The sequence below is a fragment of the Methanobrevibacter millerae genome, assembly GCF_900103415.1.
Classification (GTDB): Archaea; Methanobacteriota; Methanobacteria; order Methanobacteriales; family Methanobacteriaceae; genus Methanocatella; species Methanocatella millerae.
The window spans coordinates 1-57,671 of sequence record NZ_FMXB01000004.1 but is presented as its reverse complement, the minus strand read 5'-3'; the positions used below and the strand labels follow the sequence as shown (position 1 = coordinate 57,671).

Annotated in this window: 38 protein-coding genes and 1 pseudogene (1 of these 39 running past the window's edge); 11 read left to right on the top strand and 28 right to left on the bottom strand. The window is 33.1% G+C overall.

What is annotated here, in order from left to right; all coding sequences use genetic code 11:
* From F3G70_RS03090 to F3G70_RS03030, 13 genes are all read right to left on the bottom strand, one after another.
* Window positions 1–151, bottom strand: the 5' end (the start) of a protein-coding gene (locus F3G70_RS03090) for an ATP-binding protein (RefSeq protein ID WP_149731260.1). 1,121 nt of this gene lie to the left of the window's left edge; 151 of the gene's 1,272 nt are visible here — the first part of the coding sequence; it begins with the start codon at window positions 149–151; its stop codon lies beyond the left edge, outside the window.
* A gap of 378 nt (window positions 152–529) precedes the next feature.
* Window positions 530–910 carry a hypothetical protein gene (locus tag F3G70_RS03085; RefSeq protein ID WP_149731259.1) on the bottom strand — a complete coding sequence of 127 codons (381 nt, stop codon included), beginning with the start codon at window positions 908–910 and terminating at the stop codon, window positions 530–532.
* A gap of 718 nt (window positions 911–1,628) precedes the next feature.
* Entirely contained in the window at window positions 1,629–4,145 is a 2,517-nt protein-coding gene (locus F3G70_RS03080) for a hypothetical protein (protein ID WP_149731258.1), read from the bottom strand.
* 197 nt (window positions 4,146–4,342) lie between these two features.
* Window positions 4,343–7,126 carry a pectate lyase-like adhesive domain-containing protein gene (locus tag F3G70_RS03075; RefSeq protein ID WP_149731257.1) on the bottom strand — a complete coding sequence of 928 codons (2,784 nt, stop codon included), beginning with the start codon at window positions 7,124–7,126 and terminating at the stop codon, window positions 4,343–4,345.
* Between the two features lie 137 nt (window positions 7,127–7,263).
* The gene (locus tag F3G70_RS03070) at window positions 7,264–11,178 is read right to left on the bottom strand and encodes an Ig-like domain-containing protein (protein ID WP_149731256.1); all 3,915 of its coding nucleotides are present in this window, start codon (window positions 11,176–11,178) and stop codon (window positions 7,264–7,266) included.
* A 316-nt stretch (window positions 11,179–11,494) separates the two neighbouring features.
* A complete protein-coding gene (locus F3G70_RS03065; RefSeq protein ID WP_149731255.1) occupies window positions 11,495–14,566 on the bottom strand; it encodes an Ig-like domain repeat protein in 3,072 nt (1,023 codons plus the stop codon).
* 83 nt (window positions 14,567–14,649) lie between these two features.
* On the bottom strand, window positions 14,650–15,165 hold the full coding sequence (locus F3G70_RS03060) for a hypothetical protein (protein WP_149731254.1): 516 nt from the start codon (window positions 15,163–15,165) through the stop codon (window positions 14,650–14,652).
* A gap of 337 nt (window positions 15,166–15,502) precedes the next feature.
* On the bottom strand, window positions 15,503–16,039 hold the full coding sequence (locus F3G70_RS03055) for a hypothetical protein (RefSeq protein ID WP_149731253.1): 537 nt from the start codon (window positions 16,037–16,039) through the stop codon (window positions 15,503–15,505).
* A 143-nt stretch (window positions 16,040–16,182) separates the two neighbouring features.
* Window positions 16,183–16,569 (bottom strand): hypothetical protein, encoded by a 387-nt coding sequence (locus F3G70_RS03050; RefSeq protein ID WP_188118050.1) that lies wholly within the window; start codon window positions 16,567–16,569, stop codon window positions 16,183–16,185.
* Window positions 16,570–16,743: 174 nt separating this feature from the next.
* The gene (locus F3G70_RS03045) at window positions 16,744–17,301 is read right to left on the bottom strand and encodes a hypothetical protein (protein WP_149731251.1); all 558 of its coding nucleotides are present in this window, start codon (window positions 17,299–17,301) and stop codon (window positions 16,744–16,746) included.
* 66 nt (window positions 17,302–17,367) lie between these two features.
* Complete coding sequence (locus F3G70_RS03040; RefSeq protein WP_149731250.1) at window positions 17,368–18,138, bottom strand: hypothetical protein; 771 nt, start codon at window positions 18,136–18,138, stop codon at window positions 17,368–17,370.
* A gap of 106 nt (window positions 18,139–18,244) precedes the next feature.
* Entirely contained in the window at window positions 18,245–18,898 is a 654-nt protein-coding gene (locus F3G70_RS03035; RefSeq protein ID WP_149731249.1) for a hypothetical protein, read from the bottom strand.
* Window positions 18,899–18,913: 15 nt separating this feature from the next.
* Window positions 18,914–19,372 (bottom strand): zinc ribbon domain-containing protein, encoded by a 459-nt coding sequence (locus F3G70_RS03030; protein WP_188118049.1) that lies wholly within the window; start codon window positions 19,370–19,372, stop codon window positions 18,914–18,916.
* A gap of 79 nt (window positions 19,373–19,451) precedes the next feature.
* Between F3G70_RS03030 and F3G70_RS03025 the strand changes: the two genes are divergently transcribed.
* Window positions 19,452–20,831: a glutamate synthase-related protein gene (locus tag F3G70_RS03025; protein WP_149731247.1), complete on the top strand. Its 1,380-nt coding sequence runs from the start codon at window positions 19,452–19,454 to the stop codon at window positions 20,829–20,831.
* 420 nt (window positions 20,832–21,251) lie between these two features.
* On the top strand, window positions 21,252–21,503 hold the full coding sequence (locus F3G70_RS03020; protein ID WP_149731246.1) for a hypothetical protein: 252 nt from the start codon (window positions 21,252–21,254) through the stop codon (window positions 21,501–21,503).
* A gap of 90 nt (window positions 21,504–21,593) precedes the next feature.
* Here the strand turns inward: F3G70_RS03020 and F3G70_RS12230 are convergent.
* From F3G70_RS12230 to cas8a1, 8 genes and pseudogenes are all read right to left on the bottom strand, one after another.
* A pseudogene (locus F3G70_RS12230) lies at window positions 21,594–22,095 on the bottom strand (IS1096 element passenger TnpR family protein).
* Between the two features lie 222 nt (window positions 22,096–22,317).
* On the bottom strand, window positions 22,318–23,244 hold the full coding sequence (locus F3G70_RS03005; protein ID WP_149731243.1) for a hypothetical protein: 927 nt from the start codon (window positions 23,242–23,244) through the stop codon (window positions 22,318–22,320).
* 15 nt (window positions 23,245–23,259) lie between these two features.
* Complete coding sequence (locus F3G70_RS03000) at window positions 23,260–23,808, bottom strand: plasmid pRiA4b ORF-3 family protein (protein WP_188118046.1); 549 nt, start codon at window positions 23,806–23,808, stop codon at window positions 23,260–23,262.
* A 32-nt stretch (window positions 23,809–23,840) separates the two neighbouring features.
* On the bottom strand, window positions 23,841–24,506 hold the full coding sequence (locus tag F3G70_RS02995) for an SWIM zinc finger family protein (RefSeq protein WP_149731241.1): 666 nt from the start codon (window positions 24,504–24,506) through the stop codon (window positions 23,841–23,843).
* Window positions 24,507–24,840: 334 nt separating this feature from the next.
* On the bottom strand, window positions 24,841–26,991 hold the full coding sequence (cas3, locus tag F3G70_RS02990) for a CRISPR-associated helicase Cas3' (protein ID WP_149731240.1): 2,151 nt from the start codon (window positions 26,989–26,991) through the stop codon (window positions 24,841–24,843).
* A gap of 9 nt (window positions 26,992–27,000) precedes the next feature.
* Window positions 27,001–27,624 (bottom strand): type I-B CRISPR-associated protein Cas5b, encoded by a 624-nt coding sequence (cas5b, locus tag F3G70_RS02985; RefSeq protein WP_149731239.1) that lies wholly within the window; start codon window positions 27,622–27,624, stop codon window positions 27,001–27,003.
* On the bottom strand, window positions 27,625–28,611 hold the full coding sequence (gene cas7i / locus F3G70_RS02980; RefSeq protein WP_149731238.1) for a type I-B CRISPR-associated protein Cas7/Cst2/DevR: 987 nt from the start codon (window positions 28,609–28,611) through the stop codon (window positions 27,625–27,627).
* Window positions 28,612–29,964, bottom strand: a complete 1,353-nt coding sequence (cas8a1, locus tag F3G70_RS02975) for a type I-B CRISPR-associated protein Cas8b1/Cst1 (RefSeq protein ID WP_149731236.1) — start codon at window positions 29,962–29,964, stop codon at window positions 28,612–28,614.
* 375 nt (window positions 29,965–30,339) lie between these two features.
* Here cas8a1 and cas6 point away from each other — a divergent pair, with 375 nt between their 5' ends.
* The gene (gene cas6 / locus F3G70_RS02970; protein ID WP_149731235.1) at window positions 30,340–31,068 is read left to right on the top strand and encodes a CRISPR-associated endoribonuclease Cas6; all 729 of its coding nucleotides are present in this window, start codon (window positions 30,340–30,342) and stop codon (window positions 31,066–31,068) included.
* A gap of 617 nt (window positions 31,069–31,685) precedes the next feature.
* On the opposite strand, the gene F3G70_RS02965 is transcribed toward cas6, so the two are convergent.
* Window positions 31,686–32,807 carry a hypothetical protein gene (locus F3G70_RS02965; RefSeq protein WP_149731234.1) on the bottom strand — a complete coding sequence of 374 codons (1,122 nt, stop codon included), beginning with the start codon at window positions 32,805–32,807 and terminating at the stop codon, window positions 31,686–31,688.
* 382 nt (window positions 32,808–33,189) lie between these two features.
* Here F3G70_RS02965 and F3G70_RS02960 point away from each other — a divergent pair, with 382 nt between their 5' ends.
* Window positions 33,190–40,593 (top strand): DUF4011 domain-containing protein, encoded by a 7,404-nt coding sequence (locus F3G70_RS02960; RefSeq protein WP_149731233.1) that lies wholly within the window; start codon window positions 33,190–33,192, stop codon window positions 40,591–40,593.
* Window positions 40,594–40,615: 22 nt separating this feature from the next.
* Entirely contained in the window at window positions 40,616–41,281 is a 666-nt protein-coding gene (locus tag F3G70_RS02955; protein WP_188118045.1) for a zinc ribbon domain-containing protein, read from the top strand.
* A gap of 251 nt (window positions 41,282–41,532) precedes the next feature.
* On the opposite strand, the gene F3G70_RS02950 is transcribed toward F3G70_RS02955, so the two are convergent.
* The 6 genes from F3G70_RS02950 to F3G70_RS02925 all read right to left on the bottom strand — a co-directional run bounded on the left by F3G70_RS02950 (window position 41,533) and on the right by F3G70_RS02925 (window position 48,804).
* Window positions 41,533–42,960 (bottom strand): gamma-glutamylcyclotransferase family protein, encoded by a 1,428-nt coding sequence (locus F3G70_RS02950; protein WP_149731231.1) that lies wholly within the window; start codon window positions 42,958–42,960, stop codon window positions 41,533–41,535.
* Window positions 42,961–43,096: 136 nt separating this feature from the next.
* Window positions 43,097–43,879 carry a plasmid pRiA4b ORF-3 family protein gene (locus F3G70_RS02945; RefSeq protein ID WP_149731230.1) on the bottom strand — a complete coding sequence of 261 codons (783 nt, stop codon included), beginning with the start codon at window positions 43,877–43,879 and terminating at the stop codon, window positions 43,097–43,099.
* A gap of 454 nt (window positions 43,880–44,333) precedes the next feature.
* A complete protein-coding gene (locus F3G70_RS02940; RefSeq protein ID WP_149731229.1) occupies window positions 44,334–45,806 on the bottom strand; it encodes a hypothetical protein in 1,473 nt (490 codons plus the stop codon).
* A 53-nt stretch (window positions 45,807–45,859) separates the two neighbouring features.
* Entirely contained in the window at window positions 45,860–46,690 is an 831-nt protein-coding gene (locus F3G70_RS02935) for a hypothetical protein (protein WP_149731228.1), read from the bottom strand.
* A 10-nt stretch (window positions 46,691–46,700) separates the two neighbouring features.
* Window positions 46,701–48,305, bottom strand: coding sequence for a winged helix-turn-helix domain-containing protein (locus F3G70_RS02930; protein WP_149731227.1), 1,605 nt, complete (start codon window positions 48,303–48,305; stop codon window positions 46,701–46,703).
* Window positions 48,306–48,504: 199 nt separating this feature from the next.
* A complete protein-coding gene (locus tag F3G70_RS02925) occupies window positions 48,505–48,804 on the bottom strand; it encodes a hypothetical protein (RefSeq protein ID WP_149731226.1) in 300 nt (99 codons plus the stop codon).
* 913 nt (window positions 48,805–49,717) lie between these two features.
* Between F3G70_RS02925 and F3G70_RS02920 the strand changes: the two genes are divergently transcribed.
* The 6 genes from F3G70_RS02920 to F3G70_RS02895 all read left to right on the top strand — a co-directional run.
* Window positions 49,718–50,128, top strand: a complete 411-nt coding sequence (locus F3G70_RS02920; RefSeq protein WP_149731225.1) for a hypothetical protein — start codon at window positions 49,718–49,720, stop codon at window positions 50,126–50,128.
* A 337-nt stretch (window positions 50,129–50,465) separates the two neighbouring features.
* Window positions 50,466–53,255, top strand: coding sequence for a type I restriction endonuclease subunit R (locus F3G70_RS02915; protein WP_149731224.1), 2,790 nt, complete (start codon window positions 50,466–50,468; stop codon window positions 53,253–53,255).
* An 8-nt stretch (window positions 53,256–53,263) separates the two neighbouring features.
* Window positions 53,264–54,796 carry a type I restriction-modification system subunit M gene (locus F3G70_RS02910; RefSeq protein ID WP_149731223.1) on the top strand — a complete coding sequence of 511 codons (1,533 nt, stop codon included), beginning with the start codon at window positions 53,264–53,266 and terminating at the stop codon, window positions 54,794–54,796.
* A 12-nt stretch (window positions 54,797–54,808) separates the two neighbouring features.
* Entirely contained in the window at window positions 54,809–56,035 is a 1,227-nt protein-coding gene (locus F3G70_RS02905; protein ID WP_149731222.1) for a restriction endonuclease subunit S, read from the top strand.
* Between the two features lie 15 nt (window positions 56,036–56,050).
* Window positions 56,051–57,277: a restriction endonuclease subunit S gene (locus tag F3G70_RS02900; RefSeq protein WP_188118044.1), complete on the top strand. Its 1,227-nt coding sequence runs from the start codon at window positions 56,051–56,053 to the stop codon at window positions 57,275–57,277.
* 15 nt (window positions 57,278–57,292) lie between these two features.
* Window positions 57,293–57,671, top strand: a 379-nt coding sequence (locus F3G70_RS02895) for a restriction endonuclease subunit S (protein ID WP_188118043.1), incomplete at its 3' end; no start/stop codon positions are given.

Genomic DNA, 57,671 nt, shown 5'->3' with positions numbered 1-57,671 from the left:
TGTCTTTATCATCTAATTTCAATATGCTTTTTGCATGTTGCTGAGCAGTAGTTGTTTTACCGCACCATTTTGGGCCGATAATAAGGATTGCACCAATCATTTTAAGGTATTTTTCCAAATCATCGTCAATGACTCTTCTTAAATATTTCATTGCTTAACCTCATTTTACATTTTTTTGGTATTTTACTTTACAATTTTTCTATATTTTACTTTACATTTTTTATTATAAATATTTTACATTTTTTTGGTGTTTTGTTTTACAATTTCTTGGTGTTTTACTTTACATTTTTTTGGTGTTTTGTTTTACAATTTCTTGGTGTTTTACTTTACATTTTTTTGGTGTTTTGTTTTACAATTTCACAGGAATTAATTATCTGTGCAGCCTGCTTTGTCCCATCAATAATATTGAATGAAGCTTCAATTATTTTATATTCATAACTTGAAACATTCAATATAAATGATGCTATAATTGATATGATGCATTTAAAGATTTTTCAAAGTGACTTTAAAAGACCATATCTACATCAGCTTATGCTTTCACAGTCAAGTTGTATTCGAATACGCAAGGCTGATACTCGCCGCTTCCTTTAAACGTTATGTCGCCGTAATAATTGTTGTTTCCGCTTTCAGGAACGTTTTTAATATTTTCTATCTTGAAAATGCCATCTTTTCCAGTTGTGACATTAACGAAAGTGTTCTTGTCATCTCCTGCCTGGTGATAATAGATTGTCTGGTTTTCAACGCCTCTGCTGTAGGCATCCACCAGAAATCCCGTAACGGTTGAGTTTTCAGTCACTTCCGTATCATTGATTATGATGAAAGTGGTCACGTCATTGCTGAACTGATAGAAAAAGACTGCAAAGCAGACAACGCATATGGCAATCAGAATCAGTAAATATTTAGTTTCCATGATTGATTATTTGTCAAGTAAGGTATATAAAAGTAGTTTCGGTTAATGTCTATATTGCGGGAAAGTCCCGCAATAATTCCCTTAGACATTAATGTTTATTGTTTTCCAAAGGAGGTTTTAGCCCCCAGTTTAACAAACGAGAATTGATACCCATATCTGGCAATTACCATTGGGCACATCCTTCTATATCCCCAGAGGTGGTGTTCACCTCTATTTGTTAATTTAGATAAGCATTATATTTAAGTTTAATTATGCTGATGATTTGGTGTTTTTGAAAATCAGTTTTTGGTTAATGTCTATATTGCGGGAAAACCCGCAATAATCTTGTTAGACATTAAATCTTCTTCCACATGAGGTTTTTATCCTCTGTAATATTATTTACATTATCTTTTATTTAAATCTAATCTTTTTTTTTAAATAGGCAATTGAGTAGTGTTCCTCTAAGCAAAAAAGCCCCCGTGAAGAAATATGATTTTCTTTTTAAAGTATATCATCTTATTTTTGGCAAGGATATCTCGACCTCTTTAGATTGAGGAGGAAATGCCAATCTTTTTTCTGTAAGGTAGCCTTTTCTTGGTTCTATTGAGATAATATCTTTAATTTAAGAAGTATTTATAGCTTGTTGAGCTCACTCCTAAGAATTGTCCTCACTAATACATGATTAATAAGCTTTACGGTTAAAAAAAATAAGTCCGGTTAAAAAGGTATCAAAACCCATTTAACCTGAAACAGTTACCTTGTTTGCGGCGTTCATGCCGTTGTAGCTGGATGTTATTATGTATTCGCCGGCCATTAAGTTGATGGCTAAGCCTGCAACCCCGTTTTCATCAGTTATCTTTTCATAGAATACTCCGTTGATGTTAAAGGTCACAGTCTGGTTCGGGTAGGGATTTCCCTGGCCGTCCAGAATCGTGGCGTTGAACCTGGATCCGTCCCTGTATGACATCACCAGGTCATCGCTTTTTATAACGGACTTTACAGTAATCTTATTTGATGCTCTCAGGCCGTTGTAATCGGCGGTTATGATGTATTCGCCCGGTTCCAGATTGATGTTCATCTTGACGTAGCCCTCATCGTCAGAGTATCTTTCATAAAATACTCCGTTGATGTTGAAGGTTACCTTAACACCTGCTTTGGCGTAGCTTCCGTCATCTGCAAGTATCCTGACCTTGTACTGTGAAGCGTTTTTATAATACTTAGTCAGGTCATTGTGCTCGGCGTAATTTGTCAGTACAGTGATTTTATTTGTGTACTGCTCGCCGTTTGAAGGGTTGATTGCCGTAATCACGTACTCGCCGGGGTTTAAATTAATGTTCATCCTTGCAACGCCATTATCATTAGTAGGCCTTTTATAGAAGACTCCGTTGATGTTGAACTCAACTTCTGTGTTTTTCAAAGCTTTTCCCTGAGTGTCGATGAATGTGGCGTAGTACTGTGTGCCGTTTCTGAATATCTTGGTAATGTCGTTTCCTGAAATCGTTTTAAGAACGGTTATGCTTGCGCTGGTCTTTGCATCGCCGCATTCACACGTTACCGGATATGTTCCGCTGTTTAAGTTGATTGCCATTGATGCAACTCCGTTGGAATCCGTTGTTCTTGTATATGTCTGGCCGTTTACCGTTATATCCACGCTGATTCCAGGTATCAGCCTATTGTTTCCGTTTGTCACCGTTACGCCAAAGCGCTCAGGGCCGTGATAATACTTGGTCAGATTGCCTGCGGATAACGTGAAGTCCGTATTTGCGTCAACTATCAGAACTCCGGGCTTTACGTTGTAATTTGAAATATCGGCTGATCCTGTAACGTCATATGTTCCTTCAGCCAGGTCGCATTGATAATAGTAAGGCTCCCCATCCATGTAATAACGGATTATGGTAGTTTCCTTTGTGGTTTTAGTGTCCCTGTTTGTGAATTTAACATGGATTGTGATGCCTGATTCAAATCTTATTACATTACCGTTGTCATCCTGAAATTTACATATCTCAACTATTGAATTCGGCACTGCAAGGGTATTTGCAAAAACAAGATTTGATTTTACTCTGGATGGTGATTCCCCTTCGGATATCAGGATGTCATATTTGTTGTCTGCAGTCATTTTGTTGTTGCTTAACGTCACGCTTGATTCGGCATAGACAAAGTAATCATTTTTGTTTGAGGCAAAGTTGCAGTTTGTAATGCTTTTCGCTTCACATATGGCGGTTGCGCCGTCTGCGTTATTGTTTGTAAAGTCGCAATGGTCAATATCCACCAAGGAATCAGCCCATATTGCACCTCCGCTTCCTTCAGAGACTGTGTTTTCAACAAAATTGCAGCCTCTGATTTCATTTTTCAACTGTGAATCCATTGATCCTGACATGTATATTGCCCCGCCTGTCATTGTTGCAGAATTCCTTTCAAAATGATTGTTTGAAATCAATACTTGGGAGTAGTATCCGTAGCCGTCATCATTATACCGAACAGTTAAGGCGCCGCCGTGGTATTGGGCGGAATTGGCGATGAACCTTGATTGCGTAATTGTGCATTTGCGATAGTTTTCAGAAAAAATTGCTCCTCCGCTTCCCATAAATTCTTCTGTTCCCAACGCATGATTATTTTCAAAAACACAATTGCTTACCGTTCCTCCTTCCATAAATACGGCACCGCCTTCGTAACTTGCACGATTGTTCTGGAAATTGCAGTTGTTCAGGTTAATAACCTCTCCGTAAATTGCGCCGCCTTGGTCTGAAGCGTAATTATTGAGGAAATTACAGTTGTTTACATTAATCACCGATTCGCCGGCAGCTGAACATATCGCACCTCCTCCGGGAAGATGGTATCCTCCAGCATATCCGTTGGTATATCCTGCGACAAAAGTGATATCGTTAAAGGTATACGTTTTATCACTATTTACATCTATAAAGAATATTATTGAATGTCCTCCAGCGTCAAGGGTGTGTCCGTTCCCGTTTATGGTAATTGATTTTGTAATTACAATTCCCAAATCGGTAAATCCTGAATTGTAGGCATAATTCTTGTCTAGAGTAACTGTTGAGCCCTCCCTTGCCTGATTGATTCTGCTTTGAAGTTCACTAAATGATCCCGGAGGGTCAGCTAACGTTTCATCAGTTTCGGGTAGTTCTATAATGTCATTTGCATCATCGGATGCGGTTAATGTTTCATTCACATCATCTGCTGCCGATACGCAGCTCAATGATATCAATATAAGAAATGAAATTAGAATAATCAATCTTTTCATTAAATCACCTTGATTGATTATATGTTTTGCATGAATATTAAATGTTATTCGGTTTTTGCTTAATGTCTATATCATTTCTATTTAATTTTACTTATGTGGGGTTTGTAAGAAAAAAAGCTTTTACAAGAACGTTTCACATAAAAACAGGCTTTACGGTTAAAAAAAATAAGTGCGGTTAAAAGGGTATCCGAACCCATTTAACCTGAAATTGTTACCTTGTTTGCGGCGTTCATGCCGTTGTAGCTGGATGTTATTATGTATTCGCCGGCCATTAAGTTGATGGCTAGGCCTGCAACTCCATTTTCATCGGTTATCTTTTCATAGAATACTCCGTTGATGTTAAAGGTCACAGTCTGGTTCGGGTAGGGATTTCCCTGACCATCTAAAATTGTGGCGTTGAATCTGGATCCGTCCCTGTATGACATCACCAGATTTTCAGTTTTTATAACGGACTTTACAGTAATCTTATTTGACGCCCTTAGGCCGTTGTAATCGGCCGTTATGATGTATTCGCCCGGTTCCAGGTTTATGTTCATCTTGACGTAGCCGTCATCGTCCGAGTATCTCTCATAGAATACTCCGTTGATGTTGAATGTTACTTTAACACCCGCTTTGGCGTAGCTTGCGTCATCTGCAAGTATCCTGACCTTGTACTGTGAAGCGTTTTTATAATACTTGGTTAAATCATTGTTTTCAACAATTGAAGTTAAAACAGTAATGATATTGGTATATTGCTCGCCATTTGAAGGGTTTTTAGCCGTTATGATGTATTCGCCCGGATTCAGGTTGATGTTCATCCTTGCAACGCCTCTGTCATTTGTAGGCCTTTTGTAGAATACTCCGTTGATGTTGAACTCAACGTCGGTGTTTTTCAATGGATTTCCTTGAGTGTCAATGAATGTGGCATAATACTGGGTGCCGTTTCTGAATATTTTCACAATATTATCGCCCGAAATCGTTTTCAAAACGGTTATCGTTGCGTTTGCTTTGGCCTCGCCGCATTCACTCCTTACCGGATAGGTTCCGCTGTTCAGGTTGATTGCCATTGACGCAACACCCCTGGAATCGGTTGTTCTTGTATATGTCTGGCCGTTTACATTTATTTGAACCGGAATTCCTGCAATCAGTCTGCCCTTTGTGTTTGTTACGGTTACGCCGAAGCGTTCAGGTCCGTGATAATACTTGGTTAAATCATTGGCGGTTAACGTATAGTTGGTATCTCCGTCAACAACCAGAACGCCGTTCAGTATATGATAATTGTTAATCTCTGCACTGCCCGTTACGTCATATGTGCCTTCCTCGAGTTCGCATTTGTAGTAATAGCCTGACAGTTCACTGTCATAATATAGGGTAATGTCTTCGGTGGCTTTCGTATCCTGGTTTGTCAGTTTTACCTTTATTTCCATTTCAGGTTCAAAGACAATCTTGTTTTGTGAGTCATCCTGAAACTGGCATAACTCTATTGTCGAATTGGGCGCTACAGTCCTGTTTTCGAAAACAAGATTCAAATCAAAAGCCATTGTCTGTGTCTCAAAGCAATCGATTTTAATGTCATACCTGTTGTTTGAAGTCATCTTATTGTTCTTTAAAGTCATTTCAGGCGTTCCGTAAATGAATTCATCGCTGTTTGCAGAGCTTTTAAAGACATTTCCGCACACTGAAGCGGCACTGGAAACGACGTTTGGACCTTTATTGTCTGTGAATTCACACTTTTCAACGCTTTCAGCACCGGATATTGCTGCCCCATAGCTGTCTTTATCCGTAACGCTGTTGTCTGTGAATTTGGAATTTGAAACAGTTAATGCAGAAGAAATTGCACCTCCATTTTCTTTGGCACTGTTGGAGTTGAAAACGCAGTCATATATATCCCCGTAGCCGCAAACTGCACCGCCATAGTAATCAGCAGTATTTGCGTTGAAATTGGAGTTGAATATATTCCATGAACCGTAAACTGCACCTCCTTCCAATTCCGCATGATTGGCCGTGAAATTGCAGTCACGGATTTCAAGACGATAGCCTTCAAAGTTTCCGTAAACAGCTCCTCCCGCGTCATTTACATGATTGCCGTTGAAGCTGCAGCTGCGTATTTCACCTGTACCGTCGGAGCTGAAGCATACTGCACCTCCATTCTGCGGAGCATGATTACCCGTGAAATTGCACTTCAGGATGCTTCCATCTTCGATATATAATGCTCCGGCACCGAAGGTATCTGCGTAATTGTCACTGAATTCACAGTCCGCAATTGTTGCTTTACAGTAAAGGGCTGCCGCTCCGCTGCTTTCGGCATGGTTATTGATGAATCTTGAATTCCTTATAGTGGAAGCTGCCGGCACATCCCATTCATAGCCGCCCAATATGTAGACTGCTCCGCCCATAATTTCAGCGGAATTATCCTTGAATTCGCAGTTAACAATATTGGCGCCGTTTGAGCACTGAAATGCACCGCCCTGTTCCGCATGATTGCTTATGAAATGGGAATTGCTTACATCTGCATGATAAACGTCAAAGCCTCCGCCGCCAACCTCTGCATTGTTGTCGATGAAATAGCAGTTGTCGACTCTGATGTTTCCGTAACTCAATATGTCTCCTATGCCGATTGCGCCGCCGTGCCAGTGAGCCTGGCCGTTAACGAATCGGATATTATTGAACGTTACAAGGCTTTCCGTCTTGATATTAAATATCTGTGAGGTATGAAGGCCGTCAATGGTGTGGCCGTTACCGTTAATCGTTATTTGCTTACCGATTGAGATTCCGTATAGGGGATTAACATCATTGCTGTAGACGTAATCGTTTTCCAGATTGATCGTTGAGCCTGCAGGAGCCTGATTGATTTTTGCTTGAAGCGCTTGAAATGTTCCCGCATCAGCTGTCAATAAGTCCTGCTCATTAATTTCCAATGTTTCATTCACGTCATCCGCTGCCGATACGCAGCTCAATGATATCAACATGAGAAATGAAAGTAAAATAATTAGTCTTTTCATTGAATCACCTTGATTGATTATATGTTTTGAATGGATATTAAAGGTTATTTTTCTGATGATTGATTGAAAACTTTATGTGGTAATTAAAAAAAGTAAAGTCAATCCCCTTGAATAAAGGGGATTTTTTTAAATGTTTTTTAATGGAACGAACTTATAATCTGCTGGCAAAGGCCTAAATCATTAGAGTGTATGTGATAGTAATAAGTTCCGTCATCGGAAAATGCATAGTATCTATCGTCTAAGTAGCCTTGACGCACTGCATTGTAGAAGTCCAAAACGACCCATCCGTTATACGGTGCAATTTCCTGACCTCCATACTCGGATTTAACAGCATTTATACTGTAGCTGAGAGGTGATGATGTTGCATATTGGAAAGATACACCGGCGTGCTGGCCGTTTGTATAGTCAATAGTGTATGTATATGATGTACGGTCATCGCTTAGGCGACCTTTGACATTGCATGATTTCGGAACGCTGAAGTGGTAATTTCCCACCTCATAGTCTGACATAGGCACGACAACGTTAACTGTATTTGAACAGCTTAACCCGTTGTATGAGGCAGTAATGACGTATGATCCGCCTTCCAGATTGATGTTGAGGCTTGCCACTCCATCAGAACCGGTTACCCTTTTGTAGAATACTCCGTTGATGTTTAAGTCAACTGTCTGTCCGGAATAAGGATTTCCATGACCGTCAAGCAGTTTAACGGTGTATTTTGAGCCGTCCTTGTATTCCATGTTGACGTTGTTACCGAATAAGATGTTCAGCACTTTAATGTTGTTTGAAGCCTTCAGTCCGTTGTAGTCGGCCGTGATGATGTAGTCGCCCGGATTGAGGTTGATTCTCATCTGGACGTATCCGTTGTCATCTGAATACCTGTCGTAGAATACTCCGTTGATGTTGAAAGTGACTTTAACGCCTGCCTTTGCAATGCTTCCGTCATCTGCAAGTATCCTGATTCTGTACTGTGAATCGTTCTTGTAGTACTTGGTTAAGTCATTGTGCTCGATGATATTCGTTAAAACGGTAATCGTATTTGTGTACTGTTCACCGGTAACCGGATTTTTGGCTGTTATGACATAAGTTTGAGGATTCAGGTTGATGTTCATCCTTGCAACGCCGTTTCCATCCGTTTTTCTGGTGTAGAATACTCCGTTGATGTTGAAATTAACGTCAGTATTTCTCAATAGATTGCCCTGAGTGTCGACGAATGTTGCGTAGTACTGTGTTCCATTTTTGAATATCTTTGTAATGTCATTTCCTGAAACGGTTGGCTTGACCGTAACTTTTGATGAGACCTTTTGGCCTTCGGCTTCAACAGTTACAGGGTATTCCTTACTGTTCAGGTTGACGTTCATGCCGGCTTTTCCTGAACTGTCGGTAGTCCTTTCATAAGTCTGTCCGTTGATTGTAATTTTAACGGTTTTGCCGGATAAAGGCTCGCCGTTTTCGGTTAATGTTACCGTAAACCTTTCGGAGCCGCCGTAGTATTTGACCAGTTCAGGCGCATCTATATTGACTCCGGTTGAAGCGATAACAAAACTGACCTGTTTTGCGTTTGCTGAGTTGTAATTATTATCGCCGCTGTATGATGTCTTGACGGTGTATGAGCCGTCTTCAAGGCCGCTTAATCTTTTGGTTGCCTTTCCGTTGGTTACCGCTACAGGATTGTATTCCTCGCCGTTGATGATATATGTTACTGTTCCCGTTGCGTCTGAAGGGGAAACGGTAGTTGTCAATGTAACGACAGTGCTGCTGTCTTTAGTATATGAAGTTGTAACAGTTGGAGTTGTTTTTTCTGCCGGCGTGCCTATTGTAAATGAAATCTCTTTTGCGTTTGCTGAGTTGTAATTTTCGTCACCGCTGTATGATGTCTTGACGGTGTATGAGCCGTCTGCAAGTTTGTTTAAGGTTCTTGTTGCCTTTCCGTTTGTAACCTCTGCATTGTAATTTCTGTTGTTTACGTTAAAGGTTACGGTTCCTGATGCATCTGACGGATCAAGCTCTGCGGTCAGCGTAACGCTGTTTTGATTTTGCTCATAGCTTGCTGTAACGCTCGGTGTTGTTTTTTCTCCTGGAGTGCCGCCGACTGTAAAGCTGATTTGCTTTGCGTTTGCTGAGTTGTAGTTTTCGTCACCGCTGTATGTTGTCTTGACTGTGTATGAGCCGTCTGCAAGGTTGCTTAAGGTTTTTGTTGCCTTTCCGTTTTCAATATCCGCATCGTAGTTTTTGTTGTTTACGTTGAAGCTTACAGTTCCCGTTGCGGATGTTGCATTGAGTTCGGCAGTTAAGGTAACGGAATTTCCGTTCAGGTCATATGCTGCTGTGACTTTAGGCGTTGCTTTAAGGACAGTGATTTTTGAAGTCGTCTGCTCTCCTTCGGCCTTGACAGTTACCGGATAAACGCCTGGAGCCAGGTTAACTGACATGCTTGCCTGACCTTGGGTGTTGGTGGTTCTGTCATAGTAAACGTTGTTGATGATGATTGTAACCGTTTCTCCGCTTAACGGAACTCCATCCTCTTTCAGCGTTACGACAAATTTATCTGAATCCCTGTAGTACTTGGTCAGTTCAGGGGCATCTATGGTAATTTCTGAGGATGAGGATGTGGAAACCGTAAAGCTGATAGTCTTTGCGACGGATGCTTTGTAATTGTCGTCACCACCGTATGAAGTCTTGACGGTGTATGAGCCGTCTTCAAGGTTGCTTAAGGTTTTTGTTGCCTTTCCTTTATTTACTTTTGCGGTGTAATCATTGCCTGCGATGCTGAAGGTTACGGTTCCTGTTGCATCTGAAGGAGCAACCGTGGCTGTTAGGGTGACTGAATTTCCATTTAATGTATATGCAGCACTAAGTGTCGTTGCCGTTTTTTCGCTTGTGCTGCCGACAACCAGTTGTCCTTCATAAACGTTTATTTTGGCTACATAATCGCTTGAAAGACTTCCGGTCAGGGTGTAGGTGCCGTTATCCAAATCGCATTCATAGTAATATCCCTTATTATCCATGTCATATTCCAATTCGACTGTATCGACAAGGGTATTTCCATCATATATTTCCATTGTAACGTCATAATCATAACGGATGATGTTTCCCATATCGTCCATTACCCTTGCAATTTCTATAACATCGCCATTTTCAGCTTCATCTTTCGTAAATGCCAGGTTAACCGGAGAAAGTATTCTGTTCAAGCTTTCATACCATATGCTGTATGCATATGGAGTGTACATTGTATTGTTTTCCAGATAGAGGTAAATGCTATCGTCAGCTTCATCATAATTATAATAATCGATAATGTCTACTTCATCCTCTCCGCTTATGAAAAATGAATTGGTCAATTGCAGTATCTGCCCGGCAAAAATGCTTCCGCCATAACCTTCTGCAGTGTTGTTTTCAAATCCGGAAGCATTGATTATCATATTTGAATAAAGACCTGATATTGCTCCACCGCCTGAGTTTGCATAATTATTCAAAAATCCCGTATTGTTTATAATCAGGTAATTTTCTGAATATATTGCTCCACCCATTGTTGCAAAGTTTCCTTCAAAATAGGAGTTTAATATTCCCAGTTCATCACAGGCATAGATTGCACCACCATAACTGTATTCCTCCATATCATAAGCTCCGTTATAGTAGAATTCACAATTATATATGTAGAGTGGGCTATAAGCATAGATTGCACCGCCTTCATACTCATCAAATCCATTCGAGAATATCGTGTTCGTTATTAATACTTCGCTTTCAGAATCTACAAGGAATATTCTGCTTTCAAAATTTGCATTGATGGAATGTCCGGCACCGTCAATGACCAATCCCTTACCTATTGTAATTGAACCGCTGCCGTTATAATCTTTCTTTAAGGTAATCGTGTCTCCTTCATCGGCGTTTTCAATCAAATCTGCTAATTCGCCGAAATTTCCTCCATATTCACTTGTCAATACTTCACTTGAATCATCCAGGGTTAATGCGTCGGTTGAGTTATCCTCAGCCGCTGATGCGCATCCCATTGAAACAATGAATATTAACAAGGCTAAAATCAATATTTTCTTTTTCATTTTAAATCAAATCCTTTTATAATATTGAAAAGCCACATCTCCCTTAAATGGAGCTATAGCTGATATTGAGAGCCTGTTTCAAAAACCTATTTTTTCAAATTCTTTCGAATTTAAAGATTAATGAATAAAACCTCATCAATACATGATTTAATATTTATGAAAATTTACATATATAATTTGCTGAATCGTTTCAGTTGATTTAGATATTTTCCGGATTGGGTTAATTTCATTTGGCGTTTAAAAAATTTATTTAAATTATGTTCAATTCTAAAAAAAGTAAATGAAATCCCCTTGAATTGAAAGGGGATTTTAGCGTTTAAAACTTGATTGCATCCACAGTGCTTCTGACGAAGCTTGGGTCTGCACCGTCGAAACCGATGCATGTTTTCATAAAATCAGTAAACAGGAAATAGTCATAGATTTTTTCTACGGCTTTCCATCCGTGATATGTTCCACAATCGGTTCCGCCCTCGGATAAGATGAGATTCTTATACTCTGCAGAGGTGTGTTCGCCGTCAATGGTCAGCTTATATATGTCTCCGCGATAGTTTACGCTATATACCAGGTAATCCGTTTTGTTCTCGGTAATTTCGATGGTGGCGGATTTAGGAAGTGATATTTTTATAATTTTTAAATCATATTCAACCATACCTTCCTTTGCAACGTTGACTATATTTGAACAGCTCAATCCGTTGTAAGTTGCCGTGGCGATGTATGAAGCGGGATCAAGGTTGATGTTAAGTGCTGCAATTCCGCTTTCGTTGGTTACCTTATAATAGAATACTCCGTTGATGTTGATCTCAATTGTCTGGTTGGAGTAAGGATTGCCCTGTCCGTCAAGAAGCAGTACGGTGTATTTTGAGCCGTCCCTGTATTCCATATCAAGGTTATGGCCAAACAGGACGTTTAAAACCGTAATGTTGTTTGACGCCATCAGTCCGTTGTAGTCGGCCGTAATGATGTATTCGCCAGGGTTCAGGTTGATTTTAAGCTGGACATATCCTTCATTATCTGAGTATCTGTCGTAGAAGACTCCGTTGATGTTGAATGTGACTTTAACGCCTTCGCCTGCAATGCTTCCGTCATCTGCAAGAATCCTGATTCTGTACTGTGAATCGTTCTTGTAGTACTTTACCAGGTCATTGTTCTCGACGATATTTGTTAAAACTGTAATGAGATTAGTGTACATCTCGCCGGTTTTAGGGTTTTTAGCTGTTATAATATATTCGCCAGGATTTAAATTAATGTTCATCCTTGCAACGCCATTTTCATTGGTGTATCTGGTATAGAAAACACCGTTGATGTTGAACTCGACTCCAGTGTTGTTGGCTAAAGTTTTGCCGGTTGAGTCGACGAAAGTGGCGTAGTACTGTGTGCCGTTTCTGAATATCTTTGTTACGTTTTCACCTGAAACGGTAGCCTTAACTGTAACTGTCGTATTTACGCTCTGGCCTTCGGCAGTAACAGTTACAGGATATACTCCGCTGTTTAAGTTGACGTTCATGCGGGCTATTCCTGAACTGTCAGTAGTTCTTTCATAATCCTTTCCGTTGAGGTTGATTGTAACGGTCTTGTTGGCTAAAGGCAATCCGTCCTCGGTTAATGTAACCGTAAACCTTTCGGAGCCTCCGTAGTATTTGACTAACGGAGGAGCGTCAATGACAAGGCCCGTTGTAGAGATAGTGAAATTGACCGGGGTTGCGTTTGAAGGATAATAGCTTCCGTCACCGCTGTATAAGGCTTCAACGGTATATGTTCCGTCAGGAAGACCGCTTAACTTTTTGGTTGCCTTTCCGTCAGTTACAGTTACAGGATTGTATTCCTCGCCGTTTAAGAGATACGTTACAGTTCCGGTTGCATCAGAAGGAGTTATAGTGGTCGTTAATGTAACGACGGTGCTGCTGTCTTTAACATAAGTCGTTACAGCGCTTGAAGCGGTTCTGTTTGCGGTTGAATTGATGGTGAAGTTCACGTCTTTAGCGTTAGCGTGATTGTAGTTTTCATCACCGCGATATACGGTTTTAACCGTGTATGTTCCGTCTGCAAGGCCAGGTACAGTGTATGATGCCTTTCCGTCGTCAATTTCCGGATCGTAGTGGTCTTCTCCGATGTAGAATGATACGATTCCTGTTGCGTCACTCGGTTCGAGGGTGGCGGTTAAGGTAACGCAGTCCCCGAAGGTGTTGCAGGTCGTCGTGACGTTCGGAGTTATTTTCGGACTTGAGCCGCCGACAACGAGTTCGCCGTCAATGACCGTTACTTTCTTTGCATACTGTTTTGAGATTGTTCCGTTTATGGTGTATGTGCCGTTTTCCAAATTGCAGTAATAGTAATATCCTTCCAGAACCTCATCGTAAGTCAGATTGACTTCATCGACAAGTTCGCTTCCGTTGTATATTTTCACTGTAAAGTTCCTGTTGAAGAGAATGGCATTATCCATGTTATCGTACATGATTGCAATCTCTACGGCATCTCCCTGTTCACATTCACTATCAAAGAATTCAAGGGTAACCTGGGAGTTTATCGGGTTCCAGTTGTCATATACGATAGGATATGGGGCCAGGGAATACATGCCGTTGTTATTCAGATTAAGGTATGCGCCTTCCATTTCTTCCTTGTTGTAATAGTCAACAAACTCAACGTCATCGTTAAAGCTTATAAAGGATGAAGAGACAATGCTTAGGATATTTCCTCCCTGAACGGCACTTGCGTAAACGTCAGCGGTGTTGTTAAAAAACTGACAGTAAGCCATTTCAGTTTTCCCGTTCACACAGTGAACCGCTCCGCCTGAGTACTCCGCAGAGTTCATGTTAAATATGGTGTTTTCCATATACGTTTCGCCTCTTGTATATATTGCTCCTCCGCTGTCCGCATGGTTTATGTTAAAGGAGGTATAATCCATATAGAGAGAACCAGTGTTGTAGATTGCGCCGCCGTAATAGCCTGCATTGTACATGAATGTACAGCCGGTCAGGAAGAGTGTGCCTTTGTTTAAGATTGCGCCGCCCTGGATGTTGTCAAATCCTCCGGTAAAGTTGAGGTTGTATATGTGCACTTCACTGTTTTCGTCTATATTAAATATTCTGCTGTATTTCAATTCGTCATCACAACTTGCATTAAGAATATGACCGTTACCCTGAATAGTAATGGTCTTGTTTACAATCGCAATTTCAGTGCCGTTACCGTAATAATCGGTATCCAGTTCAATCGTTTCGTATAGCTCGGCATTATCAATAATCTCCTGAAGGTCATTGAAAGTGCCGGGATCTGCGGTCAATACTTCATCCGTGTCCTCTAAGGATAATGCGTCAGCGTCTTCTGCGGCTGATGCGCATCCGATTGAGGCGATGAAGATTAACAGTGCCAAAATCAATATTTTTTTCTTCATTTAAATCATTCCTCTTGTAATAGTGAAAAACTGCTTTCCCTTTAAAAAAATAAATGATGTGCCGTTTTAAAAACAGCACTCCTTTAAGCTTTCTTGAACGTATCTGCAATGTGTTTTAACTCATCCAAATTGTTTCCCTGGATTTCAAAGAGATTCGTTCCGGTATAGGTAGCCAGGATATATCCTCCCATTGTTGTGTTTTTGTCTTGAGAAGTAGCGTTTGTCAAGTCAATTATTGTCCAGTTTCCGTAATCTCCTCCAAGGGAAGCTCCGTTGTTGTTGACCCAGTTGCGGGCGTATTCAGCAGATGATGAAACCGCTCCTGAACCCGTCGTGATGTCAACGAGAAGGCTTTTGTTCTGGTAGCTTACGATGTATGAGTTTACGGTGTATCCGCTTCCGTCCCATGTGAAGTTGGAAATGGTAGCGTTTTCAGGCAAGTCAAGTGTGTATCCGTCGAATTTGTATGTCTGGTTGGCGACTTCTTTTTGTGCATCGCTGCCTCCTAAAAAGTCGAAAAGTCCTGCGCTGGCCACGTTAAGACAGCAGAACACTGCCAGAATGACCATCATTAAAGCAAATAGTTTTTTCATGTCCATTTTTAAAATCTCCTCTTGTTTTTATGTAAAAAAAGCGTTTATATGATTTAAAGGGTGTGACAGTTGGTGCATATGCTGCGGGTTTTGATTCACAAACGGCGGGCAATCTGGAAATTGAAAGCGTGCAGTAATTTCCCCTATTTGCGCCCCGATTAAGATTCATAAAAATAAACCTCACAAACACATAATTGAATATTTGTGGGTGTCTGCATATATAATTTACTAAATCGCTTTAGCTTTTTTTGTCTTTTGCTAAACTGCATTTAGGGTTTTGAAAAATATTGTTCGCTTTGTTTAAAACGAAAAAAAAATAAGATTGCTGTTAAGTTAACAGCATTTAAGTTTTCTTGTAGGTATCGGCAATGTTTTTAAGCAGTGCCAGATCGTCGCCTGAAATGACGATTAAATCAGATCCGGTGTGTTTGGCGAGCATGTAGCCTGAGTACGTGAAGTTCAGTCCAAGGTCCTGGAAGATTTTGACCGGAACGCCGTTAATGTCAATAACTGCCCAGTCACTGTAGTTTCCAAGGGATTTGGCGCCTGATGAAACCCAGTTGTATACGAACTCTTCAGCCGTGGTTACGATAAGGCTTCCCCTTGCCACTGAAACGCTGACTGTCGTTACGTTTTTGTTATCTCCGGTAGTCCAGTTCATGTCATAGTTGGTCTGGTTGTAGCCTGCTTCTACTGTTTTGTTTACCGTTACGTTTGCGTTTTCCGGAATTTGCAGTGTAAATCCGTCAAATTGGTAAGTCTGGTTTGCAGGTTGGCTTGGGCCCATCAGGAAGTCAAATAATCCTGCACTGGCCACGCTCATGCAGCTGAAAAGTGCCAGAACGATTACCGTTAAAGCTAATATTTTTTTGATATCCATTTTTTTAAATCTCCTTTTTTTCTATCTTTCAATTAAAAGATATGATTAAATCTATATGAACGTTTACATATATATTTTACTGATTCAATTTGATTGATTTAGCTATTTTCGGATTGGGTTAACCAATAAGTGCGTTTAAAAAATTAATCTGAAAACTGTTTAATTACGAGCTTTTTTATCTCTTCGGTGAGCATATTGTCAAACTGTTTTGGGCTCGGTGCAATGTTTCTGTAAAATTCGTCTTCTAAGGAAATGAGTTCAGGCTCTATTTTTACGTAGAGCCTGTCGCCTAAGATGTCTGAAATAATTTCAAATCCCTTTTTTATGAATTTTTCATGTGAAGCAATTCTCTCGTCTGCGGATAAGAGGTAATCAAGCATAATGCCGACTGAGATGATGTCGACAAGCTCCTCCATCGGGTAATCATAGTCCTTTAATGATTCAATTAAATCATTTAAGGTGATTTTTAAATCCCTTGACGGAGTGGAATTTATCAGTTTGTTTAAATGGGAATCAATAATTTCCAGCACATCCCTCATACAGCAAGGCGGTTACGATACAATCCGGATTAATCAATGGAATGATTAATCTCGCTTCACACTTTTTGGACTCTTTTTTCTCTTCGCTCATTTTAAAAACCTCTACTTAAGAGTCTGAATTTAACAGTTTATAAAGAAAGTCCAAGAGCGCGTGATAAGTATTCGCTAAAACCAGAAGAAGTAATATCTGTTAGTTGGCTTGTTTGCCCTTTGATATGCCTCGGCGTCAAGTTCTGCCTGTTCATTTGAAACCTGCTCCTGATATGCATCAACCGCATCGTTTAGAGATGTCAAAAAGTCCTCAGTGCTCATGGTCTGTGCCGGTGCCTTTGAAATCATCTCTTTGATATCGTCTCTCACATAGGTGTCGTTGTAGCAAATCAGAAATATCTCGTTTCCGATTGGCAGGTAAATGGTGGTGTATTCCTTGCCCTTGTAGTCGTCATGGATTACGATTGCGTCATGACCGGCAATTGAGGTCTGCTCGCTTGACTTGGCGTTAACTATATCGTCGCCGTAGTTGATTCTTAAGTTGTCCTTGTTTTCAAGGCCTAAAATCCTGAAGGTGTGTCCGCTTTCATATACGTATGATGACTCCTTTGCCGTTCCGTGCTCATAGATTGTCGGAATTTCAAAATCCGCACCGTGTATGGTCACGCTTTGAGCATAAGCTGACGGGAGAAAAATTAATAAAACGATTAAAATGAGAAATATTTTCTTCATATGGTTAAATTGTATTTACGGTGTTAATAAATCTATTGATTTGAAAAAAGATTAAAAAAAGAGGAATTATTCCTCATCTTTTGAAAAAATGGAATCTTCAACAAGGCAGCATTCGATTTCCTTTTCATCGCAGTAGTCCTTGACGCTTTTGGCCAGATCGGTGAGTTCGTCAGGGTCGAAATCGTTTTCAAAGTAATAAATGACAGGAGTCAAATCGTTTAATGCCGTGATTTCAAGATAGTCATCCACATGCATTGCCACTTTTTTGGTATTGTAAAGCTCGATATCGGCAATTATCTTATCTTTTGAAGCTTCGGTCTTGATTTCTGAGTCCTTGAAGCTTTCATTCAGGATTTTGATTCTCTCATCATCGTCCAGCGGAGCCTTTTCCAAATCCAAATCATTTAATTTGTCTTTGAACAGTTTTGCGTTGTGAAGCTTTTCCTGGATTTCTGCCAGCTGCTTTTCAAGATCATGCTCCTCTTTTAGAAGTGAGTCGATGAATGCCTCGCTTGCGTTGTTGTAGTTTTCATAGATTTCAAGGACTTCTCTTGCGCTTAGGATTGATTTGTTTTTAAAGAATTCCTTGGTATGTTCCTTTACGCGAATGCTTAATGGTTTGAGCTTTTCTTTTCTGGTCTTTTCAGGCTCGTCATCGTCAAAGGGATAGATTTCACGGCCGAACTTGTGAAGGGCACCTATCCTTTCGGCGAACATTTCCTCAAGTTCGTCAAGGGTCAAGTCATCAGGCAGATTTAATTCGAATTCGCCCGGCCTGTAGAATCCGCCGAACTTTTCGTTACCGAATCTGTATTCTCTTGGGTTTTCATCACTCATAAGTAAACCTCCTTAATGTTTACATTTTTTAATTTTGTGTACACACTATTATGTTGGAGGTTCTACTATATAAAGTTTTGTATTCATTTTTTAAAAATGTATACAATCAGTATAATTTCATCTCATTTTCCAAAGCTTTTGCTTCCTGGCGGTTCTTCTCATGCTCCTCTGCAGGTGAAAGGTCTAACGGTCTTGTAAAGTAAAGCTCCAAATCGTCTATCACTTCACAGATTGACATGTGGAGAAGTTCTTTTAATGCCAATGACTTCTGGATATCGGTTAAATCCTCTTCTGAATATATCCTGTCATGGTCATTATTGTAGTCGGATCTGATTTTATCAGGGTCTAATAGTATTTCTAAATTGTCCTTGTTGTATTTCTCATCGGTTAATGTCAGGAAATTGATTAATGATTCCTTTTCTTCTGTAAAGTCTTCGTCGGGATTGGCGATGACGTTTCTAAAATACATGTTTACGGACTGGAAAACGTCTCTTGTCTGGTGGCCTTCAAGCAGGTCATCTGAGATAATCTCAAAGCTTGAATTGATAAAGTACTTTCCGTCATCTTCTTTCGTTTTGAATAAAAGCTCGATTTCCTCTTCTCCGACAGTCTGGATTAGCGTAATGTCTTTGGAATTTTCGAACGTTTCAATATTGAATTCTGAATCTTTAAGTTTGTAATCGCAAAAACCGGAATTTAATGTCTTTTCGACTTCATTTATTTTATCCGGCGTTATTTCAGTGTAGTTTTCATCAATCATTTTAAAAATCTCTCCCTATTTGATAATGATGTCTGAGGTATGGGACTCTGCGTACTTGTCGTCACCCTTGAAATATGAATTCACCTGATATGATCCTTCGCCGACCGTCAGGTTGATTGAAGCAAAGCCGTTCTCGTCGGTCATTAACGTATATGAGTTTTCATTTATTTCAACGACGATGAACTTGTCTGCAAGCGTATTGTTGTTCTCGTCGCATAAGTAGACGACATACTCGTTTGATGCATCCAGATTCGAATCGGACTGCATCGTAAGGGCCGTCTGGGTCTTTGAATTGTTGGTTGCAATCAGCATCCCCGCAGCCACGACTAGGAGCATGCATGCGATAGCTATTAAAATCCACTTGACCGGGGATGACTTATCGGCCTCTTTTCTTTTTATGTAATTTCCGCATTTGGGACAGAAAAGCGTATCCTCGCTGAGTTCAGCCCCACAGTATTTGCAACTCTTGACCATAGTTAAATATTGGTAAATTGGCATTAAAATAGATTACCCCAAAAACTATAAATCAGATGAGAATTACAGAGATAATACTATGATATACAAATGTTTGATTTGCGGATACGTCCATGACGAGGAAGCCACAGGCATTCCTCTTGAGGATTTGGAAAGCTGTCCCGTCTGCAGGCAGGACATCTCCAACTTTGTTGAAATCAGCGAAAGCGAAGCATTAGGTGAAGTTTCAGCCGGTGAGCTTTCATACCCCAAGGAATTTGCAAAAAGCGATGAAAGCCTAAGGGCAATGGATATGATTCATGAAATGGCAGTTACCGGTGAAACTATTGTCTCCGCAATGGGAACAAAGCTCAATATGCCTAACTGGGATGACATCCTGATAATGGGCTGTCAGCTGAACCCCCATCCTCTGGAAGGCGACGTTGAGGTGAATACGCAAACCGTAATCGGCAAAAATGCCGAAAAGCCGATGGTGATTGAAACACCCGTCTATATAACACACATGTCATTCGGCGCCCTTTCAAGGGAAACAAAAATTGCCCTTGCAAAGGGAAGCGCCGCTGTTGCAACGGCACAGGCATCAGGGGAAGGAGGAATACTTCCCGCCGAAAAGGAAAATGCATACAGATACATATTCGAATACGTTCCCAATCGCTATAGCGTAACCGATGAGAACCTAAGAAGCTGCGATGCAATCGAAATCAAGATAGGCCAGGCAACAAAGCCGGGTCTTGGAGGACAGCTTCAGGGCGAAAAGGTCACCGGCGAGATTGCAGAAATCAGGGGAAAGCCTGAAGGCAAAAACATACACTCCCCCGCAACTCTTCCGGGGATTGATTCCGCAGATGACTTGAAGAATCTTGTTGATGAGCTGCGTGAAAGGTCCGGCGGAAGGCCAATCGGGTTAAAGCTTGCTGCCGGAAGAATCGAGGACGATTTGGAATACGCAATATATTCCGGAGCGGATTTCGTGACGATTGACGGGCGTGGAGGCTCAACCGGAGCAAGTCCGAAAATAGTGAATGATTCCACATCAGTTCCCACCGTTTACGCGCTTTCAAGGGCAAGAAAGTACCTTGATGAAAAGGGAAGCGAAATGGATCTGGTAATCACCGGAGGACTGAGGCTGTCATCCGACTTTGCAAAAGCCCTTGCCCTTGGTGCTGATGCCATAGCCGTCGGAACCGGCGCCCTGATTGCGGCCGCCTGCCAGCAGTACAGAATCTGCCACACCGGCCAGTGCCCTGTCGGCGTTGCAACCCAGGATGAGGAACTGCGCGAAAGGCTGAAGATTGACCATGCGGCAAAAAGAGTGGAAAACTACCTTAAAGTATCAACAGAAGAGCTTAAAACATTCGCAAGAATAACCGGACACAATGATGTACATGACTTGAACATTAATGACCTGGCAACGATAAATTCTGAAATATCCAATCATACAGATATAAAACACGTTTAAATCATCATTTCATTTTGAAACGCAAAAAAAGTATAAAGTAAAAAAAAAGGATGATAGGTGATAATGACTATGAATGACAACTAGCCATTTTTTCCATCATCCTTTTTTTAATACAGCCTGACGCAATAGAAAGAATTCTACTGCAATTAATTATATGTGGGCAAGTTATATTTATACATTTAGTATGATTTTTCCTGTTTTTCCCAGCATTTTCACTCGCTTCCGGTGTTTGTTAATTATATGCAATGATGTATCAATCTTTGGTTAATGTTGTGCATAAGCTGTTTTTTTTTTGACCATTTTTACTTTGGCTCACCGATATGACTGCATTAATAATCATAATTTGTTTTAATCGTTAATTAACTTTTTCATGGCCTTTAACTGAAACTCTCCCGGATATGATTAATTGCACATGACAACATGGTCGCTGTCTGCAAGAATCTTGACCCGCTTAAAAAGATAGTGTCTTCAGTGAAGTTCACCGATAATTCCACCGCCAATGAAACTGCCTCCAATACACCAAGTTCAAGCACAAAAGCTTTAAATACCACCCGTACCGGCAGTAATGACAAGCATGCCGGTGTAAGTGGCGAGGACTGGGCATTTCATGAAAGCCAGATGCAATATCGTGAAGAAAACCCTTACCCTGCCGAGGACGAAAGCAGATTTTAGGCAATTGATGACATGGATAACTATCAGGCTCAGATAATCTCTCAGGGTTCTGCTAATGGTTTAACTCATCATCTTTTGATAGAATAGGATTTAAAGTAGGAAAAAATCATTATCTGATTTGAAATCCTCCAGCCTGTCCTGAATGTCTTCCTGATTGAATTTTTCCAAAAGGTTAATCTGTTCCAGATATATGTCTGGAGCTTCATCGGGATGGTCCTTATAATAAAGTATCAGTTCAAGTCCGTAAACACCGCCGCAGTCTTCAATAGGGTTATAATCCCCCTTGAATCTTTTTATCGTCGGATAATCCCTGTCATAGTCAACGATTTTTTTGATTTCAATCGTAAAGGCCCACCCGTCTCCAAAGTCGTATTCATAAAAAAATCTTCTTTTCATTTTGGAAATACTCATCGATATATGTCTCATTCATATCCTTCGCTTCATTTGCCGCCACGATATCATTGGACAAATCAAGGATTTCAATGTCGCTGTCCTTAAATGTAAACGCAGATAAATGATAACCCAAAAAGCCATACGTGATTTTAATTATCCTGTCAAGCTCTTTAAATGTAATTTTTTCCGGAATTATCATGTCTCTCCACGTAATCGGCCTGAAATCGTCCAGGCGGATTTTAACGTCATAGCCTTTCATGAACATATATGTGTTTCAACGGATAATTAAATTTTTCATGCCGTTAAATTGAATTATGGTGTGATGATTCGATGAATTTTGATAATTGATTGATGAATAATTAATTGACATTTCATTTTAAATAAATGGTGCAGTGAAGTTTATAATTAACCAATGTACGGCCTATATTGAATCCCTTTCATCAATCAATTCTGCACAGATTTGGTACGGATCCTCATTATCATTGACAAGCCTGGTCATTATATTATAGACCTTTTCATGATTGATCCTATATTTGGGTATTCTGAACTCGTCAAACGCCTTATCATAGATGCCCCTTATATCGAAATCCAGATTCATGTTGGTTAGCCTGAATGAAAGGTAAAATGTTTCATTGTCATAAGCCTCATCTAGAAAGCTATGATTTTTCTTTAAAAGCCATGAATTGGTCTGGAAAATAATTCTCTGGCACAGATAATAAAGCGCACTATCATAATCCTCCTTTTTCAGGGATAAAGTGTAGTGATAATCGATATAATATAAGTAGCAGTCAGTGTCTCCTTTTCTCAAGGCGTTTGCAAGCTTTAAATTGATGTATTTGTCACAGAGTTCTTCGATTTCAAGCTCGCTGTTTTTTTCAGCGAAGAATTTGAATTCATACAAGTTGAACTTGATCAGATGGGCTGTGAAAAAAGCATAAAGTGGATGGGATTCGAGGTATTCATAGCCCTTTTCGCTTACAATCCATGAGTAATCTGCTTCATCCATCAGGATTTTTATAACGTCCTCTTTTGAGGTTTTGGGATTGATGAATGACTGTGACTGTATGATAAGCTCTTCTTTTGAGTACTTTTCGAAATATTTTGGAAACTCCTCGGGCATAATCTTGTCAAGATAGCCCCTTTCTATAGCAAAGTCAAATGAATCCGGGTCATAATCATAATTGAAGCCCCATTCCCAGGGAGTCGGGTTTTCGCTTGTGTATCTGACGATTTCACACACGTTCTTTTCAGTCCTTAAATCCAAATCCTCATTTTTGTCATACTCTGACTTTCTGATTTCTGCAACATTGAACTCGAAATCCCTTGAATCAAATCCTCTTTTAAACATTCTTAAAGCATCCCTTTAAATTCTAAGCCTTGAGCCTACCTTATATTTCCTTTCAAAGTCCATTTTCGCCAGGTCCCCTTTTGTAAGGCAGTACTCATCAAGAACATATTTTAAATTTTCATTTTCTTCAATCGCTTCAACAATTTCTTCAAAGACGAAAATGCCTCCCATATCCTCGAGGGGATTGTATTTGCCCTTATAATCAGTGATTAATGCGGTTTTATTGGTGTAGTCGATATCCTTCTGTTTGTGAACGACTATTTCCCAGTTGTCTCCGAAGTCATAGACATATAAAACCACTTCATCTTCATCGAAAACCTCTGAAATTATAACGCTTTGTGTGTCCTCATAGCCTATAGTTCTTTTGATGCTGTTCAAGTCAACTGCATCCTCGCCGGGAATTTCTCTTGGAATTTGAAATTCGTAGTTGTGATAGTCCTTAAAGCCGAAAATCTTTTGAATCAGCATATGCAACTGTTTAAAATTAATGCTTTTTGGAATTTGGACAGTTCTTGACGTTTCAATATTGCTGTATAACATCAGCCGGATTTCATAACCTGACATGATATAATGTCTTTTGGTCATTGTTTAAATAGCTATTCATCAAAGAGCGCATCAGTGTCCCAATATTTCGAATAGATAAATGAAAATCCGTCAGAGAGCGCTTCATCTTCACTATCCAAAATGACTTTAGCCATAAACTCTTTAGCCTGATTTCTGCACTCTGAACTGATTAACTGACACATTAACTTTTCCAATTTTTCACAAAGGTTCTCATAAGCGTACCACATATGCTCATAATTGTACTCATCAAGAATAAGTATTAAAACGTCACATAACTTGAATATCAAATCAAAACGCCCCGCATTAATTAATGACTGCATGTCATCATCAATAAACTTAAAGACTTCAGTTGAATTGTCCCATGAGTTTTTAAGCTTTTCGATATAGTATTCCTCATCAATGTCCTGATTTGTGAATAATCTGAATTTATTTGATAATTCGTAATCGTTTATCAGTTCGGGAATTAGAAATTCCCTTAATTCGTCTGAAGACATGCCGTCCATGACTGTGTAAATGTCCGGGTCACTTTTAAAAATCTCCGGATGATTGTCTGCGTAATATAAGACGCCTGCAAGATGCTTGCAGTTTCCTTCAAAAGGGCAGTTGCAGTACATTGATTTTATGCAGTCATTTTCAAAATTGATTCTGAGGTCATATTCATGATAGACAATTACAGTTGTATCTTTTGATGATTTCATGCCTGATTTTAACTGTTCGTAGTGGTTGTCTTTGATGCTGAATACTTTTTAATTCTATTATAGGTCTGATTTTAACTTGAGATATGATATCCTCCAGTGACATAACCCGATTTCAATCCCATTAAATTATTTCAATCCCATTAGGTCTGATTTTAACTTCCATCCAGATCATTCTTATGCTAATTTTGTATTTCAATCCCTTAATTAGGTCTGATTTATTTGACCTGATAGAAAAATATCGTCAATGTATCCGTAATTTCAATCCCATTATGTATAGATCTGATTTAACAAAGGAGATTTTTCTTAAAATCACATATTTCATTATAAATGTTTATCATTCATCTAAGAGCAATAAACCTAATTCAGAATCATATTCAACGTTAATGAAATAATTTCCATCAACCTCTTCAATTTCACCTCCCTTTTTCATTTTATAATATTGCCTTTCGCTAATTGACAGGCAATAATCCATTGCATCATAAAACTCTTTATCACGTATTTTTCCCAAGTATTCATCACGATACTTTAATGGAACCACTTCAAACGAATCGAATAGATTATAGAAATCCGTTTTTGGATTATTCCTAAAGGGAACCAGTCTGGAAATAACCCTATTGAAAGCACTTCTTACATCATCAAATAATTCCATGTCCTCATCAGAATAACTCTTGGCATAAATATCATCTAGTATTTCCTGTATTTTGCTTTCCTTTAACAGGTCAACGTTTTTTAAATGATTTAACGTTTTTTTCACAATATCCTGATTATAGACATACTTATCGTTATCTGATCCGATTGTGAATACGTTAACTGGTTTAATGATATTTTCACGCCATCCCTGACGGTTGACTCTGCCGAATCGCTGAATTAACGCATCAAAAGGAGCAGGTTCAGTATATAAAACATCATAATCAATATCTAAAGACACTTCAATGGCCTGGGTTGCAACAAGCAAATCCAAATTATCAAGTTTCTTTTCAATAACTTGCCTGTCCTTTAAAATGAATTTTGAATGCAATAATGCTGAATTTTCAACCTTTTTATCCTTAAACCATTTGAAAATTTTTTGGGATTTATCAACGGTGTTGCAGACAACCAAAACTCTTTTACCTTGATTAATGTCATTCAATATTTCTTCACAATAGTTTTCAATTGAATTATCAATGACATTAACTTCATGTCTGGTAAATGCATCCAGTTCATCATTATCAAAAGCTATGTCGTTTTCTATTGACAATTCATCTTTAAACATCATCTTTAAAAATGCGGGTAATGTGGCAGACATTATAAATACGTCAGCTTTTAATTCATCCTTTAAAAATTTGAGGCTTTCCAGTAAAAGCGCTGTTGTCCTTGCATCATAGGCATGGACCTCATCTATGATAATCAGACTGTTGGTCATTTCAGAAAGAGACATTTCAAAGCCTTTCAGGCTGAATAAATGCTTGATTATCTGAAATGGAGTTAAAATCTTATATGATCGATAAATTTTTTTCGCCAAAGCTTGAATTTCATGAACCTTGCTTCTTGAATCCTCGCTTAATGATTTGTAAATGAAATAGGATGAACTTGCATGATATATGTCTACAAGCTCTTCATTTCGCAGGAATTTGGAGAATCTGATATACATGGCATTAATGCTTGCGGTATAAGGCAGCACATAGAATATTCTTTTTGAAAAGATTTCATTCTGGTTATTGTCTGCCCATAAAAGTGAAGCTTCCGTTTTTCCACTTCCTGTAGGAGCAACTAAAAAAGCGCTGCCTTTGCTTTTTGAAGCTAAATCCTGAGTTTTTCTTAACGTATCAAAGTTAAACATTTTTCCGTTTTCAACCGCATTAAGTATTTTATATTGTCCTCCGGATGCAAGATAATCGCAGGCGTTCATAAAACCCCTTAAATAGATTCCGTAAATCCCGTTTATGACATTATCCTTATCCGAATAATCATTAATGACTTCCTCAAATGGGTCAATTAAATCATCGAAATCAATCGGATTGGGAGCATTCAATTCATAGCCCAAATATTTATTGCTTAAATCAGGCATCAGATTAAAGTAATCCCTTAATTCATCGAAATTCACTTTCAATTCATCTAATTTCTCATGAAATGATTCCAGATTCACGTTAGAAAATGTATCATATGAATTCAATTGATTGATGGTCTTGTGATGCGTTAAAATGCAAAGCCCTATTGCTTTAACGGTATCTTCAGGGTAAATGTCCTTTAAGGAATTAATAAATGAAGCGGATAAAATCTCATGGCGATATTTCCAGCTGTCATCATTGTTTAGTGAGTCCTGAAAGCCCGTTGCAGCCTTTCCGAAATCATGGAAAAACAATGAATAGAAAAGATGCTCCCAGAAGTCTGAAACGCCACATATTTCAGGAATTACTCCATATGACTCTTTTATGCTTGATAAAACCTTTAAGGTATTTTCAGTGTGCTCCATTAATGTTTCGTCCGGTTTTGCAAGTATTGTCATTTTAAAACCTCACTTCTTGTGAATCCAGATTCCCCAATCGAGTTCGTCATCGAAATAGCATTCATCCGAATATTCGAAAAACCTGTCCATTAAAATATATGGCTTTGTTCCCATTGCCTTTCGGGGAATATCCTCGGAAAAATGTGTTGGAAGAGCCTGAATCACGCCAAAGGCACCATCCGTTCCGAAAGGAAGAATGCTTTTTCCTAATTTCACATTTGTTTTCTTTTCAAGCTCAACTTCACTAATCTCTTTTATGAATGCCAAATCAGATGATCTTCCAAGCAGAACAGGATAAGCAGGCTTTTTAAAAGATTCCTTAAAGTCAAGATTATCCAGGTATAAGTATAATTTATTGTTGAAGAGGAACTCCCGCTTAATGACGTTTGATTTATTGCCGGTTAAGCCTTTCAATTCATAAATCGTTTCCAAATCAACGGATTTCGCCTCTGAGTCAAAAACGAAAGCCACGGATGTGTCTTCGGGAGTGACGATATCGCCTTTAACTGAAGACAGCAATCCGTAAATCGTGCTTAAGGGAGGGACAGGCAAAGTGGGCTGAAATCCTGATATAAAAGCAGGGTATCTAAATGATGCCGTCCATCCTTCGATTAAAACCCTTAAAAATTTCATTTAAATCAACTTAGGAATTTCTTCAGAGAATTTATCTGTCGTTTCTTTAATGGTTCCAATATGGACATTATCATTATCTTTTGCGTATTCAATGATTTTATCTTGAGTATCTTTCATGAATCCCTTTCTAAGACCAATATAAACGTCCGTTTTTAAAATGTCTGAATATTCATTTATGACTTCATCTAATGCGTCAATATCAAATACGCTTTCTTCATTTTCTTCACGAATGATATTCATAAATATGTGATTTCCACTGTCAATTGCCGCTAAAAGCAAGATTTTAGGAGTTACATCAGTCAGATGGGAAGTGTTTTTAGCACCGCCGGACAAATAAGGTAATGCATTTATAATATCCTGGGCACGTGCGATTCTCGTTTCATCGTCAAGCATCCAGCAGTCATCCTTATGGATTAAACCTTTTTCATCTGCAAGTTCAACCAGTTTCGGATGCATGTTTCTGTATCCTGACTTTTCGCTTTCACAAAAGACCCCAAGTGACGTCAAATCAATGGAAAACATTCCCTTTAACACCGTTGAATAGAATTCATGCTCATAAGGAACTGGGTCTCCTTCATGGCGAGCCATAACTCCGAAATCTGAAGTCGGATTCTGACCGACAACGGAAATCAGGGGAGAATTCTTTAAAGGTGAAATCCTTGTAACAGTTCCGCCGTCCTTTTTCTTCATCGCTCTCATATATCCAAAGACGTCATCATCAGGGTATTCGATAGGATTTGCCTTCGTAAATGCGATTTTTGATTCACGGGTGATTGGTGACATTTTCCAATCAAACCTTTCCTTTAGGGTTTCTCTTAGCCAGTATCTGAATGCCTGAGCTGAAACGTAAGGATATCTTCTCCTTCCTTTTCTTATAGTTTTCACTCTTACTATGTTGTCCGTTCTCTCCCCTGCATCGGATCCTGCATTGTTAAGGGCTGAGTGGGGAGCGTCTATTAACATTAAACCTAAAATATTCATTGACATCTAATCTTCCTCCAGTAATTCATCTTCCGTTTTGTTTTCAACGTATTTGTTTTCAATTAACCATTCATTCAGATTTTCATATATCCTAAAGAGCAGCAAGTCCTGCGTTTCTCTCCAGGTTGTATTTCCTTGGGGAAATAAACTAATAACATATTCATCAAAGGTAAAGAGCAATTCATTGTCTCCATTATTGATCTTGTTTTTTAGGATTTTTCTCAGGACGTTTCTAAAGGTATTGTAATTTGATGCCTGCTCCAGATTATTCAATGTTTTAATTCTGTCATTATTCTTAATGTAGCGGGATAATCTATCCCCAACGTCTTTTATTACTTCAATTCTCTTTTTATCCATGTTTCTAACCTCTTTCATATATGATTCGACAAGTTTCCATGTGCAGAAAGTCCTTTTGAATCTGGTCGTATAGAATGATTTCAGTATTGATTTTCCTTCAAGCAGATTGTTAAAGACGGTATTCGGATTGTTTTCATAATCCTTTTTGTTTTCAACATTCTCCCATTTCACGAATCTGTAGGCTTTTTTAACTATGAAATTCCAGTTTTTCCAGTCGTCAGGGGGAATTTCCGTTAGGAATGTGAATACAGATGTAGGAAGCGTGAATATATCAAGTTCAGGGCCCTGATTGTAGTTGGTGAAATAATAGAAGTTAAATGAAGGATTTTCACCTCTCCAGTGTCGTCCTGATTTGATAATCTGAGATATGATGTTGAATATTGCGTTTGTAGGTCTTGTAATTCCTTTATTGTAACATCCGCTAGATTCACCTGAGGAAATTTGCAAATCAATATCCTCAATTGCCTTTCTGGCCCAGAATTCCATGACTTTAGGGGAATTTGAATGCAATAAAATCATCCTGCCGCCGCAGCGATACAATGTCAATGGGAAAAACTGCATAAGAAGCGCACATGCAGGGCAGTAATCCGCACCGGGGTTTGCAAATGAGAAATAATTTGTCAATGATTTGGATCCGGTTAAAGGAACTGAATCCTTTGCGAAAACATTTTTCGCATCTCTCATGCCGCATCCCATGCAGGAACCGCTGTCCTGTACAGGTTCGATGGAATCTGTCAATTCATTTAAATTCTTTAAGTACAGCTCTCTTAAATTGGTCTTGTTTGTTGATGCGGGATTGACTAAGACGGAATTTGGAAAAATGCTGTGCATATTCCTTTTCCATGAATCTTTGGTATACAGTTTGGAGATTTCTTTTGATTCGCTTTTCAAATCTTCAACCGTGATTTCAGGGATGTCTTTTTCCAATCTTGTTTTAAGTGCGTAAATACCTGAATCAACAAAGGGATTGCCGGTTATTTTAATATCTAAACATTTAGACATTTTTACCTCCTGAAAAGTTAATAATGTCTTAATTAAATGATTTTGAATATTATAAAACTCTAATGATGATTAAAGGAAAATTGAAGTAAAGCTATTAATTTCTTCAATAAATCAATAGAGACAGTTAATAATTTTTGATTAAATAAAACTTCAAATGAAGTTTTAATGGTATATTACATATTATTTTGACTAAATAATATCGACATTTAACTATTGGTTAATGTATATGTTTAAATTTTCGGTTTGCGCTTAAATAGAAACGTTTAATAAGGTTAAAAAAGCAAAAGATTATATAACAGAAAAAATCAGAACCATTAATTCCCTTATAATCTCTCACACTATTATAAAAGCTAATTAACCATATACGTGATAACAATGAGACTTAAAATCGACCTTAAAGCAAAAAATAACTTCAAAGTACCATTTAACTATAATCATATCCTCTCATCAATAATCTACAGTAAAATCAAGGATTCAAATCTTGCAGATGAACTGCACTCTTTAAACTCCTATAAGTTCTTTAACTTTTCCCAATTGGATATTCCAAAAAGAAAAGTGGTTAATGATGGAATAATCTCAAGAAATGGCGTTATAAGTTTTTATTTATCCTCACCTGATGATTTGCTGGTGGAAAATCTGGTTAACGGCTTTGTCGATGACATGGAAGTCAGATTCGGGAGGGAGAAAATGGCCGTTACAAAGATTGAAGCTTTAAAAGCGCCGCAGTTCAGTGAAAAATCCGAATTTAAAACTTTATCTCCAATTATTGTTCGTGATACGCAAGAAATTAATGGTAAATTAAAACGTGTTGATTTGGCGCCATGCGATAAGTTTTTCAAAGGTGTTGAAGCCAATCTGGTTAAAAAATACTGCAAATATAATGGACTGGAGAGCACTGATAAGGAAATCAGTGTTTATTCAGAGATGGCTCACGTCAAAAGAAAAAGAATCATGATTCCAAAAGGCCCGAATACCACTTATCACCGAGCATACATGATGGATTTGATTTTAGAAGGGAATAAGGATTTGATTGATTTCGCATATGATGTCGGACTTGGAGAAAAAAATTCAATGGGTTTCGGCATGATATATTCCTGCTGTTAAATTGATTTATTGTGCGATAATTCCATATCTTTTGATAATAACTTTGTGAATAATTAATTGGAATTATGTTTAAATTAATGATGCATTTAAATTAATGATTAATGAATAATTTTATCTACATGAGTTTAAATTTATTTGGTTAAATCTTATGGTGTGGTTGTAGATATGTTTAATCTATTGGTTTTTAGTGGTGTTTAATCCCATTACAGGTCTGATTTTAACAATGCAGATTTAATTTATGAAATAATGATTAAATAATTTCTATCCCGTTAAGGTCTGATTATGTCACAATTCTTATTTTAATAGAATACTCTTTGCAAATTTCAATCCCTTGTAGGAGGTCTGATTAGTATGCATATTATGCAGAGTATGAGTCCTTTATAAATTAATTTCAATCCCTTGTAAGGTCTGATTTTAAAATGTGCACATTCTGTTGAATCAAGATTCACTTTGTTATTTCAATCCCATCGTTATAGATCTGATTTAATAAATGAGATTTTTTTTAAAATCCCATATTTCATTATAAAATATGTTTGTTTGCATTTATAACATTGTCGATGTAGGATAATGAATTTATTTTATATTAATCAAGAAGAATAGGCATAAATTATCAATTTTTAGAATCTTTTTGAGTATTCTTCAATTTTGTCCTGATTGTTGATTGCACCCTCAAAGCCTGTGTTTAAGATGTAATTAATTGAATAGATTAAATCTTCATCAATGAGGACTCGACAGGTTTCTAATCTGAGATCTTCGAACGATGGAGTCATGTAATCGTTTATGAATTCGTTTTTGATTTCATTTCTTAAGTTCCTGTCAATTACTGACTCCAGGATTTGAATGATTAACTTTGAATATGTGTTTCCAAAGAGTTTTGCTGCATCAATGCAGTCCTCGTTTAGCTTTGTAGTGTTTAAAATATTTTTAAATGATGAATAATCCTGAAAGCCGTACAAAGTAAATCGTGATTCTGCGCTGTGGGCACAGTACTCGTCAAGCAGCCTGAAAAAGTCATTTGAGGATAATATGTAATGGATGATTGCCTTGATTTGATTGCTTTTAGCCATTTCTAATGTTTTTGATAATATTTCTGCTAGGATGTCTGCTAATAGGAAATGTGCCAGCTCGTGGAGTAGTGTTGTAATTTGGAGGATGTCTGATTGCCTGTCATCAATTGTAATGTCACCCAAGAGGTAGTTTCCCAGTTCCTGTCCGTAGGATTTAAAATTTATGTTGGTAAAAGCCTTTGCATAGATTAATATTTTGTCTCTGACATATAAATCGTCAAAATAAATATGATTGTCCTTTAATGCTTTATCTAAAGTTTCAATTGAGCTTGCTTTGATGTTATCTGTTATCTGATCTAAATCTTCTTTGTTGAAATTAAATTCTGACAGCTTATCGATGTTTTCCTTTGTAAATATTTCTGATAATTCAACGTTTTCACTGTTGATTTCATGAGGAATTTCTATATCTTCGATATTGATTGCGTTAATGTCAACAAGCCGGACTGAGCATTTATGGCAGAAATTTTCTTGTTTGGGAAATTTGGAGTGGCATTCGGGACAGATTTTTTCCAATCTTTTCAATAATATAGGTGCTGATAATTTAGCTAAATCATATCTTTCATCACAATACTCACCCAGCATTGTTCTTTTTTCTCGAACTGGATGAATAATGCTTTCTATTAACTCTCTTTTTTCCCAATCGATAACTGATTTATTTAATAAGTCTAACATTTAGCTTCACCTTGAATAAAGTACTATTAATAAAAATTACAGACTAAATTTGATACACATAATAATTTATTATTCCTATAATCTAAATCACTTCAATGATAATAATGTGGCATGATTTTACTACCAATAGTATTAGCTGTTAATAAGTTATGTTAATTATTATTTAAAAAAATTGCTAAAAAAAGTTGCTGAAATAATGAAAATAAATGATTTTATTAGTTTATTTCATAATATCGTCTTTGAATGTAGTTATACTTTCAATTATGTGCTCTTTTTTTGATATTTTAAAATTTTATAGAATTTTTAATTATTATAAAATTTTATATTTTATTAAAACATATCATTATATAAATTAACTTTTAACATTTGTTCTGTGGTTGATATGGTTTGTGAAAATAATGATTTAAATTTTACAAATATGTCTGAAGAAATAGAAGAACTTCGAAAAAAACTCTTAGATATGACTTTAAATAATCACTTACTTAATATTAGAGTCTTAAAAAGAACAATTCCTATTGTAGATGAGAGTATCGTTGAAGTATTTAAAATTTTAGTTTTAAATGAAAAAAGTATGGAATTTTTACCTAAAAAAGATGATGATGAAGAACCTTTGGATGAATTAAGTGAAGAAGATGATGATTTAGCGGAAATGGAGAATATATGGACGATGGTTAAAACAGACTCCCATAAAGATAATAAATATACAGATAATTATTTACAGACGGATTTAACAGAAAAAAATCTTCAAAAAAAATTATTTGATCTATTTCAGCACTATAAAACTTCTATGACAGAACAGGGTTTCAATAATGTTTATTTAGCTTTAGGTTTCTTAGAATGGAATGATAAAGAATCTCAAGAAAAACCGTATAAAGCACCTTTAATATTAATTCCTGTAGAAATAACAAGGAATTCCGTAGGATCTCCTTTTAAAATTAAATGGAGTCAGTCAGATATTGTTGCTAATATTTCATTGCAAAATAAACTTAAAGAACAAAATGTTGATTTTCCTATTTTTGAGTTTTTAGAAAATGAAGAAGACTTATGTAATTATTTTTCTCAAGTAAAAGAGGCAATTTCAAACAAATCTGATTGGAATGTAAGTGCTGAAATTTATTTAAGTACATTTAGTTTTAGAAAAATTGTAATGTATAAGGATATTGATTTAAAAAATTGGTCTAAGGAATCTAAGAATTATTTAAATAAATTGTTATTTAATCCAGAATCAAGAACTTTAGAACCATATGGTGATTTTGAATTAGATAAAATTGCTTCTAAAGATTTATATCAAGTTTTAGATGCGGATTCTTCTCAAATGGAAGTTATTGAGGATGTGAAGAAATCTAATAATATAGTAGTTGAAGGACCCCCGGGCACTGGAAAATCACAAACAATTGTTAATATAATTGCTGAATTAATGGCAAACGGTAAGTCTGTTCTTTTTGTCAGTGAAAAAATGGCAGCATTAGAAGTAGTAAAACGAAGATTAGATGCTGTTAATTTAGGTAGTGCTTGTTTAGAGTTACATAGTAATAAATCTAATAAACGTGCGGTTTTAGATGAAATAGATAAAACTTTAAATGATAATTCATATTATAATAATAAATCTGAAGATTTTAAAGATTTGGATGATTTAAAAGAAGAGTTAAATGATTATATCTGTTCGCTTTATGAAAGTTATGGAAATACAGATTTTTATCCTTATAAATTATTTGGGATAAAAGAAAGAGAACAACAATTATTGGAGGAAAAAAATCAGGAAATACTCTATTTTGATATTGAAAATTTAACAAATTTCAATCAGATTCAACAAAAAGATACATTAAAGGAATTATCTAGTATTAGTAATATTTATGAGTTAGTAGCTCCGGTTAGTAAAAATCCCTGGAAAAACATTCTCCCTATAGATTTTACACCCAATAAGCTAGAAATTGTTAAATCTGATTTAAATAAGATTACTTCTAATTTAGGCACATTTATTGATTATTCGGATTCATTAAGTTCTTTGGTTAATTGTTCTAATCCAAATGATTTAAATAAATTCGATGCATTTTTATTTAATTTAAATGTTATTCGTCCGGGATTATCTGTTATCGAAGATGAAAATTATTTACTAGGTTTGATAGAAAAAATTGAAAAATATCAAAATAAACTAAATTCAATAGACTTAAATGATAAGTTTTCTGAAGAATTGATCTCTAAATTTAAAATAATAAATGCGGATTTAATTCGGCTGACAGCTATTTTAGATGATATTTCTTTAAATCTTAATTGTTCTAATTTAGATAATTTTGATGGTTTTGAAAAACATGTGGAAAATTTATCAATTATTGATCCAGATTTAAAGATATTTGAAAATAAATATGAAGTAACTAGTCTTGTAAATAATTTAAGAACTTACAATGAAAACATAAATTCGATAAAGTTAGATGAAAATTTACCTGAAAACGTAAATGAATATACAGATGTTTTAAATCAACTTATAGATGACATATCCTATTTTTCAGATGCATCAGATTTTATTTCAGAAAATACCTCCTGTTCCAAATTATTAAATATCAATCAGACTGAAGAATGGATAAGTAACTTAAATCTTTTAAATCCTGAAATCAGAATAATTGAAGATAAATATGCTGTAAAAAACTGCATAAGTTTAGTTGAGTCTTTCCAGGAAGATTTGAATTTATTTAATTCAAAAGATTTCTCAAATGAAATTAAAAATTATAAAGAGGGTGTTAATTCTTTATTAAATAATTTATATTTACTTAAAAATAACATTTCTGATTTTAATAAGATTTCTGGTGTAAAAATCAATGATTTAAAAAGTATTGATAGAACTTTAGATTTTTCAGATATATTAAAAAATTCTAATCTTTGTATTTTGGATAATGATTTGGAGGAGTTAATTAACAAAATTTCTCAGTACCAATATTATACAAAAGATATAAATCATAATATACTTGAACTGAATTTAGCTGAACTTTTATCTAAAACTAATAGTTTAATTAAAGATTTAGAAAAAATAAATATTCAAAATGATTTAATTTTAACAGAAAATGGAGAAAATCTTCTTAATCAATTTAATGGTATTCATGATAAAATTAAAAATTTACCGTTTATAAATAGTTCTGCAAATCCGGATTTTATAAAAAAATTGGAAATTATACAATCTAATCGAAATTCTATTTTAAGAGATTCTGATGAACAATTTATTGTTTCATTAAATGAATTAAAAAATGATTATCCTACAGATACTGATGAAAATAAGATTTTTGATGATGTAGAATTATTTTTAGAAAGCAATCATGAACTTACTCTTCTTAAAAATCAAATTTTAAAATACTGCTCTAATGAAATTAGTAATGAAGAAATTATTAATGAGTTAAAAATTTTTATTAAAATCCAAGATCAAATTTCTGATATTAAAAATAAACTTTCAGAGTTCATATCAATTAATTTAAAATCTGTAGAAGACTTACAATCAAATTTAGTTAATTTAGTATTATTTAAAGAATTATATGATTTCATATTATCTAAAGAAGAGTTAGGCAAGCGATATTTCGGAGATTTATGGAATTCTGTTAATAGTAATGTTGATGATTTAATCAATCGTTATTTAGTTTTAAGAGAATTTAATGATTTATATGATTCTGAATTTTTCACTGAGGATACATTAGATAAATTATCTGCTTTTGATAAGTCCTTATTTTTAAATAACTCAAATAAAATTAGAAATATCAAAAAAGATATTAATCAGGACTTTAATAATGTTCAAGATTTCTTAGAACTTAATACTGAATCAATCTATTCTAAAAATATAACTGATTTACATTCTTCTATAAATAATTTATATGGTAATTTAGAAGTTTTAGATAAATGGGAGTTATTTAAGTTAGATAACTCTAATAATAAGGAAAATTTATTAGATTTTGATTTACAAAGTGTAGAACATTCAGTTAAAGAATTACAAAAATATTCTACTAATCCAGTTTTCTCAAATATAAATGAAGAAATTAATAATTTATCAAAAATTAATCAATCCAGAATTGAAATTGAATCCAATGATATTTTAGCCAAAACCTATTTCTTTAATGATTGGAAAGGTGCAAATTCTAATTTAAACGATTTAAAAGAAAGATATGAAAAATTGGAAGAATTTAATAATTTAGTGGATTCTGGTTTCTATCCTATGGAAATAGAAGATACAATCCAAAATTTAAATTATATAGATTTTAATCTTAGATTAAATAATATTCAAAAGTCTAAGGATAAAATTTCAGATAATATATCTAAGTTAAAAGATTTATCTCTTAAAAACCTGGACATAAACTCTATTGGGATTTTAGAGTTTAAAGAGAAATTGAAAGATTTATTAGCTGATTTTAATAATATCAAAGACTGGTATGGGTTTAAATCAAGTATTGGTATAAATAATGTAGTTAGTTTATATTATTACGATTTTGATAAATTAAACAATAGCGTGAACACTTTATCGTATTATTTTGATTGTAATGAATTTTTAAATAGAATAATAATGGAATCTTCTGATTTAAATTCACTGAAAGATTTAAAAGAATTAATTGATTCAAACGAAATTGGTGAAAAATATTTCGTTCATTACTGGAAAAGATCTTCTTCAGATATAAATGAAATAAACGAGTATTTTGAAAGATTAAATAAATTTAATGACTTAGTAATATCTCAATTTTACACGTCTAAAACTGAAGAATCATTATCCAAATTAAATTCTAGTGATTTTAATGGGATGTTATCTAAATTATCTTCATTGAAAGAACGTATTTTTGATAATTTCAATGCTTTAAATTCTTTAAACATATTTAAAAACCTCAGATTTAATTCCATGCCTTTAAAAGATTTATCTCAAGTCATGTCTACTTTAGTTGAGAATTTAAATACTATTAATGATTGGCAAGTTTATAAAAATGGTAAAATCTCTTTAAGAGATAATAAATTAAATGAGTTTATTTTAGATTTGTTTGATTATGATTTTGATAAAGTAAAATATAGCTTTTCAAATTTATTAATTGAATGTAACTTTAATAATGAATTAGAAAAAGAAGTTAATAATATTTTAGAACTTAAAGATTTAAAAGAAACAATTGATAACAATGATGAAGAAGGCAAAAAATATTTCAAAAATCTTTGGAATGGTGTTAGTTCTAATGTATCTGAATTAAAAGATTTTAGCAAAGATTTAATCATGTTTAATCAATTATTAAATTCTGGTTTTTACACAGAAAAAACCCTTTCCTCTCTTGAAACATTAGATTATGAAGAATTTGATAGATTAAAAATTAAATTAGCTGATTCAAATGATAATATCCATAATTCTTTCAATGAATTAAATACTGTTTTTGATTTTAATGAGATATTGGATGATGAAAATAATTTTAATTTAACTACCCGTGAATTAAAGGAAAAATTTGATATTTTAGATTCAAATTATGAATTATTAACAAATTGGAGATTATTCTGTTTATATAGTAAAAATAAAGAAAAATCTTATTTAAAAAACATAATTCCTTTAATATGGGATGATAAAATTAAACCCGAATGTATAATCAGTTTATTTAAATTCAATGTGGCGACTAACATATTAAATGAAATGATTGAATACAATATTAATTTAATGAATTTTAATGAAACATTATTTAATGAAAAAATTGAATCATTTAAAGAATTAGATAAAAGAATCCTTGAAATTAACCAATATAGAGTTAAACAAATTTTACATGAACAAATACCTTCTACTAGGGATAGTATCCAAATGGGTTCAGAATTAGGGATACTGATGCATGAAATTGATAAAAAACGCCGAAAAATGCCTATAAGAAAATTGCTTGCTCAGGCTGCAAATGTCATTGGTAAAATTAAACCATGTTTTATGATGAGTCCGATTTCAGTTGCCCAATATTTAGATTCTAAAGTTTATGCAAATCATTTTGATTATGTTATTTTCGACGAGGCAAGTCAAATTAAAACAGAAGATGCCATTGGTGCTTTTTTAAGAGGTAAAAATTTTGTAATAATGGGAGATTCTAAACAACTCCCACCAACTCATTTCTTTGACGGGGATGTTGATGATGAGGATGATGAATCTTTATATAAAGATATTGAAAGTATTTTAAAAATATGCAGAACAGTTTTCCCATATAAAATGTTAAAATGGCACTATAGAAGTCGTCATGAATCTCTTATTTCTGTTTCAAATTATGAATTTTATAATAATGATTTAATTGTATTCCCATCACCGTTTAATGAAAGTAAAAATCTTGGTTTAAAACACATATATAATCCGGATAATATTTATGATAAAGGTAACAGCGCTAAAAATAGGGGTGAAGCCAAAGATGTTATTGATTATGCTATAACACATTTTAAAGAATATGGAAAGTCAAAAAGTTTAGGTATTGCTACATTTGGAAGTAATCAGAAAAATGCAATACTTGAAGAATTAGAATTTAGATTACGCAATAATCCTGAATTAGAACCGCTCTTTGACGAATCTGGAGAAAATGGATTTTTCATTAAAAATCTTGAAAATATTCAAGGTGATGAAAGAGATGTTATACTTATCAGTATCGGATATGGATTTGATAAAGACCATAAATTTTCAATGAATTTTGGTCCGCTGAATAATGATGGGGGAGAGAGAAGATTAAATGTTTTAATTACCAGAGCCCGTGAAAAATGTGTAGTATTCTCTAATTTTCTACCTAGTGATTTAAAAATCACTAAAAAATCAGGTTTTGGTATTAAAGCATTGAAAACTTTCTTATGTTATGCAAAATATAATAAATTCCCTCAAAATATTCCTACTGAAGGTGATTTTGATTCACCATTTGAAGAGTCTGTTTATAATTTCTTAACTGCTTATGGTTATGAAGTAAAAAAACAAATTGGATGTGCAGGATACAGGATAGATTTAGCTATTGTGGATCCTGAAAATTCTGACAAATATGTTTTAGGAATAGAATGCGATGGCACCACTTATCACTCATCTAAAACAGCAAGAGACCGGGACAGATTAAGACAGCAAGTTTTAGAGAATTTAGGTTGGAAATTCTATAGAATTTGGTCTACTGATTGGTTTAATTCCAGAATCTCTGCTCAAAAAAGACTTATTGAAGTTGTAGAAAAAGCATTAATTAATAAAGATAAAGAACCAGCACCACCTGAAAGGCCAAAATATGAACCTGAACCAACTGCAATTTCTCCAACTGTTGAATACTTTAAAGATTATGTCTATTTTAAAGATAATGTAGATTTAAATAATTACAATCTTAGTTCTCGTTTAGAATTAAAGGATTTAGTTAGAAATATGGTTAAATTAGAAGGTCCTGTTCATATAGATGATATTTATGATACTATGAAAATTATTTTATCTTCTAAAAGAAAGGATAAAAAATTTAAAAAGTTAATTAATTCATTAATCAATTATAATTTAGATAATGGTATTATTAATCATTCTGGAGAATTCTATTTCGATAATTCTTTTGATAAAAATAATTTTATTCCTAGAAAAAGAAAAAAACCTAAATTAGATAGAATTTATGATGAGGAGCTAAAATTAGCTGTAATTAATACTTTAAAACTTCAATTTGATGCTCCAAAAGAAGATTTAATTAAAGCAAGTTCAATTAATTTAGGATTCAGTGCTGTTGGAAAAAATATTAATAAAAAATTTGATGAAATTATTGATGAGTTAACATATGAGGGAAAAATTAAATCTAATAAAAATGGGACATTAGGTCTTAATGAATAATTATGAGTTTAAGGGTGATGATATGGTAATATGTCCGAATTGTAATAAAGAAAATAATGATGAAGAGTATTGTGTAGTTTGTGGTACTAGATTAATAGAAGTTGAAAAAGAAAGACCAATTTTTCCAACATCTATTGAAATTCAAGCTATTACCAAAAATAAGGAAGTTATTAATTATTTCAATGATTTAAATGAAAAAATCAAAAGTCAAGAAAATTTACTAAAAAGTTTAAAAGAAGATCCGATATTGAAAGAATATAAAAAGATTTCACAAATAAAAAGTGAGAATAATGATTTAAAAACTCAAATTGAAAAGAATGAAAATGAAATAAATGACTTGAAAATTAATTTGAAAGTTTTAAAAGAAGAAAAAGAGAATGATTTAAAAGAAATCAATGAATTAAAAAATATTAAAGAAAAATTAGAAAGTGAAAATGCAATTCTTTCTAAAAAAATTACTAATTTAAAATCTAAGAATAATGAATTGAAAAATGAATTGAATAGATTAAAAATTAAAATTAGTGAGTCCTCTGAAGGAATTACGGGTACAATTGGAAGGTTTATTAAGGATGTAAGTAATAATTTTCAAAATACTTCAAATACTACACACACTATTTGTCCAAACTGTGGTAATAGTATTGAATCCAGTACCAATTTTTGTATACACTGTGGTCATAAATTAAAATAAGTGTTTATTAATTAATTGTAAAGTTGTAAATGTTATTTCTAGTTGAATTTTGTTATTTACTGCACTTCATTGTTTCAGATTAATTTCAAAAACTTCATTATCTTCTTTTAAAAGATTGGTAATCCTTTACTTCTTGAAAAAATAGTGGAATAATTAATATTGGATTTCTTATCAAATAACTAAATATAGAAAAATAAGTAAATTAATAGATTAAAGATTTATTGACAAATCCTTTAAAAAATAAAGGATAATTATCTAATACAATTGATTAGATAATCAGTAATGTCTTCATCAGACATATCCGGCCAGTTTTCTTTTATTCCTTTAATCAATGTATCCCAATATGCATCGCAGGGTTTGTTGTAACGACGAAAGATTTTATTGGTTATGGTTTTTACTTCAAAACCATCCATTTCGCCAAGGTCAATGATATCAGTATACCATTTACCATTTCCAGGAAAATGTCCGCCATTTTCCTGCTCCCGAACATGTTTAAATTGCTTTTTGGTTATAAGATAGGCTACTCCAAGAGCTTTGCCCTTTTTAGTAGTATCAATAAAAGAAACACCTCCATTTTCCCATGAACCGGATTCATTACCAAAGTACATGTCATATGGTATCTCAACAGTTTTGACAGCTATGGGCAGTGATGTATCATCGCAAGGATCGCGATATCTGCTGCCTTCATAGGATCCACCTTTTATATAGCACATGAATCTTTCCCTTAGCATGTTGCTTCCATAAGAAACATACCATACATATTCCTTCCATGAATCTATTTTTTTAAGGTTTGAAACATCTTCATTGTAAATGTAAACAAATGCAAAGGTCGTATTTCCTTTGCTGTCTGTTACTCTTTCACATTTTTTGATGTAGAGTGTGCCTTCCCCTTCGAGCATGTCAATCGCCGGCATATCTTTAATCGGAACTCTGTACAGCTCACCTGTAATCAGGTTATCTCCTGAAACGATTGCTGGATACCAGCCAACATCATACATCTGATAGCCTGTGATTACGGCAGTGCAGAGGAAAGCGCTGTTTTGGAGGTAGCGGGCATTGCCTTCTCCCTTCATAAGCGTTCCATAGACAAACACATTTCTATTTGAAAAGTATTCATTGATTGCCTTGATTTCCGTTTCATAGCTTTCGCCCCAAGATCCAAAGAATTTGCCTTGAGATTCCATATCCCTGAAGCTGGAGATGATTCTCCTTATCATCTCGCTGAATTTGGGACAGAAGTCCGGGAATAAATCTATAAATTCTCTTACTCCTCCTTTCATGAATATGTTCAAGGCTTCGATTTGGCCTTTAAATCCTCCATACCCATGTCCGGATAAATTTCTGCAGCATGACATTTTAAGACCTTTTGAAAGAGCGGATTTTTCCTTTGTATTGAATCTGGAGGAATCAGTCAGGTATGTCTTCATTAAAACTGCAGTGCAGACATATGTTGGCATATAATAGAAGTCAACTCTCGCATCTGACGGCATGTCAATGAAATTTAAAAGATTGAAACTTCCGTCGGGGTCCTGAAAATCAAGAACTGTTTGAAAGTTCTGATTCCATAACTCATCATTTATATTTACGTCTTCATCGAGAAAACCTTCCAAATCGGAAAGCATTCTGAAAAGTTCATCTATATCTGGTTCATTTTGCTTATTTAATCTTAATATTTTCATAGTAATGGCTCCTGTAAATTTTTTTGAAAAAAAGTATAGGTTAAATTCAACATTATTCTATACACTTTCAGTGGCTATATATTAGTTTTGTTTTTATATTATATATAAGTTGTGGTTATTTTTCATATGGAATTTTTCATGAATGTGAATCGATTGCTTCTTCAGTGTTAATGAAATCATCTAAAGAGCATTGACATTCATCGACCGGAACTTTCGGATAATATTCCCACCACAAATCAAAAGGATTAAGACCGCCTTCATAATTTATTAAAAGAGGAAATCTTTTATCTGAGTAAATTCTCTTTTTAACGTCTATGTTGAATTCCTTATTTTGGCTATATATTTTAATTGACTTTTTAAAGCAGTCATCAACCAAAACATCATCTCTTTCAAATGAAATGGGCTTTGTATCGAAAGCTATCATGATAATTTTCTCCAACTGATTGAAAGTTGTTTTTTCAGGAATCAGAAACTCCCTTTTGATGACTTCTTTTGTCTTTTCGCAATTGATAATTATGTCATAAGCTCTGTTTCTCAGGATTGTCATGCTTTTTAATTCCTCTTGGATTTTATCTAGGTTAAAGTCTCCTGAGTAATTGGTTATCGTTGCATAATTCCTATCGTAATCAACAACCCTGTTTAGGGTGACTTCATACCATACTTCTTTGTTGTTAAAATCATAATGTTCAAAATAAAATTTCTGGTATATGTATTTTTCAACTAAGAAATTTTTAGGGTCAATATAACCATCGAATTCAGTGTCATGCCAGAAACCAAGAGGTGTTTCATTATCAAGAGAGAATAATTTGCAAATGATTTTTTGAAACTCCGGAAATGTTGTCTTTTCCGGTAAAATCAATTCCCTTGAGATTTGAGGGTAAATTCCATACAATTGAATTTTAATTTCAAAACCTTTCATAATATATAATTTGTGTTTAATTGGTATATAAAATTTTTGTAGGTCATAAATTTAAAAGTTAAAATTTCATTATCTATAATAATCAATGAAAATTAATTAAAAATGATTAATTAATCAGGATAAACTCCGCTTCCACATCTTGGGTCATGAAATTCTATGTAATGTTGGTCATGTTATGAAATATAGTATATCCGAATTCCTGAGCTTGTTCTCTTGCAATGTCACCAAAATCAACATCATGAACATTAAAACTATTGGATGATGAACTTAATGTAGATGAATCTGTGGATGTGTTGTTTGAGTTTCAACAACTATATTCTTAATTATAAAATAGGATGAATACCTATATTATTGCCTTAAATGATTTAAACAGAATAATCTCCAACATCCAATAAATCTTAAAGAATAAATTCAAAAATGGAGAATTTGAAATTATTAATTGTTTTATTTGGCTTTAATTAATAAAGAATTCATTAATTATATCCCTTATTTTTTCATCATTAATTTTAATTTCTACTAATTTATTATTTTCAACAAATTTATAAACATTTCCTTCCAATAAACCATTTTCACGTGTAAATGTATTTTCTAATTCATTATTCTCTTGAATAATAATATTAATTTCATAATTTGGAATTCCTTCTATTAAGATGCTTTCATCTTTTTTAAAAGTTTTTAAAATGGCATCATCTGTAATCTCTTCGCTAATTTCTTTAAAACCATATGGAAGATGGAAATTAATATCTTCAATTGTAACTATATTAAATGTATCTTTCAATATATCCCTAAAAATAATTAATAATTCATTTAATGAGGCTCTTACGGTATTTAATTCATTTGTTGCCTTGCCTCTATGAGCAACATTGCATCGTATAGCATAATAATATTCAATTATCTGTCTGCAATCCTCAATATCAAAATAAACATCTTTTAATTTTTTAGGTGAAAAAACACATCTTTCATAAGCCCAAACTTCCCGGTTATGATTTTTATAATTATTTTTAATAAAATTTCGAAACATTCTTTCGCCAGCAAATCTTTGGTTATTTCTAGAAGAGGTTTTTTCCCCATACTTTAAAACACAAAATCGTTCAATTGATGCCCATAATAATAAATAATTCATTTGAAGTTTAAAAAAATCATTACTATACTTTTCTTTTTCAATTAAATCTAATGCGTCCATAAAAAATAAATCAGATGCCCCATCATAATTGGTAATCACTTTTTTAAAAGGACCATCCATTTTTGGATGTATTCCTATTAAAACATTTGTCGGATTATCTTTAATAAGAATAGTTTTCCACTTATAAAACTCTTTAGGTTCAGTACTAGAAATGATATTATAAGCTTCATTTTCTTTTCCATCTTTAAAATGAATTAAATAACCATCAGTTGAATTTTTACGGGAGTAACTTTCACTGATTAATGCCATTGCATCCATAAGTATCATTTCTGAATTAAGTGTTACTTTTTCAATGGATTTAACACATTTGCAGATTTTCGAAAAAGCAATTTGGCCAGGTTTAAATATGCCATAAGCGAAAAAGGGATTTGAATAATCATCAGGATGAAAATTATTCTTTTTTTGTTTATTAATCAAAAGGTTAACCGGGTTTCCATCTATTTCAATTGTTTTCCATTCACAGAATGGAGATTCGGAGTCATTAATAATACTATATGCTTCTTCAGAATATTGTTCATTAAAATGAATTAAATATCCTTTATCATAATATTTCTTATTTGATTTTATTTCTAATGGAATAATCTTCTTTATATGGTCATTTGAAAAAGTAATAGAGTTTATTTCTTGGATATTATTGATTTTATTCCATTTAAATTTTTTGGGCTTATAAATACCATAAAGCAAAAATGGTAGAGATGTATCTGGAAGTTCTAATATGTCCTCTTCAAATTCTTGATTTGTCATGATTCTCACCACATTTTTTAATTTATTGCAATGTACTGAAATAAAAAATCTTTTTATTCTAGGCAATTAATTATAAAATTATTAAATTCTGTGTTTTCAATAAAATCGGCACTTTGAATAATGCCTGCATCCAAATATCTTCTGTGAAATGCTTTTAAACTATCTTCATAAGATTTTATGGGTTCATCATCATTTTCAGCTTCTGCATATTTTGTACATGCGATTGGAGTTACATTTGAACATCTATATGCATTTCCTCTTGATCTCCAACGATTAGGAGTATAGTTTTCTGAAATTGAAACTACACGATAAATAATTTTTGAGTTTTTTAAGAAATTACTAATATCCAAATGTTCAATATTATTTTCTTTATTTTTATTGTAATACTCTTCATAAATTAAAGGCAGAGCTATTGTAACCGTTTCAAGTGGTTTTACAGCAAGGCCATTAAGCATTTTATCAGAATATTTTCCCACAATTTTTTTAAGCTGATTTATCTCACCAGTAAGTTCATGATTTAAAGCTTCATTTTTCTGTTTTAATGTATCTAAAATATCTATTAAACTGCATTTATTTGAATGTTTACAAAGGTAATCTCCTTTAAATTCAATTAAAAATATGAAAAACTTATCATCGTGCTTTTTATACCATATAGCATCAGTAGTTTTAGGTCTGGATTCATAATCTTGATGTTTAAAACATTGGCAGGATTTGCATATCTCATCCAGCGCATACATCTCAAATCGATTTCTGCCCCGGTCAGTTGGAAGAATGGTTTCATGATTATTATTTTCGGCTATTCTATAAGCAGCCATATGATAGTTGGAATAATAATTTAAAAAATTAATAAATAACTTTTCTTCATCAGTGTAGTCTTCAGGCATTTAACCACCATTAACTTCTAAATATTAATTTTGATTTAATCTTATCTAAATCATCATAAGGTCTTGATAGGTTTTCATAAACGGCACCCATGTCTTTCGGATCAATTTTTTTGAATGTGAATCCTCCAAGCTTATGTTTTTCAGTTAAATAAACATTTGTATCATTTAATAAGCCATAATACTCAGAATATAAACTCATGGCTTCAATAAACATTGGGCTATGGGTGTTAATGTAAATCTTAACATCAAGATTTTTTGCTAATATTACAAGTATTTCAGCTAACTTGATTTGCCATTCAGGATGCAAGTTAACTTCAGGTTCATCAATGATTAAAAATGAATTTGGTTTTAGCTTCCGATAGCCTAATAATAGTTGTATGATTCCAATTTGCTTAATTCCTGAAGCGGTATTACTCATGGAACAGGTTATTCCGTAATCATCAGAATATTTTAATTCATTATCTTCATAATGAAATTTACCTTTTAATAATGTATTTATGTCCTTTTCAAGTTTTCTTATATTGGGGTTTTTTATTGGATCAAATAAATCATAAGATTCATCAGATTTTTTATTAAATGCCTTTAACAATGATTGTACATGATTAGTATTATTTAAGCCATTAATTTGATTAATATCCAGTGATGAAAATGAATCGATATAGAAAACATCATTTATAAACAATTCTCCTTCTTTATTAAAATTATATCCATTGCTGAAGTTTGATGAAAATTTAAATTCATTGCCATTTAAAACCCCTTTAAATTCGACATAACCTTTCATCTTATTTGAAAATTCAGATTCCAATAAATTATTCATTATTAAATTAAATAAAGGAATTCCATCTTCTTCTATTATCTCTATTAACTTATCAATCTCTTCGATTTCATCAAAAATTCTAGTTTTTGTTCTGCGTCTTGGATAAACTTCATCAAATTCTTCATCATAAACAAATTCTTTAAATTTTCCATAAAGTTCTAACATTTCATATGTATTTAATGAAGTCTTATGAAAAAATTCTGCAAAATTAAAACCTTCTCTTAGAGGATATAATCTTCTACTCATTAAAAATAAACTTTCAATCTGATCAATTACTGATTCATAAGCTTCTTTTTGACGATTAGCTGAACTATATTTCAAAAAGCAATATAATAATTTACTTGTTGTAGATTTACCTGTTGCATTTTGTCCACCAACAACATTAATTTTACCAATATCCATTTTTGACTCTGAAATTGCTCCAAAAGACTTAATGTTAATATCAAGTGAATCATTAATAGGCCTAACTCTACGACTAGACCTTATTTTTTTTATAATTATTTTTTGAATTTCTTCTGAATCTTTTTTAGAGAGAAGCAAACCTTCTTCTGAAATTTGAAAAATGCTTCTTTTTTCTTTTTTTAATAGATCACTTCTAACTAAATCAGAAATAGCCCTATTTACTCTTGAATTGAATATAGAAACTTTACCAGTATTATTTTTTTGATTAATGTCTTCATCAGTTAGTTCAAATAAATCAATTAGATAGTTTGAAACTTCGTTTTTTGAATGGATTCTATTATCTTTGAAGAATTCTAGAACTGGAACAAGAAAATCTTTATATTTTGGCAGACTCATGATTTCACCTACTTATTAGTATATTTAATATTTAATTTAAAGTTACCCAATAAGTTCTACTATCAAAATATATTTTTACTAATATCAATATCTATGTCAAATTATGACAATGTATAGAATATATTTGATTATTTATATATAAATCAAATAATTATTTAAATTTAATATATTTAAGAAATAAAAAGAAGATTCGATTGAATTAAACAATTATTTCATCATTATCTCCAAGAGGGATGAATTCTCCAAGTATCTCATTCATCATTTCATGACCTGCTCTCTCAACAATCTCTTCTGCTTGTTCTACTGTACATCCCATCTCTTCTGCACCTCTTTCAAGTTCTTTATCATAACCTATCCATGTAAAAGTATATTTATATTCAGGAGGATGTCCCTCACGTTCATTAATAATAATTTCAATTAAATCAAATTCTTCATTGTCAGTTAATTCTTGTTCTGCTTTATAAATTTCCTTTTTTAACTTCTTCTGATATTTTATCAAAATTTTTAATTTTACTTTTTTCTATTAACCATTTATTATAATCTGATTCAAACATGATTATAAATTGTATTATTTACGTATATAAAAGTTTTTAAAAAAAAATGAAGGGCGTCTAATTCTTTGTTGATTTCTTTAGATTTTACCTAAAACATTTTTTTACTATTAAATCATATTTGCGGTATTGTAAAAATTTATGAATCGAATTATTCATTGTTGAATTAATCTTTTGGAATTAATTCGTCATTGATTATTATTTTTGTATGGGCATCAATTAAGGCCAATTTAACATAAATTTTCTTACTAATCTTTATAAATTCCTCTAGTAATAGTAGTAATTGATAGGTTCTATTTTTAATCTTTTGATTTTATTTAATTTTTTGTTCTTTTTGTTGATGTATTGTGGCGATAATTCTTTTTCATGTAAATATGTGCTTGGTCTTGAGATATTAAGGTCAAATTGCTTGTATATAATTTCAGTTTTTAATCCATATGATGCATATGAAATTTTTGTGTGCATTAATTTCTGTTCTTTGATTTCTCAAGTATGTGTGTAGTATTTATCAATATAATTATGTAATATTCTTTTCATATTTTTTCTTGTTTTTTGAAAGATATTCATTGTTTACTTATAAATTATATATTTTTTGTTCAATTTAATCTAACCAAACTATTCTAACATGTGTTCTAGAAAATTTCTAACGATATTCTCCATAATCAAAATAAATCTCAAATAGAAATAAATATGTCAGTTAAATTTTTTACAGTCATTTATCATAAATTTTTCAGAAATTTATCTTGTTTCAACTATAAATAATTTTTAAAAAAATTCATTAATGAAGATTTTTATCAATTAATTCAAAATGTCTAAAAAGAATTAAATACTTGCTTATTAAATAAGTAAGTAGGTGATTAAATGCATAAAGATAAAATCAAGTCCTATGATGAATTAAATGCTGATGAACATGTTGTCTTAGATGCATTTAGAGAAATGAAAATAAGATATGATAAAGCAAGAATTGAACTAATTAATTATAGAATTGATAATCTAATCAATAACTATACTGAACTTCAGAAGATAAGAGAAGATATTAGAATTAACTATTTTTTAATTTTAGAAAAAATTAATAAAGAAGAATTTGCTGAGATAAATATCGACTATCAAGAATGGAAGAAAGTGCTTGATAATGAAATATCTGAATGGAATGAAGAAGTTGAATTAATGTTATCACTTAAATATTATTTTGATGACTTGTTGAAGAGAATAAAGTATGGTCTGGTTGAGCAAGAAATTATTGAAGAAGAAAGAAATATTGGTCTTGATTGATTTTTAATGTTGGTTTAAATTCATTAGTTTAGGATTATAGGTAGTTTTTTATAGGATTATATTGGATTAATTGGATTTTAGATGTTAATTAAATATTATATTTGATTGTATTTTAGTTTTATTCATATTTTTTAATTCTTAAATCATGTTTTTTATTTTTAATATTTAATTCATAGATTTTTATAATGATACAATACTATTTAAACTAGAGAAAAAATGTTATGTAAAATCAAAAAAATCAACAATGAAATTTGTTGTCCCAATTTAAACATAAATAATAATCATTATAATATGTTAATTATAATAAATAATAATATAAAGATTAGGAGTTTTCATGATGCCAGTTGATGTCGAAAGTGAAAAAATGCTTGAAGATAAATTCATCAAACAACTTCAAGGAATGGGATATGAATTTATTAAAATAAAAAATGAAGAAGAATTGAATGCAAACTTTAAAATTCAATTAGAAAAATTAAATAAGAAAGAACTCAATGGAAAACCATTAACTGATGATGAATTTGAAAGAATACTCATTTATTTAGATTCAGGTTCAGTATTCGACAAAGCAGACAAACTAAGAGATGAATACACGATAAAAAGAGACAATGAAATGTCAGTGTCAATTAAATTTTTAAATCAAAAAGATTGGTGTAAAAATATCTTTCAAGTATCTAACCAAATTACTATGAGAGGAACACATGAAAACCGTTATGATGTTACTATATTAATTAATGGATTGCCATTGGTTCAAGTTGAACTCAAAAGAAGGTCAATAGCAATATCTGAAGCTTTTAATCAAGTTAAAAGATACATGAAAACATCATATAAGAATTTATTTGGTTATATTCAAATCTTCATTGTAAGTAATGGATTATATACAAAATATTTTGCTAATGGTAGGCCTAACGATGTTGATTTCGGATACACATTCTATTGGAAAGATAAAGACAATAATAACATTTACCCACTAAATGAATTTACAGAAGACTTTCTAGAGAAATGCAATATTGCTAAAATGATTTCTAAATTCATGGTATTAAATGAATCCACAAAAGAGCTCATGGTTTTAAGAGCATATCAAAAATATGCTGTAGATGCAGTATTAACTCAAGCATTAGAAAATAAAAAGAATGGATATGTATATCACACTACTGGTAGTGGTAAAACATTAACGTCTTTCAAAGTCAGCCAATTATTAGCTGAAGAACCCTCTATTTATAAAGTTATATTTGTTGTTGATAGACGAGACTTAAATGATCAAACTAATAAGGAATTCAATAAATTCTGCCCTAAATGTGTTGGAACATCGGAACATACTGGAGCATTAGTTAAAAATCTTTTAAGTGATAAAAATCCACTTATCACAACTACCATCCAAAAATTAGCTATTGCAGTAAATAGAAAACATACTAGTAAAAAATTAGAAAAAATTAGAGATAAAAATATCATTTTTATTTATGACGAGTGTCATAGAAGTCAATTTGGCAAAATGCAGCAAGATATAAGTAATTTCTTTAAAAATAGTTTATCTTATGGTTTTACAGGAACTCCAATATTTGAAGAAAATGCAATGGGCCATAAGACTACTAAAACAATATTCGGTGAGAGATTACACACTTATATGATTAAAGATGCAATAGCTGATTATAATGTGTTAGGATTCTCAATAGATTACTATAACACATTAAAAATTAAAGAGGGCGTCATTGATGAGAAAGTACACTCCATTAAAATTAATGAAGCTTATGCACATAAAGACAGATTAAATTTAATCGTTGATCATATCTTGGATAGCTATAATGTAAAAACAAAAGACAGTGAATTTAATGCTATTTTTGCAGTTTCTCAAAAAACTAAAGATAATCCAACAGGATTCATTCACGACTATTATAAATTATTTAAAGAAAAAATAAAAGAAAGGAACTTAAATTTTAAAATAGCTACAATCTTTACATATGCACCTAATGAGAATTTTGATGATAGGGAAAAGCATTCACAAGAATTATTAGATGAATATATGGTAGATTACAATGAAATGTTTGGAACTAACTTCGATACAGAAACTATGGGAGAATACCATCGGGACGTATGTAAAAGAATGAAAAATCGTGAAATAGATTTACTATTAGTTATAAACATGTTTTTAACTGGTTTTGACAGTAAGTTACTAAATACATTATATGTCGATAAAAACCTTGAATATCATGGATTGTTACAAGCATTTTCCAGAACAAATAGAATCTGTAATCCTCGTAAATCTCATGGGAATATTGTATGTTATAGGCCGCTTCAGGAAAAAGTTGATGAAGCAATAGCTTTATTCTCAAATAATGCACCATCAGAAGATATTCTTCTGCCAACTTACAAAGCCCTTGTAAAAAGATTTAATGAGGATTTAGATAGATTATATGAGCTAGTTCAAACAGCTCAGGATGCTTATAATCTTCAAAGTGAAAGTAAAAAGAAAGATTTTGTATTAGCATTTAAAAAACTTATTAAAACAAAAAATAAATTAGAAACATTTGTAGAATTTAGTTTTAACGATTTAAACATTGATGAACAGGAATATGAAGATTTCACAGGAGCTTATTTAAATATAAAAGAAACCGGCACTGATGGAGGATATGGTGCTGGAGGAATATCAATATTGGATGATATTGATTTTGAATTGGATCTGCTTAGAAATGACAAGATTAATGTAGATTATATTCTTGAATTACTTGAAAACATGAATATAAAAGATAATTATGATAAAGAAAGAGAAAGAATTGTTAAAATGATGGAAAACACCGTTAATTTAAGAAGTAAGATTAAATTAATGGAAAAATTCATGGACTATGAACTAAATCACATAAGAGGTAAAGGTCTGAATATTAAAGAGGAATTCGATACATTTATTCAAAATGAAAAAAGACAAGCCATATGTGATTTAATTGATGAGGAGGAATTAATAGAAGAGGTTACACGTGATTTATTAAGTGAATACGAATTTTCTGAAAAATTAGATGAACAATTAATTAGAGAAGCATTTAAAGATAAAACTTTGAAATATAAAGATAGGAAAGCAAAAATTAGAAAAGTTAAAGATGAAATTTTAGCAATATTTGATATGTTTAATTTTGAATAGGTGAAACAATGGTTACAAACTTGGAAACAAAATTATTTGCAGTTGCAGATGAATTAAGAGGAAATATGGATGCGAATGAATATAAAAACTATATTTTAGGATTTATATTTTATCGTTATTTATCAGAAAAACAAGAAAACTACCTAAATGAAGAATTGAAACTAGATGAAGTTACATTCCAAGAAGCATGTGAAGATGAAGAATGGAAAAAAGATCTTAAAGAAGATAGTGTAAATACATTAGGTTACTTTATCAATCCAGAATATTTATTTAGCTCAATTATAGAAAAATGTAAAACTAATCAAACCATCAGGAATGATTTAAAACAAGCTTTTAATGATATAACTAATTCTTCACAAGGACATGAAAGTGAAGATGATTTTGATAACCTATTTGATGATGTAGATTTAGATTCAACAAAATTAGGTAAAAAAGATGGAGATAAAAACCAAAAAATATCTGATGTATTGTTATTATTAAATGATATTGACTTTGAATTTGATAATGAAGAATCAGACATTCTAGGAGATGCATATGAATATTTAATTAGCCAATTTGCATCTGAAGCAGGAAAAAAAGCGGGAGAATTTTATACTCCACAAGAGGTATCAAAAATTCTAGCTAAAGTTGTAACACTTGGAAAAGATAGAATAAAGAATGTGTATGACCCTACTTGTGGTTCAGGTTCATTACTATTAAGAATTTCAAAAGAAGCAAAAGTAGCAAACTACTATGGACAAGAACTAAACACTACAACATTCAACTTAGCTAGAATGAATATGATATTGCATGGAGTCAAATATGATAAATTTGATATAAAGCAAGGAGATACATTAGAAGACCCACAACACAAAGAAATGAGATTTGACGCTGTAGTTGCGAATCCTCCATTCTCTGCAAAATGGAGTGCAAGCAAAGAAATGGAAATGGACAGTAGATTCAGCGCTTATGGTAAATTAGCACCTAAAAGTAAAGCAGATTATGCTTTCGTGCAACATATGATTTACCAATTAAATGAAAGCGGAACAATGGCAATTGTGTTGCCTCATGGAGTATTATTCAGAGGAGCAGCAGAAGGTAAAATCCGTGAATATTTGGTAGGAGAAAAAAATTACTTAGACGCAGTAATAGGATTGCCTGCAAATCTATTTTATGGAACTTCCATTCCAACATGTATTTTAATCTTTAAAAAATGCAGGGAAGATGATCAGGACATATTATTCATAGATGCAAGTAAAGACTTTGAAAAAGTTAAAAACCAAAATAAATTAAGAGCAGAAGACATTGAAAAAATTGTTAATACTTATGCTAATCGTGAAGAAATCGAAAAATACTCACATAAAGCAAGTTTAGAAGAAATTGAAGAAAACGATTTCAATTTAAACATTCCTAGATATGTCGATACTTTTGAAGAAGAAGAACCAGTTGATTTAGATGAAGTATGTGATGAATTAGAAAGAATATCCAAAGAAATGGATGAAGTAGATGCTGAAATCAAAAAATACTGTGAAGAATTAGGTATTAGAACACCAAAATTTTAAAGATGGATTATTATGGAAAATGAAAAATTAGTGCCTAAACTCCGATTTAGTGGATTTAATGAAGAATGGAAATCTTTTAAATTAAATGAGATTTCTGAAAGAATCACTAGAAAAAATAAATCATTAGAAACTGATAGACCATTGACTATTTCTGCCCAATATGGTTTAGTAGATCAAATCGAATATTTTAATAAAATTGTAGCAAGTGATAGTCTGATAAATTATTATTTGTTGAATAAAGGAGAATTTGCTTATAATAAAAGTTATTCTAATGGTTATCCATATGGGGCAGTGAAACGATTAGATAATTATGAAAATGGGGCAATCTCTACCTTATATATTTGTTTCAAAATTAATGAGAAAATGAACTCTGATTTGTTAAAAGAATATTTTGAAACAGATAAGTGGTATAAAGAGATTTATAAAATTGCTGTTGAAGGTGCTAGGAATCATGGTTTGTTAAATATTGCTGTAAATGATTTTTTTAACACCAAACACATTTTACCTACTAATACAAAAGAACAAGAAAAATTATCTAAATTTTTAATTACTGTTAATAAGAAAATTGATTTGTTAGAAAACCAATATCAGTCATATTTAGATTTCAAAAAGTATTTGATGCAACAAATTTTCACACAGAAATTAAGATTTGATTTTGATGATGAATGGCTAAGTGTTAAATTAAAAGATATTTCCAAAGTTACTGGTGGTAAAAGAATGCCAAAAGGTTCTTCATTGATTAATGAACCAAATAATCATCCTTACATAACTGTTTCTAATATGAATAATGATTTTGAAGATTTAAGTACATATCAATATGTTCCAGCTGAAATCTATCCTCAAATAAAAAATTATATTGTTGATTATAATGATTTAATAATATCTGTTGCAGGAACATTAGGTTTGGTAAAAAAAGTCCCTAAGTGTTTAGATAAAGCTAATTTAACTGAAAATGCGAACAGGATCTCAGAAATCAAAATTAACATTGATTATTTACAATATTATTTAAATACAACAATGATTCAGAATAGAATTATAGCTGTTCAAACTAATAATGCCCAACCAAAATTGGCATTAAAAGAAATTAGAAATTTTAAAATACAATATCCTTCAAAAGAAGAACAAGTAAAAATTGTTAATTTAATGTCTAGTGTAGATAATAAGATTTCTTCTATTGATAATAATTTAAAAAATATGCAAGAATTTAAAAAAGGTTTACTCCAACAAATGTTTGTTTAAAATCAGGTGTTTATGATGAATAAAAAGAGATTAATACCTAAATTACGATTTGCTGGATTTGATGATGAATGGAAATGTATAAGTTTATCAGACATTTCAAAAATTAAGGATGGTACTCATGCAAGTCATAAAATTGTAGATGATGGAGTTTATTTATTAAGTTCTAAGGATGTGTTTAATGGTAAAATACATATAAGTGATGATTCACAACAAATATCACATGAAGATTACAATAAACTTCATAAAAAATATAAAATTGAAAATGGAGATGTATTATTAACAATAATTGGGAGTACATGTAGAACTGCGGTTATAAAAGATTATAATAATGAATATACATTTAGGAGTAGTGTTGCAATTATTAAAACATCTGAAAATCCTTATTTTTTAGAAACATATTTCAATACTCCTATCTTTATTAAAGATTTTAAGAAAAGAATTAATGTAACTGCATACGAATCAATTTCCTTGAGAGATTTATCAAAAATTAATGTGAATTTACCTTCAATTAAAGAACAACAGAAAATAAGTAATTTTATTTTAAAAATTGATAATAAAATTGAAATACTCGAAAAAAAATGCAAGGCATATGTAGATTTCAAGAAATATCTGATCCAACAGATTTTCGCACAGAAATTAAGATTTAAAGATGAGAATAGCAATTTTAGTGAGAATTGGGAACAATTACAATTAAAAGACATAATTTCACTTAATGGGGGTTATGCATTCAAAAGTGAACTTTTTAAAGAAGAAGGAATGCCGATAGTTAGAATTTCCAATATATCTTCAAATAATTCTGTAATATTGGATGATTTAGTATATTATGACAAACTAGACAATGATTCTGATTTCATTATTAAAAAAGGTGAACTTATTATTGCAATGTCTGGAGCAACAACAGGTAAAGTCGCAGTTTATGATTTAGAACATGAATCATACATAAACCAACGAGTAGGATTGTTTAAAAAGACATCTCCAAAATTATATTATCCTTTTTTAGTTCAATATACTCTCAGTAATTCTTTCAAACGAGAATTACAGAAAACATTGGTTGCTGGAGCTCAACCGAATATTAGTAAAAAGGAAATAGAATCATTTAAAATAAATTTACCCCAATATGAAGAACAGAAAAAAATTGCAGATTTCTTATCTGATTTAGATTTAAAAATAAATACAATAAAAAAACAAAATTCCAAAATTTCAATGTTTAAGAAAAGTTTACTCCAACAAATGTTTGTTTAAAATCAGGTGTTTATGATGAATAAAAAGAGATTAATACCTAAATTACGATTTAGTGGATTTAATGATGAGTGGGATAATGTTAAGTTGGGTGATTTAATTAAGGAAGGTAAAGCAGGAGGAACTCCAAAGTCTTCTAATCCAGATTATTATGATGGAGACATTCCTTTTTTAAGTATTAAGGATATGACCTCACAAGGAAAATATATTAATTACACAGAAAAAACAATAACAAAATGGGGATTAGATAACTCCAGTGCATGGATTATTCCTAAAAATTCCTTACTATATTCAATTTACGCATCAGTAGGTTTTGTAGCCATCAATCGTAAAGATATTGCTACCAGCCAAGCAATATATGGGATGATACTAAAAGACAATGTTTCTTTAGAATACA

Excerpts from the sequence above, each read along its gene's own strand:
- F3G70_RS03085 (WP_149731259.1), bottom strand. The coding sequence starts at position 910 with ATGGAAACTAAATATTTACTGATTCTGATTGCCATATGCGTTGTCTGC.
- F3G70_RS03080 (WP_149731258.1), bottom strand. The coding sequence starts at position 4,145 with ATGAAAAGATTGATTATTCTAATTTCATTTCTTATATTGATATCATTG.
- F3G70_RS03075 (WP_149731257.1), bottom strand. The coding sequence starts at position 7,126 with ATGAAAAGACTAATTATTTTACTTTCATTTCTCATGTTGATATCATTG.
- F3G70_RS03070 (WP_149731256.1), bottom strand. The coding sequence starts at position 11,178 with ATGAAAAAGAAAATATTGATTTTAGCCTTGTTAATATTCATTGTTTCA.
- F3G70_RS03065 (WP_149731255.1), bottom strand. The coding sequence starts at position 14,566 with ATGAAGAAAAAAATATTGATTTTGGCACTGTTAATCTTCATCGCCTCA.
- F3G70_RS03060 (WP_149731254.1), bottom strand. The coding sequence starts at position 15,165 with ATGGACATGAAAAAACTATTTGCTTTAATGATGGTCATTCTGGCAGTG.
- F3G70_RS03055 (WP_149731253.1), bottom strand. The coding sequence starts at position 16,039 with ATGGATATCAAAAAAATATTAGCTTTAACGGTAATCGTTCTGGCACTT.
- F3G70_RS03045 (WP_149731251.1), bottom strand. The coding sequence starts at position 17,301 with ATGAAGAAAATATTTCTCATTTTAATCGTTTTATTAATTTTTCTCCCG.
- F3G70_RS03040 (WP_149731250.1), bottom strand. The coding sequence starts at position 18,138 with ATGAGTGATGAAAACCCAAGAGAATACAGATTCGGTAACGAAAAGTTC.
- F3G70_RS03035 (WP_149731249.1), bottom strand. The coding sequence starts at position 18,898 with ATGATTGATGAAAACTACACTGAAATAACGCCGGATAAAATAAATGAA.
- F3G70_RS03030 (WP_188118049.1), bottom strand. The coding sequence starts at position 19,372 with ATGGTCAAGAGTTGCAAATACTGTGGGGCTGAACTCAGCGAGGATACG.
- F3G70_RS03025 (WP_149731247.1), top strand. The coding sequence starts at position 19,452 with ATGATATACAAATGTTTGATTTGCGGATACGTCCATGACGAGGAAGCC.
- F3G70_RS03020 (WP_149731246.1), top strand. The coding sequence starts at position 21,252 with ATGGTCGCTGTCTGCAAGAATCTTGACCCGCTTAAAAAGATAGTGTCT.
- F3G70_RS03005 (WP_149731243.1), bottom strand. The coding sequence starts at position 23,244 with ATGTTTAAAAGAGGATTTGATTCAAGGGATTTCGAGTTCAATGTTGCA.
- F3G70_RS03000 (WP_188118046.1), bottom strand. The coding sequence starts at position 23,808 with ATGTCAGGTTATGAAATCCGGCTGATGTTATACAGCAATATTGAAACG.
- F3G70_RS02995 (WP_149731241.1), bottom strand. The coding sequence starts at position 24,506 with ATGAAATCATCAAAAGATACAACTGTAATTGTCTATCATGAATATGAC.
- cas3 (WP_149731240.1), bottom strand. The coding sequence starts at position 26,991 with ATGACAATACTTGCAAAACCGGACGAAACATTAATGGAGCACACTGAA.
- cas5b (WP_149731239.1), bottom strand. The coding sequence starts at position 27,624 with ATGAAATTTTTAAGGGTTTTAATCGAAGGATGGACGGCATCATTTAGA.
- cas7i (WP_149731238.1), bottom strand. The coding sequence starts at position 28,611 with ATGTCAATGAATATTTTAGGTTTAATGTTAATAGACGCTCCCCACTCA.
- cas8a1 (WP_149731236.1), bottom strand. The coding sequence starts at position 29,964 with ATGTCTAAATGTTTAGATATTAAAATAACCGGCAATCCCTTTGTTGAT.
- cas6 (WP_149731235.1), top strand. The coding sequence starts at position 30,340 with ATGAGACTTAAAATCGACCTTAAAGCAAAAAATAACTTCAAAGTACCA.
- F3G70_RS02965 (WP_149731234.1), bottom strand. The coding sequence starts at position 32,807 with ATGTTAGACTTATTAAATAAATCAGTTATCGATTGGGAAAAAAGAGAG.
- F3G70_RS02960 (WP_149731233.1), top strand. The coding sequence starts at position 33,190 with ATGGTTTGTGAAAATAATGATTTAAATTTTACAAATATGTCTGAAGAA.
- F3G70_RS02955 (WP_188118045.1), top strand. The coding sequence starts at position 40,616 with ATGGTAATATGTCCGAATTGTAATAAAGAAAATAATGATGAAGAGTAT.
- F3G70_RS02950 (WP_149731231.1), bottom strand. The coding sequence starts at position 42,960 with ATGAAAATATTAAGATTAAATAAGCAAAATGAACCAGATATAGATGAA.
- F3G70_RS02945 (WP_149731230.1), bottom strand. The coding sequence starts at position 43,879 with ATGAAAGGTTTTGAAATTAAAATTCAATTGTATGGAATTTACCCTCAA.
- F3G70_RS02940 (WP_149731229.1), bottom strand. The coding sequence starts at position 45,806 with ATGACAAATCAAGAATTTGAAGAGGACATATTAGAACTTCCAGATACA.
- F3G70_RS02935 (WP_149731228.1), bottom strand. The coding sequence starts at position 46,690 with ATGCCTGAAGACTACACTGATGAAGAAAAGTTATTTATTAATTTTTTA.
- F3G70_RS02930 (WP_149731227.1), bottom strand. The coding sequence starts at position 48,305 with ATGAGTCTGCCAAAATATAAAGATTTTCTTGTTCCAGTTCTAGAATTC.
- F3G70_RS02920 (WP_149731225.1), top strand. The coding sequence starts at position 49,718 with ATGCATAAAGATAAAATCAAGTCCTATGATGAATTAAATGCTGATGAA.
- F3G70_RS02915 (WP_149731224.1), top strand. The coding sequence starts at position 50,466 with ATGCCAGTTGATGTCGAAAGTGAAAAAATGCTTGAAGATAAATTCATC.
- F3G70_RS02910 (WP_149731223.1), top strand. The coding sequence starts at position 53,264 with ATGGTTACAAACTTGGAAACAAAATTATTTGCAGTTGCAGATGAATTA.
- F3G70_RS02905 (WP_149731222.1), top strand. The coding sequence starts at position 54,809 with ATGGAAAATGAAAAATTAGTGCCTAAACTCCGATTTAGTGGATTTAAT.
- F3G70_RS02900 (WP_188118044.1), top strand. The coding sequence starts at position 56,051 with ATGAATAAAAAGAGATTAATACCTAAATTACGATTTGCTGGATTTGAT.